The 57,289-nt window shown below is 72.5% G+C and carries 50 protein-coding genes, 1 pseudogene and 1 riboswitch (2 of these 52 only partly in view); of the genes and pseudogenes, 24 read left to right on the top strand and 27 right to left on the bottom strand.

Features of this window, described 5'->3' with window-relative positions:
- The 3 genes from O7617_RS28605 to O7617_RS28595 form a co-directional block, all read right to left on the bottom strand.
- Window positions 1–1,048, bottom strand: partial view of a low temperature requirement protein A gene (locus tag O7617_RS28605; protein ID WP_282259359.1) — the 5' portion only. 152 nt of this gene lie to the left of the window's left edge; only the first 1,048 of its 1,200 coding nucleotides appear in the window; the start codon lies at window positions 1,046–1,048; its stop codon lies beyond the left edge, outside the window.
- 75 nt (window positions 1,049–1,123) lie between these two features.
- Window positions 1,124–1,729 (bottom strand): response regulator transcription factor, encoded by a 606-nt coding sequence (locus tag O7617_RS28600; RefSeq protein ID WP_282259358.1) that lies wholly within the window; start codon window positions 1,727–1,729, stop codon window positions 1,124–1,126.
- Window positions 1,726–2,880 (bottom strand): histidine kinase, encoded by a 1,155-nt coding sequence (locus O7617_RS28595; protein ID WP_282259357.1) that lies wholly within the window; start codon window positions 2,878–2,880, stop codon window positions 1,726–1,728. The genes O7617_RS28600 and O7617_RS28595 overlap by 4 nt, the downstream gene beginning before the upstream one ends.
- Window positions 2,881–3,011: 131 nt before the next feature.
- Here O7617_RS28595 and O7617_RS28590 point away from each other — a divergent pair, with 131 nt between their 5' ends.
- A complete protein-coding gene (locus O7617_RS28590) occupies window positions 3,012–3,884 on the top strand; it encodes a DUF6010 family protein (protein ID WP_282259356.1) in 873 nt (290 codons plus the stop codon).
- A gap of 187 nt (window positions 3,885–4,071) precedes the next feature.
- The gene (locus O7617_RS28585) at window positions 4,072–5,805 is read left to right on the top strand and encodes a DEAD/DEAH box helicase (RefSeq protein WP_282259354.1); all 1,734 of its coding nucleotides are present in this window, start codon (window positions 4,072–4,074) and stop codon (window positions 5,803–5,805) included.
- Window positions 5,806–5,852: 47 nt separating this feature from the next.
- Here O7617_RS28585 and O7617_RS28580 read toward each other — a convergent pair whose 3' ends face one another.
- The 4 genes from O7617_RS28580 to O7617_RS28565 form a co-directional block, all read right to left on the bottom strand.
- Window positions 5,853–6,254, bottom strand: coding sequence for a DoxX family protein (locus O7617_RS28580; RefSeq protein ID WP_282259353.1), 402 nt, complete (start codon window positions 6,252–6,254; stop codon window positions 5,853–5,855).
- Between the two features lie 133 nt (window positions 6,255–6,387).
- Entirely contained in the window at window positions 6,388–8,718 is a 2,331-nt protein-coding gene (gene lon, locus O7617_RS28575; protein WP_282259352.1) for an endopeptidase La, read from the bottom strand.
- Between the two features lie 141 nt (window positions 8,719–8,859).
- Window positions 8,860–9,705: a manganese catalase family protein gene (locus tag O7617_RS28570; RefSeq protein WP_282259350.1), complete on the bottom strand. Its 846-nt coding sequence runs from the start codon at window positions 9,703–9,705 to the stop codon at window positions 8,860–8,862.
- An 83-nt stretch (window positions 9,706–9,788) separates the two neighbouring features.
- Complete coding sequence (locus O7617_RS28565; protein ID WP_282259349.1) at window positions 9,789–10,520, bottom strand: HAMP domain-containing sensor histidine kinase; 732 nt, start codon at window positions 10,518–10,520, stop codon at window positions 9,789–9,791.
- Between the two features lie 83 nt (window positions 10,521–10,603).
- Here O7617_RS28565 and O7617_RS28560 point away from each other — a divergent pair, with 83 nt between their 5' ends.
- Window positions 10,604–11,227 (top strand): response regulator transcription factor, encoded by a 624-nt coding sequence (locus tag O7617_RS28560; protein WP_282259348.1) that lies wholly within the window; start codon window positions 10,604–10,606, stop codon window positions 11,225–11,227.
- A 144-nt stretch (window positions 11,228–11,371) separates the two neighbouring features.
- Window positions 11,372–11,719, top strand: coding sequence for an Lsr2 family protein (locus O7617_RS28555; RefSeq protein ID WP_203151987.1), 348 nt, complete (start codon window positions 11,372–11,374; stop codon window positions 11,717–11,719).
- 134 nt (window positions 11,720–11,853) lie between these two features.
- On the opposite strand, the gene O7617_RS28550 is transcribed toward O7617_RS28555, so the two are convergent.
- Together O7617_RS28550 and O7617_RS28545 are read right to left on the bottom strand one after the other, a co-directional pair.
- On the bottom strand, window positions 11,854–13,101 hold the full coding sequence (locus O7617_RS28550; RefSeq protein ID WP_282259347.1) for a hypothetical protein: 1,248 nt from the start codon (window positions 13,099–13,101) through the stop codon (window positions 11,854–11,856).
- 295 nt (window positions 13,102–13,396) lie between these two features.
- Entirely contained in the window at window positions 13,397–14,278 is an 882-nt protein-coding gene (locus tag O7617_RS28545) for a DUF2726 domain-containing protein (RefSeq protein WP_282259346.1), read from the bottom strand.
- Window positions 14,279–14,484: 206 nt separating this feature from the next.
- On the opposite strand from O7617_RS28545, the gene O7617_RS28540 reads away from it, so the two are divergent.
- The 3 genes from O7617_RS28540 to O7617_RS28530 are packed head-to-tail and all read left to right on the top strand — an operon-like array spanning window position 14,485 to window position 16,905.
- Complete coding sequence (locus O7617_RS28540; RefSeq protein WP_282259345.1) at window positions 14,485–15,570, top strand: Asp23/Gls24 family envelope stress response protein; 1,086 nt, start codon at window positions 14,485–14,487, stop codon at window positions 15,568–15,570.
- Window positions 15,567–16,130: a hypothetical protein gene (locus tag O7617_RS28535; RefSeq protein ID WP_282259344.1), complete on the top strand. Its 564-nt coding sequence runs from the start codon at window positions 15,567–15,569 to the stop codon at window positions 16,128–16,130. The genes O7617_RS28540 and O7617_RS28535 overlap by 4 nt, the downstream gene beginning before the upstream one ends.
- A 49-nt stretch (window positions 16,131–16,179) precedes the next feature.
- Window positions 16,180–16,905: a helical backbone metal receptor gene (locus tag O7617_RS28530; RefSeq protein WP_282259343.1), complete on the top strand. Its 726-nt coding sequence runs from the start codon at window positions 16,180–16,182 to the stop codon at window positions 16,903–16,905.
- Between the two features lie 9 nt (window positions 16,906–16,914).
- On the opposite strand, the gene O7617_RS28525 is transcribed toward O7617_RS28530, so the two are convergent.
- Window positions 16,915–17,790: a TerC family protein gene (locus O7617_RS28525; protein ID WP_282264892.1), complete on the bottom strand. Its 876-nt coding sequence runs from the start codon at window positions 17,788–17,790 to the stop codon at window positions 16,915–16,917.
- 228 nt (window positions 17,791–18,018) lie between these two features.
- Between O7617_RS28525 and O7617_RS28520 the strand changes: the two are divergent.
- Together O7617_RS28520 and O7617_RS28515 are read left to right on the top strand one after the other, a co-directional pair.
- Window positions 18,019–18,415, top strand: a pseudogene (locus tag O7617_RS28520) (hypothetical protein); the annotation flags it as partial.
- A 239-nt stretch (window positions 18,416–18,654) separates the two neighbouring features.
- Window positions 18,655–19,047 carry an FKBP-type peptidyl-prolyl cis-trans isomerase gene (locus O7617_RS28515; RefSeq protein WP_088989476.1) on the top strand — a complete coding sequence of 131 codons (393 nt, stop codon included), beginning with the start codon at window positions 18,655–18,657 and terminating at the stop codon, window positions 19,045–19,047.
- 59 nt (window positions 19,048–19,106) lie between these two features.
- Here O7617_RS28515 and O7617_RS28510 read toward each other — a convergent pair whose 3' ends face one another.
- On the bottom strand, window positions 19,107–19,493 hold the full coding sequence (locus O7617_RS28510) for an STAS domain-containing protein (protein ID WP_282259342.1): 387 nt from the start codon (window positions 19,491–19,493) through the stop codon (window positions 19,107–19,109).
- Between the two features lie 263 nt (window positions 19,494–19,756).
- Here O7617_RS28510 and O7617_RS28505 point away from each other — a divergent pair, with 263 nt between their 5' ends.
- Window positions 19,757–20,818, top strand: a complete 1,062-nt coding sequence (locus tag O7617_RS28505) for an SMP-30/gluconolactonase/LRE family protein (protein ID WP_282259341.1) — start codon at window positions 19,757–19,759, stop codon at window positions 20,816–20,818.
- Here the strand turns inward: O7617_RS28505 and O7617_RS28500 are convergent, their stop codons facing one another.
- Window positions 20,819–22,087: an Ig-like domain-containing protein gene (locus tag O7617_RS28500; protein WP_282259340.1), complete on the bottom strand. Its 1,269-nt coding sequence runs from the start codon at window positions 22,085–22,087 to the stop codon at window positions 20,819–20,821. It lies immediately after the preceding gene.
- Window positions 22,088–22,856: 769 nt separating this feature from the next.
- Here O7617_RS28500 and O7617_RS28495 point away from each other — a divergent pair.
- A complete protein-coding gene (locus O7617_RS28495; protein WP_282259339.1) occupies window positions 22,857–23,813 on the top strand; it encodes a sugar phosphate isomerase/epimerase in 957 nt (318 codons plus the stop codon).
- A 22-nt stretch (window positions 23,814–23,835) separates the two neighbouring features.
- Window positions 23,836–25,935: a PQQ-dependent sugar dehydrogenase gene (locus O7617_RS28490; protein WP_282259338.1), complete on the top strand. Its 2,100-nt coding sequence runs from the start codon at window positions 23,836–23,838 to the stop codon at window positions 25,933–25,935.
- 94 nt (window positions 25,936–26,029) lie between these two features.
- Here O7617_RS28490 and O7617_RS28485 read toward each other — a convergent pair whose 3' ends face one another.
- The 4 genes from O7617_RS28485 to pdhA form a co-directional block, all read right to left on the bottom strand.
- Entirely contained in the window at window positions 26,030–27,709 is a 1,680-nt protein-coding gene (locus tag O7617_RS28485) for a right-handed parallel beta-helix repeat-containing protein (protein WP_282259337.1), read from the bottom strand.
- A gap of 181 nt (window positions 27,710–27,890) precedes the next feature.
- The gene (locus O7617_RS28480) at window positions 27,891–29,348 is read right to left on the bottom strand and encodes a dihydrolipoamide acetyltransferase family protein (RefSeq protein ID WP_282259336.1); all 1,458 of its coding nucleotides are present in this window, start codon (window positions 29,346–29,348) and stop codon (window positions 27,891–27,893) included.
- Window positions 29,345–30,349 (bottom strand): alpha-ketoacid dehydrogenase subunit beta, encoded by a 1,005-nt coding sequence (locus O7617_RS28475; protein ID WP_282264891.1) that lies wholly within the window; start codon window positions 30,347–30,349, stop codon window positions 29,345–29,347. The genes O7617_RS28480 and O7617_RS28475 overlap by 4 nt, the downstream gene beginning before the upstream one ends.
- Window positions 30,346–31,512 carry a pyruvate dehydrogenase (acetyl-transferring) E1 component subunit alpha gene (gene pdhA / locus O7617_RS28470; RefSeq protein WP_282259335.1) on the bottom strand — a complete coding sequence of 389 codons (1,167 nt, stop codon included), beginning with the start codon at window positions 31,510–31,512 and terminating at the stop codon, window positions 30,346–30,348. Before pdhA ends, O7617_RS28475 begins: the two co-directional genes overlap by 4 nt.
- A 106-nt stretch (window positions 31,513–31,618) precedes the next feature.
- Between pdhA and O7617_RS28465 the strand changes: the two genes are divergently transcribed.
- Window positions 31,619–32,125 carry an Lrp/AsnC family transcriptional regulator gene (locus tag O7617_RS28465; protein WP_282259334.1) on the top strand — a complete coding sequence of 169 codons (507 nt, stop codon included), beginning with the start codon at window positions 31,619–31,621 and terminating at the stop codon, window positions 32,123–32,125.
- Between the two features lie 6 nt (window positions 32,126–32,131).
- Here O7617_RS28465 and O7617_RS28460 read toward each other — a convergent pair whose 3' ends face one another.
- From O7617_RS28460 to O7617_RS28445, 4 genes are all read right to left on the bottom strand, one after another.
- Window positions 32,132–33,103 (bottom strand): DNA primase small subunit domain-containing protein, encoded by a 972-nt coding sequence (locus O7617_RS28460; protein ID WP_282259333.1) that lies wholly within the window; start codon window positions 33,101–33,103, stop codon window positions 32,132–32,134.
- A gap of 112 nt (window positions 33,104–33,215) precedes the next feature.
- Window positions 33,216–34,520, bottom strand: a complete 1,305-nt coding sequence (locus tag O7617_RS28455) for an acyltransferase (protein WP_282259332.1) — start codon at window positions 34,518–34,520, stop codon at window positions 33,216–33,218.
- A 22-nt stretch (window positions 34,521–34,542) separates the two neighbouring features.
- Window positions 34,543–35,517 carry an NAD(P)-dependent oxidoreductase gene (locus tag O7617_RS28450; RefSeq protein ID WP_282259331.1) on the bottom strand — a complete coding sequence of 325 codons (975 nt, stop codon included), beginning with the start codon at window positions 35,515–35,517 and terminating at the stop codon, window positions 34,543–34,545.
- Window positions 35,518–35,540: 23 nt separating this feature from the next.
- The gene (locus O7617_RS28445; RefSeq protein WP_282259330.1) at window positions 35,541–36,431 is read right to left on the bottom strand and encodes a glycosyltransferase; all 891 of its coding nucleotides are present in this window, start codon (window positions 36,429–36,431) and stop codon (window positions 35,541–35,543) included.
- Window positions 36,432–36,619: 188 nt separating this feature from the next.
- Here O7617_RS28445 and O7617_RS28440 point away from each other — a divergent pair, with 188 nt between their 5' ends.
- The 5 genes from O7617_RS28440 to O7617_RS28420 all read left to right on the top strand — a co-directional run bounded on the left by O7617_RS28440 (window position 36,620) and on the right by O7617_RS28420 (window position 42,046).
- Entirely contained in the window at window positions 36,620–38,182 is a 1,563-nt protein-coding gene (locus tag O7617_RS28440) for a glycosyltransferase family 39 protein (protein WP_282259329.1), read from the top strand.
- Window positions 38,183–38,225: 43 nt separating this feature from the next.
- Window positions 38,226–38,957, top strand: coding sequence for a histidine phosphatase family protein (locus O7617_RS28435; RefSeq protein ID WP_282259326.1), 732 nt, complete (start codon window positions 38,226–38,228; stop codon window positions 38,955–38,957).
- On the top strand, window positions 38,941–39,810 hold the full coding sequence (locus O7617_RS28430; RefSeq protein ID WP_282259324.1) for an NAD(P)H-hydrate dehydratase: 870 nt from the start codon (window positions 38,941–38,943) through the stop codon (window positions 39,808–39,810). The genes O7617_RS28435 and O7617_RS28430 overlap by 17 nt, the downstream gene beginning before the upstream one ends.
- A gap of 80 nt (window positions 39,811–39,890) precedes the next feature.
- Window positions 39,891–40,391 (top strand): hemerythrin domain-containing protein, encoded by a 501-nt coding sequence (locus O7617_RS28425; protein WP_282259323.1) that lies wholly within the window; start codon window positions 39,891–39,893, stop codon window positions 40,389–40,391.
- A gap of 109 nt (window positions 40,392–40,500) precedes the next feature.
- Window positions 40,501–40,590: riboswitch (ZMP/ZTP riboswitch) on the top strand.
- A gap of 19 nt (window positions 40,591–40,609) precedes the next feature.
- Entirely contained in the window at window positions 40,610–42,046 is a 1,437-nt protein-coding gene (locus tag O7617_RS28420; RefSeq protein WP_282259321.1) for a glycine hydroxymethyltransferase, read from the top strand.
- 120 nt (window positions 42,047–42,166) lie between these two features.
- Here the strand turns inward: O7617_RS28420 and O7617_RS28415 are convergent, their stop codons facing one another.
- The 6 genes from O7617_RS28415 to O7617_RS28390 all read right to left on the bottom strand — a co-directional run bounded on the left by O7617_RS28415 (window position 42,167) and on the right by O7617_RS28390 (window position 48,525).
- Window positions 42,167–42,427 (bottom strand): hypothetical protein, encoded by a 261-nt coding sequence (locus O7617_RS28415; RefSeq protein ID WP_278142296.1) that lies wholly within the window; start codon window positions 42,425–42,427, stop codon window positions 42,167–42,169.
- Between the two features lie 67 nt (window positions 42,428–42,494).
- Entirely contained in the window at window positions 42,495–43,823 is a 1,329-nt protein-coding gene (locus O7617_RS28410) for a PLP-dependent aminotransferase family protein (protein WP_282259319.1), read from the bottom strand.
- A gap of 2 nt (window positions 43,824–43,825) precedes the next feature.
- Complete coding sequence (locus O7617_RS28405) at window positions 43,826–44,917, bottom strand: alpha-hydroxy acid oxidase (RefSeq protein ID WP_282264890.1); 1,092 nt, start codon at window positions 44,915–44,917, stop codon at window positions 43,826–43,828.
- 34 nt (window positions 44,918–44,951) lie between these two features.
- Window positions 44,952–45,938, bottom strand: coding sequence for an alpha/beta hydrolase (locus O7617_RS28400; protein WP_282259317.1), 987 nt, complete (start codon window positions 45,936–45,938; stop codon window positions 44,952–44,954).
- Between the two features lie 7 nt (window positions 45,939–45,945).
- A complete protein-coding gene (locus tag O7617_RS28395) occupies window positions 45,946–47,157 on the bottom strand; it encodes a cytochrome P450 (protein WP_282259315.1) in 1,212 nt (403 codons plus the stop codon).
- Between the two features lie 66 nt (window positions 47,158–47,223).
- A complete protein-coding gene (locus tag O7617_RS28390) occupies window positions 47,224–48,525 on the bottom strand; it encodes an SGNH/GDSL hydrolase family protein (RefSeq protein ID WP_282259314.1) in 1,302 nt (433 codons plus the stop codon).
- A 265-nt stretch (window positions 48,526–48,790) separates the two neighbouring features.
- Between O7617_RS28390 and O7617_RS28385 the strand changes: the two genes are divergently transcribed.
- From O7617_RS28385 to O7617_RS28360, 6 genes are all read left to right on the top strand, one after another.
- Window positions 48,791–50,350 carry an AMP-binding protein gene (locus O7617_RS28385; RefSeq protein ID WP_282259313.1) on the top strand — a complete coding sequence of 520 codons (1,560 nt, stop codon included), beginning with the start codon at window positions 48,791–48,793 and terminating at the stop codon, window positions 50,348–50,350.
- Window positions 50,347–51,561 carry an MFS transporter gene (locus O7617_RS28380; protein WP_282259311.1) on the top strand — a complete coding sequence of 405 codons (1,215 nt, stop codon included), beginning with the start codon at window positions 50,347–50,349 and terminating at the stop codon, window positions 51,559–51,561. Before O7617_RS28385 ends, O7617_RS28380 begins: the two co-directional genes overlap by 4 nt.
- A gap of 98 nt (window positions 51,562–51,659) precedes the next feature.
- The gene (locus tag O7617_RS28375) at window positions 51,660–52,064 is read left to right on the top strand and encodes an MmcQ/YjbR family DNA-binding protein (protein WP_282259309.1); all 405 of its coding nucleotides are present in this window, start codon (window positions 51,660–51,662) and stop codon (window positions 52,062–52,064) included.
- A 107-nt stretch (window positions 52,065–52,171) separates the two neighbouring features.
- Window positions 52,172–53,110 carry a sialidase family protein gene (locus O7617_RS28370; protein WP_282259307.1) on the top strand — a complete coding sequence of 313 codons (939 nt, stop codon included), beginning with the start codon at window positions 52,172–52,174 and terminating at the stop codon, window positions 53,108–53,110.
- Window positions 53,111–53,305: 195 nt separating this feature from the next.
- Complete coding sequence (locus O7617_RS28365) at window positions 53,306–55,234, top strand: trypsin-like serine protease (RefSeq protein WP_282259306.1); 1,929 nt, start codon at window positions 53,306–53,308, stop codon at window positions 55,232–55,234.
- Between the two features lie 82 nt (window positions 55,235–55,316).
- Window positions 55,317–55,991: an SGNH/GDSL hydrolase family protein gene (locus O7617_RS28360; protein ID WP_282259305.1), complete on the top strand. Its 675-nt coding sequence runs from the start codon at window positions 55,317–55,319 to the stop codon at window positions 55,989–55,991.
- Window positions 55,992–56,102: 111 nt separating this feature from the next.
- Here the strand turns inward: O7617_RS28360 and O7617_RS28355 are convergent, their stop codons facing one another.
- On the bottom strand, window positions 56,103–57,289 hold the 3' portion of the coding sequence (locus tag O7617_RS28355) for a hypothetical protein (RefSeq protein WP_282259304.1). Its footprint extends 172 nt past the window's final position; the window shows 1,187 of its 1,359 coding nt (coding positions 173–1,359); the start codon falls outside the window, past its right edge; the stop codon is at window positions 56,103–56,105.

Genomic DNA, 57,289 nt, shown 5'->3' with positions numbered 1-57,289 from the left:
CCGGGCTCAGGATCAGACACGCCACCACGGCGGCGAGACAGTGCCTCGTCAGTCGGCCGAACACCCAGATCTCGAAGATCATCCGCCCGACGAGGAAGGTCAGCGGCCCGATCAGGATCGCCACGACGTTGCCGGCCGACCGCTGCCCGGTGGGCTCCTTCAGCATGAGTTCGCCGCCGATGCCGGTGAGCAGGATGCCCGCCACCATCACCAGGTGGGTGTAGCTCGCCCGCAGGTTGATCCGGTACGGGTCAACCGCACCGTCGATCTTCGCGGCGAGGCTGCTCGTGGTGCGGTAGAAGTAGGTCCACCAGAGGAAGACGACCGTCCAGAAAGTGATCAGGAATGCGGTGGTGTCGGCCAGGTCCCGCGCCGACAGCCGGTAGAAGTTGCCGGTGGCCAGGATCGTCTCGCCGAGGGCCAGGATGATGAACTGCCGGTAGCGCTCGGCGAGGTGTTCACCGGAGAGGTGCCACTCGTCGGATCGCGCCCGACCGAGCCACGGCACCGGCCATCCCAGCACCGACCCTGAGTAGTCGATCGCCAACGCGAAGGCCCACCACAGCACGCGCGCCTCGTCACCGTCGGACGCGGCCCCGGCGAACCAGACCGTCCCGGAGATCAGGTACCAGACGATCCCTCGTACCGGCCGTCGCCAGGCCGGGGTGCCGTGCAGGTAGAGAGCCATGACCAGGGTGCGACCGAGGTGGATCCCGAGGTAGGCGCTCACGAAGACGAAGCCCTGGTCACCGAACGCGTCCGGCACGTTGATGGACATCAACAGGCTGCCGAGCATCACGCAGATGATCAGGATCTGGACCGTGGGTCGTTCGCAGTCGAGGCTGTCCGTGGCCAGGTTGGTGTTGTACCAGATCCACCAGAAGGCGAGCAGGAAGATGACGGCCTGCGCGTCGGCGAGCAGGCTGGGCCCCTCGACCAGGGTCGCCGACAGTCGGCCGAGGGTGAAGATGAAGACCAGGTCGAAGAACAGTTCGACGGCGCTGGACCGCACCGGGTCGACCGGACCCGCCGCGACTTTCCTGGCCATTCGCCCATCTTGGCAGCAGATCGGCAGCGTTTCGGATGAAGTATCGGAGCAGCCACGACACGCGGACCGAGCGGATCAGAGCCAGCCGTTGTCCCGGGCGGCACGGACCGCCTCGGCCCGGTCGGCCGCGCCGAGTTTCTGAACGGCCGCGGAGAGGTGGTTGCGGACCGTGCCGGTGGACAGGTGCACCCGGCGGGCGATCACCGCGACCGGTGCGCCGAACTCGGCCAGCCGCAGCGTCTCCAACTCCCGAGGCGTGAGCGGGCACGCCGGCAGGGTGAGCGCGTCGGCGGCCAGCGACGGATCGACGTACCGTCCGCCGCCGTGCACGCGGCGGATGACGTCGGCGAGCGCACCGCCGGGCGAGCCCTTGGGCAGGAACCCCCGGGCCCCGGCGGTCAACGCCTGGCGCAGGTGCCCCGGGCGGCCGTGCCCGGTCAACACGACCACCGCGCACCCGGGGCGGACGCGGGCCAACTCGGCGGCGACGGCGATGCCGTCCAGGCCGGGCATCTCCAGGTCCACCACCGCGACGTCCGGACCGTGCGCGATCGTCGCGGTGACCGCCGTCGGCCCGTCGGCGGCCTGGGCCACCACGTCGATGTCCGGTTCGAGGCCGAGCAGTGCGGCGACCGCGACCCGGATCAGGTCCTCGTCGTCGGCCAGCAGGACGCGGATCACGACGGCACCGGCACGGTGGCCTCGAGTGTGAACACCGCGTCCTGGCGGCGGACCCGCAGCTCTCCACCGGCCGCGGCGAGCCGGTCGGCCAGGCCCCGCAGGCCGTGGCTGTGCTCGTCCGGGCCGCCGTCGTCGGCACCGTCGTTGGTCACCGTCATCCTGGCCACGTCCCTCTCCCGGTCGATGTGGATCCGGCACCATTCGGCGCGGCTGTGGCGCAACACGTTGGTGCTCGCCTCACGCAGCACCGCCGCCAGCTCGCTGGCGGCCGGCTGCGGCAGGTCCACGGGCGCCGGGGGCACCGTGCAGCGCACCCCGCAGGAGCGGAGCACCTCCGCCACGGCGACCACCTGCTCACCGAGGTCGACAGCACGGTAACCGTGCACACTCTCGCGGACCTCGCCGAGCGCGGACGCGGCGAGGCGCTGCACCTCGGCGGCCTCCCGACCAGCCCGAACCGGGTCGACCGGGGCGAGCCGCGCGGCGAGTTCGGCCTTCAACGCGATCACGGTGAGGCCGTGCCCCAGCAGGTCGTGCACCTCCCGGGCGAAGCGCAGCCTCTCCTCGGCGGCGGCCAGCCGGGCCTGGGCGGCCTGGCCCTGCCGGGCCTCCACCAGCAGGTCCCAGAACCACACCTGGAACCGGTTGACCGCCGCCACGCCCACCCCGACCCCGCCCGTCACGGCCAGGGACCGCCCGACCGGGCCGCCGGTCCACCAGGCCACCGCCGCCGACACCAGGAGGACGCCGGCGGTGACCGCCAACGCGCCGGGGAGGCGCACCACCAGGGGAGCCATCCCGACCAGGGAGGCGCCGAGCCACGCCCAGGTCGGCCAGCTCCCGGCCGCGACCGGTGCCACCAACGGCACGGTCAGCAGCGCCACGACGACCAGGCCGACCTGGGCACGGCGTCGCCACCGCTGCGCGAGCCAGGGGGTGACCGCCGCGTACGACACCGCGGTCTGGGTGGCCGCGAAGGCGAGGATGCCGACCACGCCGAGCGCGACGCGGCCGGCGTCCGGCTCCCGGGTCAGGCCGACCGTCGGCAGCAGGACGGTCGCCCACATCCCGAGGGCCAGCGACAGCAACGTCGCCTGCCGCGCCCGGAGCAGCCGGCGGTCGGCCCGGGGAGTCACCGCCTCGCTCGTCACGCGTCGATCCTAGGACCGCGCGCCGACCGGTCCACCCATGCGAATCGTCACTGTCGAACCGTGCACCGCGCACGGGAACCCGGTGACGGACGCGCCTGCCCACCGAGCCGGGACACCGGCAGGGTCAGGGCATGGAGAACACACGGGGGTACGCGGACAGCACTGTCGTACCACCGCCTGGGCCGCTGCCGGCACCACCCGGCACCGGCACGCGGCGGCTGTGGTGGCATCTCGCCGAGATGGCGTTGGCGATGGTCGTCGGGATGCTGCTGCTCGGGCCGCTGTGGGACGCCGCCGGCGCCCCGCTCGGGCTCACCGGGACGCTGGGTCGGCCGGAGGTGGCCGCGCTGGTGATGGCCACGAACATGACAGTCGGGATGACGGTGTGGATGCGCTACCGGGCGCACCACTGGCGTGGTGTCGGCGAGATGGCCGCGGCGATGTACGTGCCGTTCCTGCTGCTGTTCGTGCCGTACTGGACGGGTCTGCTCGACGCCGACGCCCTGCTGCTCGGCGGTCACCTGCTGATGGTGCCGGCGATGGTGCTGGTGGCGGTGCGGCATCGGCACGAGTCGCCGGCGGTGATCCGTCGGCACCCGGCCGTGGTGGCGCTCGCCCACCGCTGGCCTACCGGGCTGGCGCTGCTGGTGACGGTGGACATGTGGGTCGACCCGACGGTGCTCAGCCCGTGGACGATGCTGGTGCTGCCCGGCGGATACCTGCTGATCGGCATGGTCCGACGCACACTGCACGGGCCGGGCGTGCTCGCCACCCATCTGGTCGGTCTCGCCGTCTGGGTCGCGGTGACACTGGTCGCGGTGACCATAGGTGGTCGGACCGCCGAGTGGCTGGTGGCGCTCGGTTGGCTGGCGCACGCCGGGTGGGACCTGGCCCATCACCGCACCGGACGGGTGGTGCCGCGCTGGTACACCGAGGGGTGCGCGGTGCTCGACACGACGCTGGCAGGCATCATGATCCTGGCGATCCTGAGCGGCGCCGTCTGACGTTCCGCCCGTCCGGGGGCGGAGGGGCAAGATCCGCACAACATCGCTGAAACTGCTGCCTCAGGCGTCGCGGAGGCAGCAGTTTCACCGATGTTGCGTGGATCTTGTGGCGGCGGTGGCGCGCAGTGGCCGCGCTCTTGTGGCGGTCGGCGCAGCGGCCCGGACGGCGTGATGAAAGGCTTGGCGCATGAGTTCCGCACCTGTACAGCACGACGCACCGTCCGACGCCACCCCCGCCGGCACCGACGAGGTGAACGCCTTCACCGAGCTCGGCCTGCGCGCCGAACTGTTGGGCGCGCTGTCCGCCCTCGGCTACGAGGAGCCGACGCCCATCCAGCGGGAGGCGATCCCACCGCTGCTGAAGGGTCGGGACCTGTTGGGTCAGGCGGCCACCGGCACCGGCAAGACGGCGGCGTTCGCGCTTCCGCTGCTGAACCTCATGACGGCCCACCGTCGCGGCGGTGACCCGGTCGCGCTGGTGCTGGTGCCGACCCGTGAGCTGGCGGTGCAGGTCTCCGAGGCGTTCCACCGCTACGGCAAGGACCTGGGCGCCCGGGTGCTGCCGATCTACGGTGGGCAGCCGATCGGACGGCAGCTGCGGGCACTCGACAGCGGCGTGGACGTGGTGGTGGCCACCCCGGGGCGCGCCCTCGACCACATCGCCCGGGGCACCCTGCGCCTCGGTGGGCTGACCACTGTCGTGCTCGACGAGGCCGACGAGATGCTCGACATGGGCTTCGCGGAGGACATCGAGGCGATCCTGGAACACGCCCCGACGCAGCGTCAGACGGTGCTCTTCTCGGCCACCATGCCCTCGCGCATCGACGGCATGGCCCGGCAGCACCTCAGCGACCCGGTCCGGATCGAGATCGGTCGGGAGCAGCCGGTCGCGGGTGAGGCGCCCCGGGTGCGGCAGAGCGCGTACATCGTCACCCGGGCGCACAAACCGGCCGCGCTGGGTCGGGTGCTGGACGTGGAGTCGCCGACCGCCGCGATCGTGTTCTGCCGCAGCCGCGAGGAGGTCGACCGGCTGACCGAGACGATGAACGGCCGGGGCTACCGCTCCGAGGCGTTGCACGGTGGCATGAGCCAGGAGCAGCGCGACCGGGTGATGGGGCGACTGCGGGCGGGCACCGCCGACCTGCTGGTGGCCACCGACGTGGCGGCTCGCGGGCTGGACGTCGAGCAGCTCACCCACGTCGTCAACTACGACGTGCCGTCCGCCCCGGAGTCGTACGTGCACCGCATCGGCCGGGTGGGTCGGGCCGGCCGCGAGGGCGTGGCGATCACCCTCGCCGAGCCGCGCGAACACCGGATGCTCAAGACGATCGAGCGGGTGACCGGCCAGCGGATCATCATCGACAAGATCCCCACCGTGGCGGACATGCGGACCCGCCGGTTGGAGCTGACCCAGGCGGCGTTGCGGGAGAGCCTGCTGGAGGACGACCTCGACCCGTACCGGGTGATCGTGGAGACGCTCACCGACGAGTTCGACCTGATGGAGGTCGCCCTCGCCGCGGTGAAGCTGGCCCACGAGGTCACCTCGCCGGGCTCCGACGACGAGGAGGAGATCCCGCAGGTCCCGGTGCGCGGTCCCCGCGAGGGTCGGCCGGAGTCCGGGGGCCGGGGCGGCGATCGGCGTGGCGGTGGTCGGCCGCGTTCCGGTGGCGGCAACACCGTCCAGGTCTTCGTCGGCCTGGGCCGGCGCGCGGGAGTACGCCCGCAGGACCTGGTCGGCGCCATCACCGGCGAGACCGGGATCCGTGGTCGGGACATCGGCTCGATCGAGATCGCCGACCGGTTCTCCCTGGTGGAGGTGCCGCAGGGGGTGGCCGACGAGGTGATCTCCGGGCTGCGCCAGAGCACGATCAAGGGCCGCAAGGCGACGGTGCGCCGCGACCGCGGACGCGACGACCGCTGAACACGTCGCCGGCGACCGCCGGGGTACGACGGTCGCCGGCGTAGCCGTCAGAAGGAGTACGGGCCGAAGCGTCCCCAGGCCACCACGGCGGCGAGGACCAGCAACACCGCGCAGGTGATCGCACCCTGGATCTCCAGCTTGCGTCGGTCACCGGTGTGCGCCTTCATGTCGCGCCGGTGCACCAGGATGCCGCCGATCATGACGATGACGAGCCCCACGGCGGCGAGTGGGGTGAGCACTGTGGCGATGCCGGTGAGTGGGGGCAGCACCAGCCCGACGGCGGCCAGCACCTCGACGAAGCCGAGTGCCTTCACCTGCGACGGCGGGACCGGATCGACCCAGCCCATCCGGTCGCGCAGCTTCTCCTTGGGTTGGGTCAGCTTGGCCAGGCCGGCACCGGCGAAAACGGCGGCGAGCAGGATCTGGATCGCCCAGAGCGGCACGTTCACGGGGGTCACCTCCGGGGGCACCGCCTCGCGGCGGAGAGGTCATGGCGAGCGTCAGGCGACAGTAGCGCTCGGTGCGCGGACATCGATGACCCCCGCCGTCACGGGGACGGCGGGGGTCATCGCGGTCGGAGGGTCAGGAGACGAAGAGCGCCGGTCCGTCCAGCGCCGGGACGTCGGCCGGGCGCAGCGCCAGGGCGAGCACGTCGGCCACGTCGGCCAGGGTGTGCACGGTCAGCGCCTCGCGCACCTCGGTCGGCAGGTCGTCCAGGTCGGGCTCGTTGCGCGCCGGGATGATGACCTCGGTGAGGCCGGCCCGGTGCGCGGCGAGCAGCTTCTGCTTCACCCCGCCGATCGGCAGCACCCGACCGGAGAGGGTCACCTCACCGGTCATCCCGAACTCGGGGCGGACCGGGCGGCCGGTGACCAGCGACGCCAGGGCCGTCACCATGGTGATGCCGGCGCTCGGACCGTCCTTGGGCACCGCGCCCGCCGGGAAGTGGACGTGGATCCGCCGCCCGGCCAGGGCGTTCGGGTCGATGCCGAGCCGTCGCCCGTTGGACCGCAGGTACGACAGCGCGATGTGCGCCGACTCCTTCATCACGTCGCCGAGCTGGCCGGTCAGGGTCAGCCCCGGCTCGCCCTCCATGCTCGTCGCCTCGATGAAGAGCACGTCACCACCGGCGCCGGTGACGGCGAGGCCGGTCGCCACGCCGGGTACCGCGGTGCGCTCGGCCGACTCCGGGGTGAACTTCGGTCGCCCGAGGTAGCCGGTGAGGTTGTCGGTGTCGACGCGTACCGGCGACGGGTCGGTCGCCAACGTCACCGCCACCTTGCGCAGGATCTTCGCCAGGCCCCGTTCGAGCTGCCGGACACCGGCCTCCCGGGTGTACTCCCCGGCGATCAGCGCCAACGCCTCGTCGGCGATGTCCACCTCGTCGGCGGTCAACCCGGCCCGCTCCCGCTGCCGGGGCAGCAGGTGGTCCCGGGCGATGGCGACCTTCTCGTCCTCGGTGTAGCCGTCCAACATGACCAGCTCCATCCGGTCCAGCAGCGGGCCGGGGATGGACTCCACCACGTTGGCGGTGGCCAGGAAGAGCACGTCGGACAGGTCGAGGTCGACCTCCAGGTAGTGGTCCCGGAAGGTGTGGTTCTGCGCCGGGTCGAGCACCTCCAGCAGGGCGGCGGCGGGGTCGCCGGCGTAGCCGGCGGCCAGCTTGTCCACCTCGTCGAGGAGCACGACCGGGTTCATCGAGCCGGCCTCGCGCAGCGCGCGGACGATCCGACCGGGCAGCGCGCCCACGTAGGTGCGCCGGTGACCACGGATCTCCGCCTCGTCCCGGACGCCGCCGAGCGACACCCGGACGAAGTTACGGCCGAGCGCCCGTGCCACGGACTCACCGAGGCTGGTCTTGCCGACGCCGGGAGGACCGGCGAGGGCGAGCACCGCGCCGGAGCCGCGACCGCCGACCACACCGAGGTTGCGCTCGGCCCGCCGGTTGCGCACCGCCAGGTATTCCAGGATGCGGTCCTTCACGTCGGCCAGGCCGGCGTGGTCGGCGTCGAGCACCGCCCGGGCCGCGGCCAGGTCGGTGTTGTCCTCGGTACGCGTGCCCCACGGCATCTCGAGCACGGTGTCCAGCCAGGTACGGATCCAGCCGGCCTCCGGGGAGGCGTCGCTGGCCCGCTCCAACTTGCCGACCTCGCGCATGGCCGCCTCGCGGACCTTCTCCGGCAGCTCGGCGGACTCGACCCGGGACCGGTAGTCGGCCGAGCCGTCCGGCTCGTCCTCGCCCAGCTCCTTGCGGATCGCGGCGAGCTGCTGACGCAGCAGGAACTCGCGCTGGGACTTCTCCAGCCCCTCGCGGACGTCACTGTTGATCTGCTCGGTGACCTCCTGCTCGGCCAGGTAGTCCTTCACCCAGCCGACCAGCAGCTCCAGCCGGGAGGTCACGTCGGGCGCGGCGAGCAGCTCGGTCTTCTGCTCCAGGGTCAGCCAGGGCGCGTAACCGGCCGAGTCGGCCAACTCGGAGAGATCGGTCATCCGCTCCACCGCGTCGATGACCTGCCACGCGCCCCGCTGTTGCAGGACGGAGGTGACCAGGGCGCGGTACTCGCGGGCGAGTTCGCGGGCCCGACCGGCGTAGGCGGGTTCGTCGAGTTCGGTCGCCTCGACCCAGAGCGCCGCGCCGGGGCCGGGAACGCCGGAGCCGATCCGGGCCCGGGACAGGCCACGGATGACGGCGGCGGGCTCACCCTCGGGCAGCCGGCCGACCTTCTCGATGGTGGCGACCACGCCGACCGGGCCGTACTCGCCGTCGATGCGCGGAACGGCCAGGAGCTTACGGTCGCCGGTCGCGCGGGCGGCGTCGATCGCGGCCTGGGTGGACGGGTCGAGGGTCACCGGGATGACCATCCCGGGCAGTAGCACGGCGTCGGTCAGGGGAAGTACCGGAAGAGTTGCCATCGAACACCTGCCATCACGTTTGAGTTGAGCGTGTCTGGCTCAAGTAACAAAGCGTTCCCCTTGTTCCGCTCTGTGACCCACGCCACTGCTCGGCGCACCCGTCGGTCCGTCCGTCAGCGGCGGGCGACCCGACGGGACACCTCAGGTGAGCGCTCCGGCAGCCCCCGGGTTGGTGCCGTACAGCCGTGGGTCCCCGGGCGGCAGCACCGGCTCCGGGGCGTTCGCTCGCGGGTCGTCGTCGTACCGGAACTCGCCCTTGCCGTCCGGCGACGGTCCGGACGCCCAACGCCCCTGCGCCGCGTCGGCACCCGAGGAGAACCCGAGGTACGTGTAGCCGTACTCCTCGGTGAGGTCACCGGAGTCCGGGAACGCCTCCGGCACCGGCATGTCCTCCAGCCCGTCCTCCTTGAGCTGCTCGATCGCCGCCAGCCACATGTTCTGGTGCATCGTGTCGCGGGCCAGCAGGAAGCGCAGCATCTGCTTGACGCCCGGGTCGTCGGTCATCTGGAACAGCCGGGCGACCTGGAGCCGACCCTGCGCCTCGGCGGTGACGTTGAGCTGGAAATCGGCCAGCAGGTTGCCGCTCGCGGTGATGAACGCACCGTTCCAGGGCACCCCGTTGGAGTCGGCGGGCAACGCGCCACCACCACCGTGGATGAAGTGCGCCGGGTTCGAGCCGGCGTAGATCGCCGCCCCACCGGGATCCTCCGCGATGCCCTCCGACAGCGACAGCGGCGCGCTGTCCAACAGCCGGGTGATCATCGTGACGATCATCTCGACGTGGCCCATCTCCTCGGTGCCGACGTCGAGCAGCAGGTCCTTGTACTTGCCGGGCAACCGACAGTTCCAACCCTGGAACAGGTACTGGTTGGCGACCGTCATCTCGCCCCACTTGCCGCCGAGCACCTCCTGCAGGCGGCGGGCGAACGCGGCGTCCGGCCCGTCCGGTTTGGCCTCGAACTGCAGGTCCTTGACGTGACTGAACATCTGACCCCCTGGGTCTGGGACGTTGGCATTGCGGCCGTTCCCCGCTCGCTGACCCGGCCGGGCCAACCCGTGTCCCGGTGGGGTCAGCGCGCCGGACGAGCCGCCGGAAGCAGCACCTCCAGCGCCACCCCGCGCGGTCGCAGCCGATGCGCCCGCAGCGCTCCCCCGTCCACCGCGAGCAACCGCCGGACGATCCACAGCCCCAACCCGGACATCCCCACCGCCGGGGCCGGGCAGCGCAACGCGACCAGCAGCGCGTCGTCCACGCGGCCCTCGTCGGTCACCAGCACGCTCAGACCGGAGCCCCGCAGTGTGGCGTACAGCCCGACCTGGCCCTGCGGCGGCCCGTGCCGCAGCGCGTTCTCCACCAGGTTGACGAGCACCTGACGGATCCGGCTGGCGGGCACCGGGCAGGAGCCCGCCAGCCGGGTGGCCCGCACCCGCCGCCGGTCGGCCGGCACCAGCGCGGCGGCCTCGCGCAGGATGTCCGCGAGCGGGACGGTCGGCTCCGGCTGGGGCGCCGGCGCCAGCGCGCCGGTGCCGGCGGCCGCGTCGCGCAGCAGGCTCTGCAGGTGCACGGCCTGGTCGCGGCACAACTCGGTGATCGCCCGCCGGTCGGCGCCGGTCAACTCGCGGTGCTCGTCGGCCAGCGCGCGGGTGAGCGAGGTCAGGGTGCTGATCGGCGTACGGAACTCGTGGCACAACACCCGCAACAGCAACTCCGAATCGGCGAGCGGTGCTCGCAGGTCACCCGAAGCGGGCTCGATCCGGCGCAACCCTCGCAGCAGGTCCCGCAGACCCTGGCGTGCGCGCATCCACCCGACTCCCCTCGTTCGGTGCGTACCCGCATGATCGGTACCCGCTGGGGAACGGCGCAGACATGCCGGGAGCCTCCACCATGCGAATCGTCGTCGTGGACGATCACCCCCTCTTCGTCCGCGGCCTCGAACTGCTGCTCCCCGTCAGCACCGGCGGCCGGGCCGAGGTGGTCGCCTCGACCGGCGACGCCGCCGCCGCCGCGGCGCTCGTCGGTCGGTGCCGCCCCGACCTGGCCCTCGTCGACCTGCACATGCCACCGCCCGGGGGCATCCGGGCGGTGGCCGCGATCCGCCGGACCACCCCCCGGGTACGCGTGGTCGCGATGTCCGGTTCGGCCGATCCGGCACCGGCGCTGGAGGCGCTGCGGGCCGGCGCGGAGGGGTTCCTGCCGAAGACCAGCGAACCGGAGGCGCTGCTGCCCCCGTTGCGGGCGGTCCTCGACGGGTGGGCGGTGCTGCCGACCGAGTTGCTGCACGCCATGCTGCGGCCCACCCGCATGACCGCCGTCGACCTGGACGGCGAGGAACGTCGGCTGCTGCGGGCGATCGCGTCCGGCCGCAACACCGTCGACATCGCCGACGATCTGCATGTCTCGGAGCGGACGGTGAAACGAATGACCGCCGCGCTGCTGCGTAAGTTGCGGGTTTCCAACCGGGCCGAGGCGGCGGCCATCGCCGGGCACGCCGGCCTTCTCGGCGAATGAGGCTCCTTCATCGCCCCGATTCACGGTTTTGCTCGGTAACGGAATCGCGACGCGCCGAATGAATGGGAGGCATATTGTTGCGGATTACCGGGGTGATAGGTCAGACTTTGGACACATCCCGCCGCACACAGGGAGTAATCGGCAATGGCGAGAAAAGTAATCACGGTCCTGACCGACGACCTCGACGGCGGGAAGGCCGATCGCACGGTCGAGTTCAGCCTCGACGGCGTCGCCTACACCATCGACGTCTCGGACGAGAATGCCGGCGTCCTGCGTAAGGCACTGGATCCCTACATCAATGCGGGTCGGCGTATCGGGCGCGGCCCGGTCGAGAGCGCCCGCTCGGTCCGGCGTCCGGGGCGACCCTCCGGCGCGGGAATGGATCGGGAGCAGAACCGAGCAATCCGGGAATGGGCCGTCAAGAACGGCTACAAGATTTCCGAACGGGGTCGGATCCCGGTCGAGGTCGTCGAGGCGTACAAGAGCCGCTGACGCGCGAGTCGACCACGGGGCCCTGCCGGAAACGGCGGGGCCCCGTCGGCTTGTCCGGGTGACCCTGACGACGCGGCGGCCGGCCACCCGGGGATCGTCGCCCCCGGGTGGCCGGCCGCCTTCGGTACGTCCGGTCAGTTGACGGTGATGCGCACCGAGTCGAACGCCGGGGTCTGGTTGGCGCGCTCCATCATCGGCAGACGGTGCGAGCCGTCACCGGCCCAGACGGAGCACTGCGCGGTGCCGGACTCCGGCAGACCCGGAACCTGGATGGTCACCTCGTCGGGCTGGGCCCCGCCGCGGCCGTCCTCGGTCGCGACGAAGAACGCCGGCACCTCCTGCGGCTCCGGCGGCGTGGTCAGGCTGTCCAGCATCCGGCAGGCGGTGTGGAAGTGACCCCGGACCAGGCCCTGCGCGTTGAGCAGCGAGCTCTCCACGTAGTAGCCGCCCTGACCGGCCGCCAGGAAGCGGTCGCGGACCAGGTTGCGGGTGCTGACCCGCAGGGTGAAGGCCTGGTTCTGGCCGACCTGCTGGGGGAACTGGGTGATGAGCAGCGACGGGTTGTTCGCGGCGGCGCCGACCTCACCGAACTCGGTGCTCACGCAGCGGTTGCCGTTCTGGAAGCCGTCGTGCGGCTGGAGGCGGCTCTCGTCGCAGTCGTTGGCCAGTACGCCGAGACCGGCCCCCGGGGCGTTGCCGCCACCGTTGTTACCGCCGGTGCTGGTGGTGGGGGTCGGGGTGCTGCCACTGCCGTTGTTGCCGCCACCGTTGTTGGTCGGCTGCACCGTGCACTGGGCGAGTTCCGCGAGGCCCTGCGGTCGAGGACCGACCCGGTCGATAGCGGTCGTGATGCGGTCCAACACCGCGCGCCGCTTGCCGGCCAACGGCTGCAGGATGGCGTTGCGGATGAACGCCTCACCCTTGTCGCCCTCGGTGGCGAGGCGGCGGTCCGCCTCGGCGATCTGCGCCTGCAGCTGGGCGAGGTTGCGGTCCACCTCGGCCCGCGCCCGGTCCGGCACCTGCGGCAGCTTGGCCGTCACGTCCGGGCAGGCGATGGCCGTGCCGGTGCCGACGGTGCCGTCCTTGCCGTCCTCACACTCGGGCACCGACTGCTGCCCGTCACCCCAGTGGTTGCGCACCCACCGACCGTTCTGCCAGGTCCGGCTGGTGGAACCGCCACCGGTCGGCGCGGTCGCGCCAGGGCTCGGTTCCACGCACTGCCCGGCGGCCGGGCGGGGCTTATTGGTCCGCCGGTCCTGGGCCGACGAAATCTGGGTCACGGCGACGACTCCGCCGAAGACCGCGAGCGTGCCGACAACGGCCAGCAGACGCTTGCTCCGCGCGTTGCCGGGTGACCGGCGCGCCCGTGTGGACCTGCGCATCGAATTGCTCTCCTTCTCGATCCGGTAGTGGATTCCTGCCCTCGGCGGACCGACGGATGTGAGATGGCACGCCACGGCGGCGACCACCGTGACCTACCCGGTAATGCGTCGATGGCCGACGATGCCCTTTCCACACCGTCCCCGGGTCCCGACGACGCGAGTGGGGAGATCCTGTTCATTCGCGCAGGAGTACGGGGCGGCGACCGGGAAGGTTCAACCGGTTCACAGGAAATTGCCGCGACCCGACACGGAGCCGGTGCGCGGCGGTGAATCAGCAGGTGGAACGGGTGGGGCGTCAGTCGGCGCAGAGGTGGTCGAAGGCGAAACCGCCGACCAGTTCATCGCGACGCCGGCTGAGCGCGACGATCTGCGCGGTCAGCTCGGCGCGCGGCACCAGCTCCGAGAACGCGTTCTCCCGCAGCCGCTCCCCGACGGCGACCGTGGCGAGGTCCTCGGCCAGCCGGGCCGGGTCGATGCCGCAGGAGAAGCGGTGCTCGGTCACCGAGACCCGCTCGACGAGGCAGGCGTCGGGTCGGACCTGCACCCAACTCCACCCCTGCGCCGACCCGTCCGCCCACCGCACGTGCAGCCCGCGCACGATCGGGTCGGCCACCCGCCCGGCCACGTAGGCGTCGACCACCGCCGCCCGGGTCAGCGCGCCGAGGTCGTTGACCGCGCCGGTACGACCGTCCGGCAGCCGACCGAGGATGTCCCGGAAGCCCGTCGGGACCGGCTCGTCGCCGGAGGGAGTCGCTCCGGCACCGCCCGCGACGTAGGCGCGGGCGTCGATCACGTACTCCACGAGGCGACGCCCGTGCTCGGGCGCCCGCAGGGTCGGCGAACCGATCCGCAGCACGGGCAGGCCGACGGCCGCGCTCACCGCGTCCTTCAGCCGCTCCACGCGCTGCTCGGCGGAGCCGGCGGGCGCGACCGGGCCGATCTCCACGGCGACGACCGCGCGGCCGGTGTCGGCTGCGCAGACCACGAAGTCGAAGCCGGCCCGGCTGGCGGAACTCCACTGACTGCCGGTGACACCGGGCGGGCGCCCCTGGACCAGGTCACTGAGCCGACGGTTCGCGTGGACCCGCTGGCCGGCGCGGCTGGTCAGCGTGTCGCGTCCGCCGTCGGCGGATACCGCCCGCAGCCAACCGCGGTCGTCGCTGCCGATGCTCGTCATCTGCCTGATCCATCCGCCGGTCGGTCGAGCCGGGCCGAGTCTAGGCGGTCGATCATGGTGTACGCCTCGGCGGCGCCCTGACCGCGCCGGTCGGCCACCGGCCGGGTTACATCTGTGAGCCACGTCACACCGAAGCGGCGTTCCGGGGACTCCGCTGAGGTGTATCCAGCGGAGTCGCCGGTAGCGAACCGGCCGGGGAGGTCAGCATGTCGCGACAGCAGCTCGGCACCCGCGCCGGTCGGGGCGCCCGCCAGCGTCGGGACGACCCGCGCCGCGCCCGTCGCCCGGGACAGTCCGGTGATCCGACCATCCTCCGACGCCCCCGCGCCGATCGAACGGGACGCCACCATCGACTGCCACCACGACCCGTGGCCGTCGGCCCGTCCGCCCTGACGGCCGGCTCCACGCCGAACGCCGGGAGCCCCGGCGACGGCACCCGCAGCAGGCGTACCCCGCAGCAGACCGAAGTGACGGCGGACGTCGCACGGATCGCGGTCGACGCGGCTCGCCAGGTGCCCGGCGTCAGCGGCGTCCACCCGGCCACCGTCCGGCTGGTCGACCGGTCCGTGGGACTCGACCTGCACCTGGTCACCACCTACGGGTACGGCGTGCCGGTCGTCGCCGAGGCGGTCCGGGCCGCCGTCGCCGACCGGGTGGCCGCCGGAACCGGACTCACCGTGGCCGCCGTGACCATCACCGTGGTCGACCTGATCGTCCCCGGAGCGCACGACGCCCCCACGGGTCGGCCGGTCCGCTGGTCGGAGGCCGGCATGCGCGTCGTCAACCGTGCGGCCTCGACCCTGCTGGCCGTCGCGCTGCTGACCGGTGGTGTGCTGCTGGCCGTGCAGGCGCTGCTGGTCACGCTGGGCCGCCCGGCGTCGCTCGCCCCCACCGGCTGGTACGACGCGCTGACCACGACCCGGTGGCCCGACCCGGAGGTCCGCGTCGGAGCCGGGACGACCGTCCTGCTGGGCCTGGTCATCCTGGTCGCCCAACTGCGCCGCTGGACACCGTCCCGGCTGCGGATCGATGAGCGGGACGGCTGGCATTTTCGCAGACGGTGTGTGGAACGCCGGCTGACCGGCGCGGTCGGGACCGTGCCCGGCGTCCGCCGGGCACGGGTGCGCGTCCGGCGACGCGGAGACACGTGGCGCCCCCGGGTGCACGCCACGGGCGACCCCGCAGCCCGTACGGAGGTCGAGTTCGCCGTACGCCAGGAGCTGCGTCGCCTCGCCTCACCCCGTACCGGCCGGATCGAGGTCCGGCTGCGGACCCGGCGGCGGCCGGCATGACCGACGCCGCACACCGCCTGCTGTGGACGATCGTCGCGCTGGTGCTGGTGGCGTTCGGGACGACCGCGCTGTGGGTCAGCGTCAGGACGCTGCCCGCCGACGATCCGCACGCGACACTGCTCGGACCGGCGCTCCTCGACGCGTGGCGGACGGCCGCGCCGTGGAGCACGCTGGCCGCGGCGGTCACCGGAGTGGTCGCCGCGCTGGCCGGGCAGCGCCTGCTGGCGGGTGAGCTGCGCCGACCCCGCCGGGCGCTACGCGGCGTGCTGAGCCACCCCGGCCACCGCCCCGGCCGTACCCGCCTGGCCACCGAGGTGCTGGTCGGCGCGCTGGAGCGGGACCTGACCACCGGTGACTGCGGGGTACGCCGCGCCCGGGTGGTGCTCACCGGCGTACCGCAGCGACCCGACGTGTGGATCCGGGTGGAGGTGGCGGCCGGCACACCGACCGACGGCGTACGCGAGCACGTCGACGCCGCGGTCCGCCGGTTCGCGACGACAGCCGGCTGCGCCCCCGCGCACCTCGACGTGACCGCCCGGATCGAACCCGGCCCGCCCTGACCCTGCCGCGTGGACCGGACCGGCATGATGAGTGCCGGGAGGTACGCGGATGCGGGTGGTGTCGTTGGTGCCGTCACTGACCGAGGCGGTGGCGTTGACCCTGCCCGGAGCGCTGGTCGGGGCCACCGACTGGTGCAGTCACCCGGCCGGGCTCGACGTCGCCCGGGTCGGCGGCAGCAAGTACCCGGACCTGGACCGGGTCCGTGCGTTGCGGCCGGACCTGGTGCTGCTCAACGTGGAGGAGAACCGCCGGGCCGATGCGGAGGCGCTGCGGGCGGCCGGCGTACCGGTGCGGGTCACCTATCCGCGCACCGTGGCCGGCGCGTTGACCGAGCTGGGCGACCTGCTCACAGAGCTGGGTGCCCCGACGGAGCCGACCTGGCTGCGCGCCGCAAGGCGGGCCTGGGCCGAGCCACCCCGGCCGACACCGTCGGCCCGGGCGGTGGTGCCGGTGTGGCGGCGGCCGTGGGTGGTGCTCGGCGGCGACACGTTCGCCGGTGACGTGCTGCGTCGACTCGGCGTGGTCAACGCCTACGACGAGCACCCGGAGCGCTATCCCCGCCCCACGATCGCCGCGCTGCGCGAACGGCAGCCCGACCTGGTGGTGCTGCCCGACGAGCCGTACCGGTTCACCGCGGACGACGGGCCCGAGGCGTTCCCCGGCGTACCGTGTGCCCTTCTTTCCGGCCGGCACCTCACCTGGTACGGCCCCTCGCTGGCCGAGGCGCCCGCGCTCCTGGCCGACCAGCTGTCCCGGCCGGTACGGGCCGGTTGACCCGACGCGTCAGCCGGCCGGGGCGCGTCGCGCGGCGAGGACGCTGGCGCCGATGGCGATCACCAGGGTCAGCACCACCACCGCGAGGGTCAACCAGACCGGCAGTTTGCCCACCGGCGTCTCGGCGAGGATGAGCTTCAACCCGGCGAAGGCCAGCAGGAACGCCAGCCCGTACCGCAGGTAGCCGAAATGGCGCAGCAGACCGGCGAGGCAGAAGTAGAGGCTGCGCAGTCCCAGCACGGCGAACGCGGTGGCCGTCCAGACCAGGAAGGTGTTCGTGGTGATGGCGAGGATCGCCGCCACCGAGTCGATGGCGAACACCACGTCGGTGGCCTCGATGGCGACGAGCGCCACCAGCAGCAGCGTCGCGACACGCCGGTCGGCCACCCGGGCCGTGAACCGGTCGCCGTGGTAGCGCGCGTCGGTGGGTACCAGCCTCCGGAACAGCCGGACCGCGACGTTGCGTTCCGGGTCGACGTCCGGCTTCCCGCGTACGGCGAGCCGCCAGCCGGTCCAGATCAGGAACGCGCCCAGCACGAACCCGGCCCAGGTGAGCCGGTCCAGCAACTCGGCACCGGCGAAGATGAACAGCAGACGGAAGACGAGCGCCCCCACGACCCCCCAGAACAGCACCTTGTGCTGGTAGCCGGGCGGTACCTGGAAGTAGCCGAAGAGCAGGGCGAAGACGAACACGTTGTCCACCGAGAGCGCCTTCTCCAGCAGATAGCCGGAGAAGTAGGCGATGGCCGGGTCGCCGCCGAGGCCCCACCAGACGACCAACCCGAACAGCAGGCCCGCGCCGATCCACACGGCGCTCCACAGCAGCGCCTCGCGCAGCTCGATGACGTGGTTGTCGCGGTGCAGGAGCACGTCCACGGCGAGCATCACGGCGATCACCGCGCCGACCGCCGCCCAGGCCCACAGCGGGATCGTGACCGTCGCCTCCGCCACCGAAGCCCTCCCGCGCCGACCACGGTGCATCGCCCGTCACCCCGCCGGGCGACCGCTCCCCGAGCCTAGGCGACCGGCCGACTCCGCGTCGGCGGTCCCGCGAACCCGGCTCAGCCGGACGCAAGAGGGTCCAAGGCCCCGGGTCGACGCGGTCGGTCGGCCCTCGGGATGGCCACCGAGTCGAAGAACGCCTGGATCAACGGGGGCAGCCCCACCAGGGGTTTCCTTACCTTCGGGTGACCGGCCGTGCACGGACCCGTACACCGGGATCGCCGGTGCCGCCTGGGCGGACTGGCTGTTCATGGTCGGCCTGGCCGGGATCGGTGTCGCCCTGCTGCTCGGCATCGGCATGCGGATCGCCGCCGTGACCGGTGGGCTGCTGCTGGTCCTGATGTGGACCGCCGTCCTGCCACCGGAGAACAACCCCTTCATGGACGACCACCTGATCTACGCCGCGGTGTCGGCGATCCTGGCACTGGTCGACGCCGGCCACACCTGGGGCCTCGGCCGGGTGTGGGCGACGCTGCCCGTCGTCCAGCGGCTGCCCCGGCTGCGCTGACCACCACGCACCACCCCTGAGCGGGCGTCACCACCCCCGGTGACGCCCGCCGACCCGTTGACGGACCCCGCCGCCCCGCTCTCCCGCGCCGCGCGGCTCGTGCACTCCCCGCAGAGCTGTGTGCGGGGGCGCACGGGCGCGATCGAGCAGGTAGCGGGTCCGCCGCACATCGGTGAGGTGCGATCCGGCAGGATCGACGGTGACCGGACACATCATCCGACACGGCAGGAGATCCCCGCATGAACCAGGCAGCAGGCGCCCGATCCGGCAAGCCCGAGGTGGGTCCGATCGAGGGTGCACCGCCCGCCGACCTCGTGATCGAGGACATCACCGTGGGCGACGGCCCGCAGGCGGAGGCCGGCCAACTGGTCAGCGTGCACTACGTCGGCGTGTCGCACTCCACCGGCGGCGAGTTCGACTCGTCCTGGAACCGTGGCCAGGCGTTCGAGTTCCCGCTCGGCGGCGGTCAGGTCATCGCCGGCTGGGACCAGGGCGTGGTCGGCATGCGCGTCGGCGGCCGTCGCCGTCTGACCATCCCGCCACACCTCGGGTACGGCGACCGGGGCGCGGCCGGTGTCATCAAGCCCGGCGAGACGCTGATCTTCGTCGTGGACCTGCTCGGCGTGCGCTGACCGGGTCGCGGGGTCGTCGGCTCACGCCGGCGACCCCGCGCCACGCCGGACCGGGCGGATCAGGCGGCCAACTGCAGGTCCGCCGTCGCCGCGCCGGTGCGACGCGCGGCCGTGACGACCTTGGCCGGCTCCAGGATCTCCATCACGCGGTGTAGACCGCTGGCGCGCAGCACCCGCGCCACCACCGGGGTCGGGTCGACCAGGACCAGCTCGCCACCACAGGCCCGGACGCGCAGGTGCGCGGCGAGCAGCGTGCGGACGCCGGCGGCGGAGAGCAGCCGCAGATCGGACAACTCCAGCTGAATCACCCGACGAGCCGGCGCGGACCACAACGCCGACCGGAACGCCGCCACCGTGGCGATGTCGATCTCGCCCGCCACCCGCATGACGACCACCTGGTCACCCACGCTGACCTGCACGTCGAGCCGGTCGCTGCCCTCTCCCATGCCAAGAAATCTAGCCGCCACCTCCGACAGTTTCGCCCCTCGGCGGAGTGATTCCGGGTACGCCCAGGGTCATACCCCGAGGTGGCGCTCATCCCCCTAGGGGTGGAGGCTCGGGGGCCTCCACCCCTGCTCCGTCCGGGCGCTGAGCAGCTCCGGCGGGTCGAGGTCCGGACCCGGGACAGCCCGCCGTCGACCGAGGTGCGCGGCGCGCCGCGTCGGCGCTGCTCGACGGTAGCCGGCACCGGGCGGTGGAGAATAGGCCGATGCTGATCCCCCGGCCGCGGCCGCCTCGGCTGATCCGCCCCGTCCGCGAACCCGCGACGGTTCCCCCGGCGCTGGCCGGTGCGTGGGCACCCACCGACCGTCGGCTCGACCACGTCGAGTTGCTGCCCCTCCCCGAGGGGGCCGTCGGCCCGGAGGACGTGCTGGTCGACGACGCCGGCCGGGTGATCAGTGGCGACGAGGAGGGTCGGCTCTGGTGGTGGCCGGTCGACGCGCCGGCCGGCACCCGACCCCGGCTGCTGGCCGAGACCGGCGGCCGGCCGCTCGGCATCGAGGCGGACCCGTCCGGTGAGGCGCTGGTGGTGTGCGACGCGTACCGCGGGTTGCTGCGGGTCACCCCGGACGGCGCGGTGCACGAACTGACCGGGACCGCACCCCCGGTGCACCTGGCCAACAACGCGACGGTGGCCCGCGACGGCACCGTCTACTTCACCGACTCCTCCGACCGGTTCCCCGTCTCGCACTGGAAGCGGGACCTGCTGGAGCACCGCCCCAACGGCCGGGTGCTGGCCCACCGGCCGGGCAGCCGCCGCACCGAGGTGGTGGCCGACGGGCTGTACTTCCCCAACGGCATCGCGCTGACGCCGGACGAGTCGGCCCTGATGCTCGTGGAGACCAGCACCCACCGTCTGCTCCGCGTCGAGTTGGGCGGCGGCGTGCGGGTTCTGGCCGACCTGCCCGCGTACCCGGACAATCTCGCCGCCGTGGGCGACGGCACGTACTGGATAGCGTTGCCCAGTCCTCGGGTGCCGATCGCCGAGCGGCTGCTGCCGCACCCGCGACTGCGCCAGCTCGCCGCGTTACTGCCCGACGCGATGCAGCCGCAGCCCCGCCGCTACGGGCTGGTGGCGCTCGTCGACGGCGACGGCAGGGTCCGCCGGACGCTGCACGGCCCGAACGGGCACTACTGGATGATCACCGGGGTACGCCAGCACGGTGACCACCTCTGGCTGGGCAGCCTGATCGGGCCGGGAGTGGCCCGCGTACCCCTGGGGTGGGCCGGCCCGCTCGTGGCGGACCGGCCCGGTGAGCCGACGGTGTGATCAGCGACCGCTGACCGAGGGTGCCGGGGCGGGCGAGCCGCCGGCCACGGCGCCCGGGTGGGCCGGAGCGAGCGGGGCGGGCTTGAGCCCCGGCGGCACCGGCAACGCGCTGCCTCGGACGAACTCGTCCCAGCTCACGTTCCAGGCCGTCCAGCCGTTGCCCGGTTGCAGCTCCACCTCCGTGCCCTTCACGGTGACGAGGTCACCGACCTGGGTCACCCCCATCAACCAGTCAGCCGCGGTCGCGGAGACGTTGGCGCAGCCGTGTGAGACGTTCGTGTTGCCCTGGTCCCCCTCCGACCAGGGGGCGGAGTGGATGAACTCGCCGCCCCAGGTGTAGCGCTGAGCGTCGTCGACGTCGACCACGTAGCCGCCGTTGGGCTCTCCGCGGGTGTCGAAGGTGGTCCGCTCGTGCTTCTCCATGATCACCATCTTGCCGCTCGAACTCGGCGTGCTCGGCTTGCCCAGGCTGACCGGGATCCGACGGACCTGTTTGCCGTCCTGCAGGACCGTCATCTGCTTGGTCGCGTTGTCGATCTCCAGCGACACCTGTCGCCCGATCTTGGACGTCGCGGTCCGCTCGGCGTCACCGACCTTGTCCTTGCCGATCGGCAGGCCCTCCAGACCGGCCCGGACGCTGATCGTCGTACCCGGCTTCCAGAAATCGGGGGCCCGGTAATAGACCTGAGTGCCGTCCTCAAGCCATGACCAGGTGCCGGGCTGCGGAGGATTCGTCTTCACGAACAAGCGCCGTTGAACATCCGCTCTGGCCTCTTTCGGAATTCCCGGGTCGAACGCGACGGTAACCGGCATGGCCGTTCCGTACGTCCGATTACCGACGAAATAGAGGGTGCTGGTGACCTGCGGTTTGGTCGATTTGGCCATGGTGGTGAAGGTGGTGGTGCGCGTGGTGGTGGCACCGGAGTCACCGGTGGCTGTCACCTCGGCGGTGTAGGTCCGTTTCGGTTGCAGCGGAGCGGTCGGTACCCAGCCCGACCCGTCCTCGCGCGGCTCGGCGTTGACCTGCTTGCCCTTGTCGTCGGTCAGCCGTACGCCGGTGACCCGCCCTCCCTTGACCACGGTGCCCACCTCGGCGCTGACCGGCACGTCCCGGGTCTTGTCCCCCGGTGTGACCGCGAGCTCCGGCGGGGCGGCGTGCTTCTTGGCCGAGCCGGTCGCGGACTCCCGGTCGGCGGTGCACCCACCCAGGACGAGTGGTGCGGCCGCGATGGTTACCGCCAACAGCGTCAATCGCCGCCTACACGTCATGTTCAGTCCCCCCGTTTTCGGCTTCCCTATGCCGACATTCTCGCTTCCCGGGCATGCGCGATTACGGCATTCAGAAATAATTGTCAGCGCATTTGTCGGCACGATTCTCCGAGAATGTTCCCCGTGGTGGCATAGGGGCTCACCGGCCCCTGTCGTGCCGCTTGCCGCGCTCTGGGACGAGCATCGCCGGCTGTCCGGATGACGCCCTCTCGCGGCGGTTGAGGTGAACCGGGCCGAAGGCGGCGTACCCCCTTGATCCACTCCGGTTCGCCGAAATCGCGGTATCCGAGCGCCGGGGACACCCCGACATCGGCGAAACCGAGTGGATCAAGGCCGAAGGATGCGGCGAACGTGCGACCCGCGCGCCCGGAGGCGCGCCTCGGGCGCCGAAGGCGCGGACGCCGGCGCGGAGGTAGGAGGCGCGGAGGTAGGAGGCGCGGAAGTAGGAGGTCATGCCGGCCGGCGCACCTCGACAGCTCGCTTTTGTCAGTTGGAGCGAAACTTCTGCCGAACGCGACGAAGCTTTGCCTTCGTCCGGAGGCAAGGGTAGGGTCACGATCTAGATAGAGGGTTGCCCATTAGTCGATCAGCCTGCCGCCACCCCTGCCGGGTCGCCGTGTTCCGCTCCTGACGGGGCCGGGCCGCACCCGAGCGCCGTCCGTCATCGTCCAGCCGGAGCCCGCCTCCGGCCGGTTCGGCGCGCCCGGGCGACGGCAGACCGGTCGACCGCCGCCGACGGTGTGCCAGCCGTCAGGAAGGGACCACCACCATGGATCGACAGATCAACCGACCGGAGCCGACACCGGCGTCGGAGTCGGTCAGCCGGCGTGGAGTGCTGCGCGCCGCGACCGTCTCCGCCGCCGCCGTCGGCGCCGCCGGTCTGCTCGCCGGGCCGGCCGGCGCCGCACCCGCCGCATCTGCGCAGGGCCGGCGCCGGGTGCCGGTGGACCGGATCAGCATCCAGCTCTACACGCTGCGCGACCAGCTCGCCGCCGACCTGCCCGGCACGTTGGACGCGCTGCGCCGGATCGGCTATCGGCGGGTGGAGCACGCCGGTTTCGTCGGACGCACCGCCGCGGAGTTCCGGGCGGCACTCGACGAGGCGGGGCTGCGCGCCACCTCCGGGCACACCGGCATTCCGCAGCCGTTCGACGCCGCCACCTGGGAACAGGCCCTTGAGGACGCGAACGTCGTGGGCAGCAAGAAGATCGTCCACCCGTACTTCGGTCGGGACGCGGCCGGCCAGCCGATCCGGGACCCCGCCGTCTACCGTGCCCTGGCTCGGGACCTGAACAAGGCCGGGCGGCTCGCCGAGCGCGCCGGGCTCGACTTCGGCTACCACAACCACCAGCTCGAGTTCGTGCCGCTGACCGGCGGCTCGACCGGGTTCGACATCCTCACCGCGCAGACCGACCCGCGGCTCGTCCACTTCGAGTTGGACCTCTACTGGACCTGGCGCGGTGCGCACGACCCGGTCGACGTGATCCGGGCCAACCGTGGCCGGATCCGCCAGGTCCACGTCAAGGACCTCGACGTCGAGGGCGGTTTCGCCGACCTCGGCGACGGCCTGATCGACTTCGGGCGGATCTTCGCGCACGAGCGGGAGGCCGGCATCGAGGAGTACATCGTGGAGCGCGACGACGCGGGCACCCCGCCACGCTCCCCCGCCGACGCCCTGGACACCGCCCGGGTCGGCTTCGACTATCTCGCCTCACTTCGGTACTGAAACCACCTCGGGGGACGACCTGATGAACAGGACCGCATTCGTGTCCGCCCTGCTGCTGGTGACGGCCGGCCTGACCGTGCCGCCGTCAGCAGCAGTCGCCGCACCGGCCGCACCGCCGGACAGCAGCTTCCAGAAAGTGACCCTGAACGACTTCCCGGGCGAGCCGATCAGCCTCGCCGTCCTGCCCGACCTGCGGGTGCTGCACACCTCCCGCACCGGTGAGGTCCGCATCCACGACCCGCGCACCGGGCTGAACACCCTCGCCGCCGACATCCCCGTGTACGAGCACGACGAGGAGGGGTTGCAGGGGGTCGCGATCGACCCGAACTTCGCCCAGAACAAGTGGGTGTACCTCTACTACTCGCCGCCGATGGACACTCCGGTGGACGACCCGGCGACCCCGGACGTCAACGAGGGGGACGCGCCGGAGACCGGCACCGAGGCGGACTGGCAGCGGTTCAGGGGCGCGCTGCGGCTGTCGCGGTTCAAGCTGGAGGGGATGAAGCTCAACCTCGCCAGCGAGCAGCAGATCATCGACGTGCCGACCGACCGGGGCATCTGCTGCCACGTCGGCGGGCAGATCGACTTCGACAGCAAGGGCAACCTCTACCTGTCGACCGGTGACGACACCAACCCGTTCGCCTCCGACGGCTACATCCCGATCGACGAGCGGGCCGACCGGAACCCGGCGTACGACGCCCAGCGCACCTCGGCCAACACCAACGACCTGCGCGGCAAACTGCTGCGCATCAAGGTGAAGCCCGGTGGGGGTTACACGGTGCCGGCCGGCAACCTGTTCAAGCCGGGGACGGCGCAGACCCGCCCGGAGATCTACGCGATGGGGCTGCGCAACGCGTTCCGGTTCGCCGTCGACAAGCGGACCGACGACGTGTACCTGGCCGACTACTCGCCGGACGCGTCCTCCCCGAACCCGGAGCGCGGTCCGGCCGGGCACGGTCGGTGGATGCTCATCGACAAGCCGGCGAACTACGGCTGGCCGTACTGCGTGACACCGACCATCGCGTACCGCGACTACGACTTCGCCACCGGCGAGTCGGGTGCGAAGTTCAACTGCAAGCGCCCGGTCAACGACTCGCCCCACAACACGGGCAAGCGGATCCTGCCGCCGGTCGAGCAGCCGGAGGTCTGGTACCCCTCGGCTGCCTCCGGGGAGTTCCCGCAGTTGGGCACCGGTGGCATCGGCCCGATGGGCGGCCCGGCGTACGACTACGACGGCACCAGCACGTCGCGTACCCGGTGGCCGGCCTACTACGACGGCGTGCCGCTGTTCTACGAGTGGACCCGGGACTACATCAAGGAGTTCCGCCTCGACTCCAACGGGAACGTCGCGGACATCCGTTCGGTGGTCCCCTCCATCGTGGTGGACAACCCGATGGACATGGAGTTCGGCCCGGACGGTTCGCTCTACGTGCTGGAGTACGGCGACGGCTACTTCGCCGAGAACCCGGACGCGCAGCTGGCCCGGATCGACTTCGTCCGCGGCAACCGGACGCCGATCCCGAAGATCAGCGGCACCCCGACCGTCGGGCAGGCCCCGCTGACCGTCGCGTTCTCCAGCGCCGGCACCACCGACCCGGACGGTGACAAGCTGACCTACGCGTGGGACTTCAACGCGGACGGCTCGGTGGACAGCACCGACCCGAACCCGTCCTGGACGTTCGCGGAGAACGGCTCGTACACCCCGACCCTGAAGGTGACCGACCGCACCGGCCGGTCCGCCTCGGCGACGCTGCCGTTGGTGGTCGGGCCGACCGCGCCGGTGATCGAGTTCGTCGCCCCGGTCGCCGGGCAGCCCTTCCAGTTCGGGCAGACCGTCGCGTACGAGGTGAAGGTCACCGACGACCTGCCGGTGGACTGCTCCCGGGTGACCGTCACCTACGTGCTCGGGCACGACGAGCACGGACACCCGTTGTCCACGTCGACCGGCTGCACCGGAAGCATCCCGACCTTCGTGGACGGTGGGCACGCCGGCGCGGACAATCTGACCGCGGTGTTCGTCGCCGAGTACACCGACGCGCCGACCGAGCCGGGCGTACCGCCGCAGTCCGCCTCGGCCACTGTCGTGCTGGACCCGGATCCGGTGGCCGGCCTGGCCGGCTGACCGGTAGACGATGACAGCGGCGGCGGCCGGAGCACTCCGGCCGCCGCCGCACGTCGTCGGGCGCCGACCCCCGCCGGACGCGGGAATCCGTCGCTCAGCTCCAGTCGCTGTCGACGTGGTTGTCCCGCCAGCGTCCACCCACCGGTGGGGTGTCCAGCCGCATCCCCTCGTCGGCGTTGCCGGCGAGGTCGTTGTCCTCGACCCGGCAGTCCACACAACTGCCGCGCTCGGTGATCCAGAGCCCGTGGGTCTGGGTCTGGTTGTCGTGGTTGTCCCAGATCCGGTTGCCGCGGATGGTGGCCGAGTCGAACGGCGCGTCGATCGTGACACCGGCCCGTCGGTGCGGCGCGGGGGCCAGCTCGTACCCGCACCCGGGCGGCGGCACGTCCCCGCTCCACGCGGTGAACGCGTCCGGGCGGACCGGGGCGAGCATGAGTTCGTCGCCGCTGTTGGCGGCGACCATGGCGACGGCCTGCCCGACCCGCAGGACCTTGCCCCGGTGGCCGTCGTGCGGCCAGGTGGCCGACCGGTCAACGAGTGTCCGCTCGCTGTAGCGGACGGCGTCGCCGGCACCGCCGGCGCCCTGCGCGTACTGCCGGCCGTTGTTGCGGATCCGGTTGTTGAGCAGCACCGCGTCGCTCATCTGGTGGTCGATCCGGACCGCGTCCAACCCGTTGCCCCAGAGTTCGTTGCTCTCGATCACCACGTCCCGGATCGTGCCCTGGTAGCCGCGTCCGAGGTTCTGCGCGTGGTAGCCGTGCCGACCGTTGCCGCTGATCCGGTTGCCCCGCACGGTGTACGGGCCGGGGCTGTTGCCGATGCTGACGCCGTCGCGCAGGTTCGCGTCGATGACGCAGTCGGTGAGCAGCCCGCCCCGCCCGGCGACGGCAGCGGTGCCCTGCGCCGACACGTCGAAGCCGGTCTCCAGGTTGCCGGTCATGGTGCAGGCGGAGACGATCAGACCGTCGGCGCCCCAGTCGGAGATGCCGAACCGGTTGCCCTGACTGTGGCAGCCGACGATGCGGTAGCCGCGCGGTGGTTCCCAGTAGTCCTTCTGCAACTCCAGGAAGATGCCGTTGGTGCCGTTGGCCAGGGCGGTGCAGTTGGCGATGGTCAGGCGTTCCATCGTGCCCCACCCGCCGATACCGACCCCGATGCCGGCGCCGCCGATCTGCTCGCCGTTGTCCAGGCGGCCGCAGCCCACCACCACCACACCGTCGATGAGCGAGTCCTGGAGGAAGTCGCAGCCCAACCCGGTGGCGGCGGTGTGGTGGATGTAGAGGTTGCGGAACACGCCGCGCACCACGTATTGCAGGCCGAGGCCCTTGGCCAGGTAGTTGTACTCGGCCATCGCCACGCCCGAGCCGTCGATCTGGAAGTCGGCGAAGGTGCAGTCGGCGATGTGCCGGTCCCGGTCGGCACCGTGCTGCACTGTGGTCCAGAACGCCAACGGGGTCGGGTCGGCCCGGTTGCCCTCGTTGCTGAGCATGAACCGGGTCGCCGCCGGACCGGCACCGATCAGCGACACGCCGCTGCGCCACACCGTGCCCGCGTCCCGGATCGAGTAGATGCCCGGCGGGCAGTAGATGACCCGGGCCCGCCCGTCCGAGGCGTAGCCGGCGCCCAGGCGGTCCACGAGGGCGGCCAACGCCGGCTGGTCGTTCGTCGAGCCGTCACCGGTCAGCCCGTACTCCAGCGCGTCGCAGTAGAGCGGCGCGCCGGCCGCGGCGGGCCGGCGCACCCGGACCGAGTTGAGTATCAGCTCGTTCGCCACGGGCCGGCTCCCTTCGACGCGGTCGGTGCGCTCCGGCGGGGCCGACTTCCCGATGCGGCGGCCGGGAAACCCGGCCCGGACGACACCGTCGGGAGAGAGCGGCCCGATCGCCGCGCCGTGGGCCCGGACGTGCGTCGGTCCCGGCGCCGCACGGGCGACGCCGGGACCTTGGGGGTACGCGTCAGACGGCGGCGATCAGCAGCGCCGGGCGCTCCACGCAGTCGGCGACGTGCCGCAGGAAGCCACCGGCCACCCCGCCGTCGCAGACCCGGTGGTCGAAGGTGAGGCTGAGCTGGGTCACCTTGCGGACGGCGAGCTGCCCGTCGACCACCCACGGCTTGTCCACGATCCGTCCGACCCCGAGCAGGGCCGCCTCCGGGTGGTTGATGATCGGGGTGGAGCCGTCGACGCCGAACACCCCGTAGTTGTTCAGGGTGAAGGTGCCGCCGGTCAGGCGGGCCGGGGGCAGGCTGCCGGCGCGTGCGGCGGCGGTGGTCGCCGCCAGTTCGGCGGCCAGCTCGGCGGTGGTGAGCCGTTGGGCGTCGCGCAGCACCGGCACCAGCAGACCCCGGTCGGTCTGCGCGGCGATGCCGAGGTGCACCCCGGCGGACTGGACGATCCTCTGCCCCTCCGTGTCGACGCGGGCGTTGAGCTGCGGGAACCGGCGTAGCCCGCTGAGGCAGATCCGGGCCAGCAGCGCCAGGATGCTCACCGGCGCGTCCGGGGTGGCAGCGTTGATCGCCGCGCGGGTCTCCAGCAGACCGGTGGCGTCCACGTCGACCCAGATGGTCACCTCGGGGATCTCCCGCCGGCTGCGGGAGAGCTTGTCGGCGATCGCCTTGCGGACGCCGGTGAGGGGGACGATCACGTCACCGTCCCCGGTCGGTGCGAGGGCGACGTGCGGGTCCGGGACGGCGGCGAGCCGGGCGGCGGGCACGGTCAGCGCGGCCTCCACGTCGGCGCGGCGGATCACGCCCCCGGGCCCGGTGCCCCGCACGGTGGCGAGGTCGATGCCGCGCTCACGGGCCAACCGACGCACGATCGGCGAGATGACCAGGGCGGCCGTCGATCGCGCCGGGCCGCCGGACGCGGCGTCTCCGGCGGAGGTACGACCGGCCGTCGGCCCGCCGTCGGACCCGGCCGTGTCGGACCAGGCCGTGTCGGACCGGGAGCCGTCAGATCCGGCGGCGTCGGACCCGACAGTGTCGGACCGGGACGGGTCCGCCGGGCCGACGTCGACCGGCTCGGGGGCGAGGGCCAGCCGAGGGCGACGTCGACGGCGGGTGGCGCCGCCGTGGCCGGTGCCGTACCCGATCAGGACGTTGCCGGAGCCGGCCCGCTCCTCCTCGCGGTAGGTGGCGTGCCCGGCCGGCTCGTCGCCGCCGTCCAGCGGCGCGATGGTGATCAGCGGCTGGCCGACGGGGCGTACCTCACCGGCCGCGCCGTGCAGGGTGACCACCCGACCGGCGTACGGGCAGGGCACGTCCACGACCGCCTTGGCGGTCTCCACCTCGACCACGCTCTGGTCGACGGTGACCACGTCGCCCACGGCGACCCGCCACTCGACGATCTCGGCCTCGCTCAGCCCCTCGCCCAGGTCGGGCAGGAGGAAGACCTGGGTCCGTTCGACGGTGGTCATGCCGCCGCCCAACGCGCGTCCGGCTGGTCGTCCCACTGCAGGCGGGCCACCGCGTCGAGCACCCGGTCCACGCCGGGCAGGTGGGTGTGCTCCAGCATCGGCGCCGGGTACGGGATGTCCAGCCCGGCCACCCGCAGCACCGGGGCGTGCAACGCGTGGAAGCAGCGCTCCTGCACCCGGGCGGCGATCTCCGCGCCGACGCCCGCGAAGCCGGGCGCCTCCTGGATCACCACGCAGCGGCCGGTACGCCGCACCGAGGCGGCGATGGTGGCGTCGTCGAACGGCACGATGGTGCGCACGTCGACCACCTCCAGGTCCCAGCCCTCCTCACGGGCGGCCTCGGCGGCCTCCAGCGCGACCGGCACCGCCGGCCCGTACGCGACGAGGGTGGCGTCGCGCCCGGGGCGACGCACGACGGCCTTCCCGAACGGCTCGGCACGCGCGGGCAGCTCCGCGTCGGCGCTGGCGAAGTAGAGCTTCTTGGGCTCCATGAAGACCACCGGGTCGGGGTCGTCGATCGCCTCGCGCAGCAGGGAGTACGCGTCCTCGACGGTGGCCGGGGTGACCACCTTCAGTCCCGGGGTGTGCGCGTAGTACGCCTCGGACGAGTCGCAGTGGTGCTCGACCCCGCCGATGCCACCGGCGTACGGCACCCGGATGACGATCGGCACGCTCAACGCGCCCCGGGTGCGGTTGCGCAGCTTCGCCACGTGCGAGGCGATCTGCTCGAACGCCGGGTACGCGAACGCGTCGAACTGCATCTCGACGACCGGCCGCAGCCCGGACATGGCCAGGCCGACGGCGAAGCCGACGATGCCGGCCTCGGCGAGCGGGGTGTCGAAGCAGCGGTCCTCGCCGAAGCGGGCCTGCAGGCCGTCGGTGATCCGGAAGACGCCGCCGAGTTGACCGACGTCCTCACCGAAGACGACGACCCGGTCGTCGGCGGCGAGGGCGTCGGCGAGCGCGGTGTTGAGCGCCTTCGCCATGGTGGTGGCCATCAGGCGTCACCCTCCTCGTCGCGGGCGGCGGCCAGCTCGGCGCGGACCTGCTCGCGCTGTTCGACCAGTTGTGGCGTGGGCTCGGCGTACACGTGGTCGAAGAGGCTCAGCGGGTCGACGGTCGGCTGCTCGTTCATCCGCGCCCGCAGGTCCGCCGCGTACGCCTCGGCCTGCTCGGCGACCTCGGCGACGGCCGCGTCGTCGAGGACGCCGCGGGCCCGCAGGTAGGTCTCCAGGCGGGCGAGCGGGTCCCGGTCGCGCCAGGCGTCGACCTCGGCGCCGTCGCGGTAGCGGCTGGCGTCGTCGGCGTTGGTGTGCGGTTCCATCCGGTAGGTGTGCGCCTCGACCAGGAACGGACCGTTGCCGGCGCGGGCGTGCGCGACCGCGCGGGTGAGCACGGCGAGCACCGCGACCGGGTCGTTGCCGTCGACCTGCTCGCTCGGTACGCCGTAGCCGACACCCTTGTACGCCAGCGACGGCGCGGCGGTCTGCCGGGACAGCGGGACGCTGATCGCGTACCTGTTGTTCTGCACGAAGTAGACGACCGGCGCCTGGAACACGGCGGCGAAGTTGATCCCCTCGTGGAAGTCGCCCTCGCTGGTCGCGCCGTCACCGATGAAGGCCAACGCCACCGTGTCGCGCCCCTGGTACGCCTCGCCGTGCGCCAGCCCGGCGGCGTGCACGCACTGGGTGGCGAGCGGGGTGCACTGCGGCGCGGTGCGTACCTCGGTCGGGTCGTAGCCGCAGTGCCAGTCGCCGCGTAGCAGGGTGAGCACCTCGACCGGGTCGATGCCCCGGGCAACCAGAGCCATCGACTCGCGGTAGGTGGGGAAGACCCAGTCGGTGTCGCGGACCGCGAGGACCGCGCCGACCTGGCACGCCTCCTGGCCCCGCGAGGACGGGTAGACGGCCAGGCGACCCTGCTTGGTCAGGGCCGTGGCCTGGGTGTCGAAGCGGCGGCCGAGCACCATCCGGCGGTACAGCTCGCGCAGCACCTCGACGGGCGGCTCCGGGTAGTCGGTGCGGGCGGGCAGCGGCGTGCCGGTCGGGTCGAGCAGGCGGACCGGCTCGGTGTTCGGCAGCAGCGGACGCGCCGGGTCGGGCGGGGTGGCCGCCCGACGGGTGCGCGGGGATGCCCTGCGGACCGCCTGGGGAGTGGTCGTCACGGCGGAACCTCCTGGGACGTGTGGTGGGCCTATGCTTCCGCCTGTCGGATGATTGACTCAAGATCCACGCGGAAGGCGGGACGGTTGGCATGCAGAGGGGCCGACAGTGAGCCAGGAGACCGCCGACGGAGCGGGCCGGGCGGCGGGATCGGGACGATCGGCCCGAGGCCTGGACGAGGTGGATCGACGGATCCTCGACGAGCTGGTCCGGGACGGCCGCACGTCGGTGCGGACCCTCGCCGAGCGGATCCACATCTCCCGCACCAACGCGTACGCGCGGGTGGAGCGGCTCCTGCGCGACGGGGTGATCACCGGGTTCCGGGCCCAGGTGGCGCCCGAGGCGGCCGGGCTGGGCACCTCGGCGTACATCGCCTTGACGATCGAGCAGAACACCTGGCGCGAGGTGTCCGCCGAGCTGGCCCGGGTGCGCTACATCGAGCACGCCGCGCTGCTCGGCGGCGACCACGACGTCCTCGCGCTGGTCCGCGCGCCGGACAACGCCGCACTGCGCGACGTGGTGCTGGGCCGGGTGCAGAGCATTCCCGGGGTGCTGTCCACCCGCACCTGGCTGGTGTTCGAGGAGTTCGACGGGGCGGGCAGCCCGTGGGCCTGACCCGGCTCACCGAACGGGAGGGGCCTCCAGCCCGTCCCGTTCGGCCAGCTCCAGCAGCGGCTCCAACGAGTGCCGGTCGCCGTCCAGGCCGGCGTGCGGGTCACCGCGCTCGGCGAAGCGGGCCGGCACGGACAGCACGTCGAAGTCCTCCGGTCGGGCGTCGTCCAGCTCGGCCCACTCCAACGGGGCCGACACCAGCGCCCGGGGCGTGGGGCGGATGGAGTACGCCGAGGCCATCGTGTGGTCGCGCGACATCTGGTTGTAGTCCACGAAGACCGGCCGGTCCCGCTGGTCGCGCCACCAGGTGGTGGTGACCAGCTCCGGCAACCGGCGCTGCATCTCCCGGCCCAACGCGAGCACCGCGCGGCGGCACTCACCGAAGCCCCACCGCGGCTCGATCGACAGGTAGATGTGCAGACCCCGCCCGCCGGTGGTCTTCGGATAGCCGGTCATCCCCAACTCGGCGAGGAAGGCACGGACCTCCCGAGCCACCGGCACGACCTGCTCGAAGCCGACGCCGGGCAACGGGTCGAGGTCGATGCGGAGCTGGTCGGGGCGCTCCACGTCGGCGGCGCTGACCGGCCACGGGTGGAACCGCAGCGTGCCCAGGTTGGCGGCCCAGATCACCACCGCCAGCTCGCTCGGTGCGATCTCGTCGGCGGTGCGGCCACTGGGGAACGTGATGTGGGCGGTGCGCACCCACTCGGGCGCGCCCGCCGGCAGCCGTTTCTGGTAGAACGCGTCGCCCCGGTTGGTCTGCCGGGTGGCGATCGTCGCTCCCTCGAAGACACCGCGCGGCCAGCGTTCCAGCATCGTCGGGCGGTCCCGCAGCGCGCGCAGGATGCCGTCGCCCACCGCCAGGAAGTAGCGGACCACGTCCAGCTTGGTCAGCCCTCGCTCCGGGAAGTAGGGCTTGTCGGGGCTGGAGACGCGGACCAGCCGCTCCCCCACCCGGATCTCCTCCGCCGCCGTGGCCACGCCCCCGAGAGTACGACGCGGGGGCGTGACGGGCGGGCCACCGCCCGCAGACAGCGTGGCGGACGGGCCACCGTCCGCCGACCAGCGTGGCGGACGGGTTGCCCCGGCCGGGCTAGCGGCCGGGGACCAGCGTGGCGGGTTGCTGCGGGAGTTCCTGCGTCGGGCCGCCGACCTGGGTGGGCGGCGTCCCGGGTGGCTCCTCGGCGACGGCGGTCTGCTGCTCCGGCGGCACCGCCGGAGTGGACCGGCGGGCCACGAAGCCCGGCGTCCAGTCCTTCAACCGCAGCGCCGGTCGCTCGACCAGCTTCCAGGAGACGAACGCGGCGGCGAAGGCGGCGGCCACCGACATCGCGGCGAACGGCACGTAGCCCCAACGGCTCCAGCCGAGACTCGCCATCACCTGCTGGAAGACGAAGCCGTAGATGTAGATGCCGTACGAGTAGTCGTTCTTACGGCCCACCCAGTGCAACTGGCGCGGCATCCGCACCGACAGCCAGACCAGCAGGTACGCGAACGCCGGCAGACCGATGACGAAGAAGCCGCCGAACAGCAGCGACAGCCCGAGCGCCACCGCCGAGCCGATGCCCAGCGCGTCGTTGATCGGCACCCGCTCCCGGTAGAGATCCAGGGTGGCGCCGAAGGCGAAGAGGAAGCCCAGGTAGACGATGTAGTGGAAGCTCATGCCGCCCACCAGGGGCGAGGTGAACGACCAGCTCGCCGTCGACACCGGGCCGCTGAACTGCCCGGAGCTCACCCAGTCCTGCAGGATGCTCAGGTAGAGCGCGACGGTCAGGAACAGCACGAACCGGCGGGCGTTGCGCAGCACCGCCGTCGCGGCGAGCACACCCACCACGACGTAGCAGAACATCTCGTACTTGAGCGACCAGAGGGCGCCGTTGAAGACGCTGGAGTTGCTCTTGTCGCCCCACGGGGTGGTGTCCCGGAGCAGATCGTGGATGCCGTACTGGCGAACGCCGGTCCACCAGTTGGCCTGCAGGTAGGCGAGCGGACCGCCGGGCTCCCAGGGGTCGTCGAAGAAGCCGGCCGTGCTGCCGTGCTCGCGCAGCGCGACGAGCGGGGCGACCACCAGCGCGGTGATCAGCAGGCAGACCCACAGACCGGGGAAGATGCGCAGGGCCCGGTGCCAGGCGTAGCGGATCAGGCCGGTACGCCGGGCGCTGCGGGTGATCAGCAGGCCGGACAGGACGAAGAAGCCGTAGACGGCCATGGTGCCGACGTTGGTCTGCCGACCGGTGAGGTGGTAGCCGAGGTCGCTGGCCCCGAAGCCGAGCGGCTTGGAGTGCGACAGCACGACGCCGACGGCGAGGCAGAGTCGGATCAGCCCGATGCCGTTGCTGCGGCCGGAGAGCAGATCGGCCAGCGTGCCACGGGATCGCAGGAGGGCGGGGGTAGTCATGCGGCCAGGAACCTCTCGACCATCAGGCGGGCACCTCGGCGCCGGCGTGCTCCCACAACTGCTTCATCTCGGTGTGCAGATCGTCGCTCGGCGACCAGCCGAGCAGCTCGGCGGCCAGCCCGACGTCGAGCCGCTGCCAGGTGGTCTCGGCGGGGCCGGTGTGCTCGGCCTCGACCAGGTCGGTCGGCACCTCGCTGACGTCGATGAGGAGCTGGACCATATCACGCGCGCTGGCCGCCACCCCCCGGCCGATGTTGATCACGCGGCCGCCCGCGTCGGGGCGGGTCACGGCCAGCAGCACGGCGGAGACGACGTCGCTGAGGCCGACGAAATCGCGCCGGGAGCCGAGCGGAGCCAACTCCAACCGGGCCCGCTCACCGGCCCGCTGCGCGTCGCGCAGTCGACCCGCGACCACGCCGAGCAGGCTGTGCCCGGGCTGACCGGCGCCGATCACGTTGCCGACCCGCAGCGTGACGCTCTCGACCAGGCCCTGCCGGTGCGCCTCGGTGAGCGCGGTGGTGCAGCGCACCTTGAACCCGCCGTACGCCATCACCGGCGCGGGGGGCAGGCCCTCCGGCATCGAGGTGTCGACCGGGACCAGCCCGTACTCGTGCACGCTGCCCAGCTGGACCACCCGGATCCGCCGCGGCAACCGGCCGGCGGCCTCGATCAGGCGCTCGACCAGGGTGACGTTGACCGCGAGCATCTGCTCCTCGCTCAGACCCCACATCCCGCCCGCCGCGTTGATCACCACGTGCGGGTCGAGGTCCCGCAGCATCTCGGTGATCTCGTCGACGTCGGCGGCGGCCAGGTCCAGTGCGCGGACCCGCACCCCCGCGCCGATGGTCTTCGGGGTGCGCGCGACGGCGACCACGGTGTGGCCCTGGTCGGCCAGCGCGCGGCAGATCGGGTCACCCAGGAAACCGGTGCCACCCAGCACGGTCACCCGCAGTGGCTGCCGGGCGTCGTCCGCCGGGGGTCGTGGAGCGATCGTCATGGCGCCTCCCGGGCTGTCGTCGGTCATCGGCCCGGCCCGAACGCGTGCCGGGACAGGCTGCGTACGCCGGCCATCTTGCCGGAGAGGACCGCCGTCGGCAGCAGGGTGATGGCGTGCAGCCGCGACGACATGTAGTGCCGGGCCGCCCGCGCCGCCCGGGGCCAACCGTGCTCGTCCATCCGCCGGGCGACATCGACGAAGTACGCCCGCGCCTCGGTGAACCGGGAGCCGTTGACCGCGTCGGCGGCGGACTTGCTGACCGCGTGCCGCCGGTACTGGAAGCACAGGGTGTTGTCGACGGCCATCTGCTCGCCGCGCTGGATCAGGTCGATCACCAGGGCCAGGTCCTGGATGACCTGGAACTCGTCGCGGAAGTCGACGGCCTTGAGCGCGTCGGTGCGCCAGCAGATCGACGGGAAGTAGAACCAACAGCCGCGCAGCAGGCTGGCCGCCAGGTCCTCACCGCCCATCAGCTCGCGGGAGTCGACCCGGGGGGCGTAGAGCCGCCGCTTGGCCTCGTCGACCATCGTGTTGACGACCGTGCCCTCGGCGTCGATGACCTCGACGCCCGGCTGGATCATGCACACGCCCGGGTACTGCTCGATCACCGACCGCACGGTGGCGACGTAGTTGGGGTGCATGATGTCGTCGGTGCCCATCATCACCAGGTACTCGTGCTCGGCGAGGCCGACGCACTTGCGGTAGTTGCCGGTGACCCCGAGGTTGCGCTCGTTGCGCTGGTACCGCACCCGCTCGTCGTCGATGCCGGCGAACCACTCGGGCACCCCCGGTTCGGTGCCGTCGTCGACCACGGTGAGACGCCAACCACTGTCACTCTGCGCCATCACACTGCGCACCGCCGCCTGCATGAGAGGCACGCTTCCGTAGTACGGCAGCATGATGTCGACAATCATCAGGTCGGGGAACCTCACTGTGCGTGGTGGAAGTGCTCGACAGGCGCGGCCACATTATCAGGCTCCGACCCACGATCGAGCACCGCCGAACCGGACACCGCGCCCACACCGACGACGGTCCGCCGCCGAGGTGGGCGAGCGCTATCATCGTCGCGCCCCGTACCGCCCGCCCCCCGGATCGGACGCCGATGTCAGACCGCGCCGTCGCCACGGACGCGCAGCCCGCGCAGCCCACCGCCGGGGGTACGCCCCCGCCCGCCGCCGTGCCCGACCCCCGGCCGCTGCGGCTCGCCCGCCAGGTGGCGCGAAGCGTCTGGTTCTGGCCGACGGCGTTCGCCGCGCTCGCGGTCGGCTGGCGACTCGGCGGTCCGGAGATGTGGCACGACGAGTTGGTCACCATCGACGTGGCGACCCGCTCCACCGGGCAGATCCTGGGCATGCTGGCGAACGTCGACGCCGTGCACGGGGCCTACTACCTCTTCATGCACGGCTGGACGACGCTGTTCGGCACCGGGCCGGCCGCGGTGCGGCTGCCGTCGGTGCTGGCGATGGTCCTGGCCACGGCCTGCGTGGCGCTGACCGGACGGCGGCTGTTCGACCACCGCACGGGTGTCGCCGCCGGGTTCGTCTTCGCCCTGCTGCCCACCGTCACGCGATTCGGGCAGGAGACCCGTTCGTACGCGTTCGTCGTCCTCGGCGCCGCCGCGGCGACGCTGTTCCTGCTCCGCGCGCTGGAGCGGCCGGGGTTCCTGCGGTGGGCGGCGTACGCGCTCGCGGTGGCCGGCACCGGCCTGGTCAACGTCGTCGCGCTGACCATGCTGCTCGGGCACGGGGTGGCCGTCCTGATCCACTGCCGGCGGGAGCGCCGCTGGTGGTCGGTGGCCTGGTTCACCCTCGCCACCGCCGCCGGGGCGGCCATCGCCGCGCCGGTGCTCCTACGCGGGATGAAGCAGGCGGGCCGGCAGATCAGCTGGATCCCGGACAGCTCGCCCTGGACCGTCTGGGAGCAGGTCTACGGTTCGACGCTGATCGCCGTCGCGGTGACCGCGCTGGCCGTGCTGGGTCTGCTGACCCACCTGGGCCGGGACACCGTGACCCGGACGCTGAGCGCGGCGCTGATCGCCGCGCTGCCGGTGCCGGTGATCCTGGTGGCCGCCACCGGCGACATCAACTACTTCTTCTCCAAGTACCTGCTGTTCCTGATGCCGGCCTGGGCGGTGCTCGCCGGCGCGGGGCTCGCCGCGCTGCGTCGTACCCCGCTGATCGCGGTGGCGCTCGTCGTGGTCGCCGCGCTGTCGGTGCCCGGTCAGCTCGCCATGCGCGCCGAGTACTCGCACGGCTGGTACACGTACCCGCAGGCACGGGCTTTCCAGCCGTTGTCCTACACGGAGGCCGCCGAGGTCATCGAGGCGGGCTACCAGCCCGGCGACGGGCTCGTCGCGGGGGCCCCGTGGTGGTGGATGCACGAGGTCGGGGTGCGCTACTACCTCCCGGCGGACGTATCGCCGCGCAACGTCTTCCGGCAGCGGTCGGCGGCGAAGAGCAACGAGCTGTTCGGCACCGACTGCGGCAACCCGGCGACGTGTCTGCGGGACGAGCCGCGCATCTGGGTGCTGCTGCCGGTACGCACCGACGAGCCGTTGAAGGCGCTGCCGAAGAAGCAGGCCGCGGCGCTCACCGAGCGTTACGACGTGGTCCGGGTGACCAAGGTGACCGGGCTGACCGTCGCCCTGCTGCAACGCCGGGGGTGAGCGGGCACGGTTACCGCCGTCGGCGCCCGGGTAGGGGGTCGGCATGGCGGAACTGGCGACTCTCTGGATCATCAGACACGGTGAGAGCACCGCGAACGTGGCGGCCACCCAGGCCGAGGCGTCCGGCGAGGAGCTGATCGGGCTCAGTCACCGCGACGCCGACGTGCCGCTCTCCCCCACCGGCGAGGAGCAGGCCCGGGCCACCGGCCGCTGGCTGGCCGAGCTGCCTCCGGACCGCCGGCCGGACGTCGCGGTGGTCTCGCCGTACCTGCGGGCGCTCACGACCTGCGAGCTGGCGCTGCACGGCACCGGGGTGCCGGTCAGCCGGGACGAGCGGCTGCGCGACCGGGAGCTGGGCATCCTCGACGGCCTGACCGGGCACGGGGTGCGCCGCCGGTACCCGGACGAGGCGGAGCGCCGGGCCCGGCTCGGCAAGTTCTACTACCGGCCACCGGGCGGGGAGTCCTGGACCGACGTGGCGCTGCGACTACGGACGCTGCTCGGCGATCTGCGCCGGGACCACGAGGGCCGACGGGTCCTGCTCTTCGGCCACGACGCGCTGGTCTTCCTGCTGCGCTACCTGGTGGAGGGGCTGACCGAGGCGGAGCTGATGGCGCTGACCCGCGAGCACGTGATCGCGAACTGCTCCATCACCGACTGGTCCGCCGACGCCCAGGGTCGGCTGACACTGGGCGGGTTCAACGAGGTCGGCCACCTGCACCGGCAGGGCGCGCAGCCGACCAGGGAGGACGAGATCCATGCCGAGCCGGTCTGAGGTGAAGGTGATCACGCCGGGGCTGCTGCGGGACTGGGCACTGCCGGTGCCGGCCGGGGGCAAGGAGAGTCGCGGCACCGTCCTGGTCGTCGGCGGCTCCCGCTTCACCCCCGGCGCGGTGCTCCTCGCCGGGGTGGCCGCGCTGCGCGCCGGCGCCGGGGTGCTGCAGCTCGCCGCCGCCGAGTCCACCGCCGCCACGCTGAGCATCCAGGTGCCGGAGGCACTGGTGGTCGGGTTGCCGGAGACCGCCGACGGGGCGGTCGCCGCCGACCGGGACGGTCAACTCGGTGAGCTGGTGGCCGAGGCGGACGTGGTGGCCCTCGGCCCCGGGCTGAAGGCGATCGACGAGACCAGGCGCCTGTTGAGCCTGGTCCTGGACGCGGCCCGCCCGCAGACGTCGCTGGTGCTCGACGCGTACGCCCTCGGTGCCCTCAGCCACACGCCGGACCTGCTGGTCGGGACGGGACGGCCGGTGGTGCTCACGCCCAACCTCACCGAGGCGACGCACCTGCTCGGCCGGGACCCGGGGGGCGACCTGGACGCCGAGGCGGCCGAGTTGGCCGCGCGCTACGAGGCGGTCGTGTCCCTGTACGGGCACGTGGCCGCCCCGGACGGGCGGGGTTGGCGGGAGGAGAGCGGTGACGCCGGGCTGGGCACCTCCGGCAGCGGGGACGTGCTCGCCGGGTTGTTGGCGGGGTTGCTGTCCCGGGGTGCCGACCCGGCGCAGGCCGCCTGTTGGGGCTCGTTCGCGCACGCGGTGAGCGGTCAACGGCTCATCCCCCGGTACGGCCGGATCGGCTTCCTCGCCCGGGAACTGCTGGACGAGATCCCCGGCACGCTGTCCATGGTCTGATCAGCCGATATCCACTGTTTCCTCATTTGACCTGCTGGGTACCGGAATCACACCAGCCGAGATCCAGGGAGGTCATGCCCGTGTCGACCGATGCGATCGTCCTGCTCAAAGAGGACCACAAGGAGATGCGCCGACTGTTCAAGGCCTTCCAGGATGCGGAGGAGGGGCCGGCGAGCAGGCGGCAGAAGCTCGTGAACGAGATTCTCGAAGCCCTGACGGTGCACACCTACCTGGAGAACGAGGTGATGTACCCGGAGATCCGCCGGCTGCTGCCCGACCTGGAGGACGACATCCTCGAGTCGTACGAGGAGCACCACGTCGCCGACGTGCTCTGCGCCGAGCTGGCCCGGATGGACGCCACCGACGAACGGTTCAACGCCAAGACCACCGTCCTCATCGAGAACGTCACCCACCACGTCGAGGAGGAAGAGGAGGAGTGGTTCCCGAAGGTCCGCGACGCGCTCGGGCGGAAGCAACTCCAGGAGATCGGCGAGAAGATGATCGCGATGCGGGCGGACGCCCCGCGTACCCCCACCGAGCCGAAGGCGATCAAGAAGGCGATGGACGCGATGACCGCCTGAGTGCGGTCGCGTACACCGAGGGCTCGGCGGTGTGCCGGGCCCTCGTCGTACCTCGGTGGGTGTCGTCCGGAGGTCGCCCGGGACGGCTCCGGTCGGCCCGGTAGGATCGCAGGCGGGCCGTTACTGGCGCGTGGGGATGGAGAACCATCGGGGAGCGGCCCCGTCACGAGGACGTTTGCCGAGCGCCTGGGCCTTCCCGCACGTCTGTTGGAGGTCGCATGTCGCGCAACGCCGAGTCCACCGCATTCCGAAGTGCCCTCGAGGTGATCCGGGCGGTCGAGCCCCGGGTGGCCGACGCCATCGGCGCCGAGCTGACCGACCAGCGGGAGTCACTGAAGCTCATCGCCAGCGAGAACTACGCCTCCCCGGCGACCCTGCTGGCCATGGGCAACTGGTTCAGCGACAAGTACGCCGAGGGCACCGTCGGCCGTCGCTTCTACGCCGGCTGCCAGAACGTGGACACCGTCGAGGCGCTCGCCGCCGAACACGCCCGGGAGCTGTTCGGCGCCGCGCACGCGTACGTGCAGCCGCACTCCGGCATCGACGCCAACCTGGTCGCGTTCTGGGCGGTGCTGGCCGACCGGGTGGAGTCCCCGGCGCTGAAGAAGGCACAGGTCCGGCAGGTCAACGACCTCACCGAGGCGGACTGGTTCGCGCTGCGCCGCGAGCTGGGCAACCAGCGGATGCTCGGCATGTCGCTGGACGCGGGCGGTCACCTCACCCACGGCTTCCGGCCGAACATCTCCGGCAAGATGTTCGACCAGCGCAGCTACGGCACCGACCCGGCGACCGGCCTCATCGACTACGACCGGGTGGCCGAGGCGGCTCGCGAGTTCAAGCCGCTGATCCTGGTCGGCGGCTACTCGGCGTACCCCCGGAAGGTGAACTTCCGGATCCTGCGCGAGATCGCCGACTCGGTCGGCGCGACCTTCATGGTCGACATGGCGCACTTCGCCGGCCTGGTGGCGGGCAAGGTGTTCACCGGCGACTTCGACCCGGTGCCGCACGCGCACATCGTCACGACCACCACCCACAAGTCGCTGCGCGGCCCGCGCGGTGGCATGGTGCTCTGCCAGCCGGAGCTGGCCGACCAGGTGGACCGGGGCTGCCCGATGGTGCTCGGCGGGCCGCTGCCGCACGTGATGGCCGCCAAGGCGGTCGCCCTCGCGGAGGCCCGTCGCCCCGAGTTCGCCGACTACGCCCAGCGGATCGTGGACAACGCGCAGGCCCTCGCCGAGGGGCTGTCGCGCCGGGGCGCGAAGCTCGTCACCGGTGGCACCGACAACCACCTCGTGCTGATCGACGTGTCCGGCTACGGGCTCACCGGTCGGCAGGCCGAGCAGGCGCTCCTCGACTCGGGCATCGTCACCAACCGCAACTCGGTCCCGCAGGACCCGAACGGGGCGTGGTACACGTCCGGCATCCGGATCGGCACCCCGGCGCTGACCACCCGGGGCCTCGGCACCGCCGAGATGGACCAGACCGCTGAGCTGATCCACACCGTGCTCACGCAGACCACCGCGGGCGCGAACGCCGACGGCACCCCGTCGAAGGCGAAGTACACCCTCGACCCGGCCCTGGCCGACAAGATCTCCCGCCAGGCGACCGACCTGCTGGCCCCCCACCCGCTCTACCCCGGAATCGACCTGTCCTGACCGACCCCCGGGCCGACCCCCGGCCGATCGCGTCGATCATGGAGTTGTGGTGCCCGAATCGGGGTGGATGGCGTACGTCGTCCACCACCACAACTCCATGATCGACGGGGGTAGTAGGGGTCAGGCCATGGGGCGTTTCAGGTGGTAGCGGTGGACTTCGGTGCTGCCCTGGACGTTGTTGACGTCCTCGGCGGCGGAGACCAACTCCCATCCCTCCCGGCCGGCGCGGTTGAGGTGCGCGATGGCGGTGTCCCCGAAGGCCGTGATGTCCTTACGGGACCCGTCCGGCGCGTACCAGACGAACGAGACATGGAAATTGCGGCCCTGTCCCTGATAGCGGCGGACGAGCAGGGCGTACTCCCAGGCAACCATGCGGCCTATTATGACCGTCCACCCAGGACGCCGACACGCGGGTCGTCGCGCATTGCCATCCGATGAACGCGCTGTGTCAACCCGCCCGGGCGGCCAGCTCGTCGGTGATCAGCGCCGCGAGGCGGTCCAACCCGATGTCGATCTGCGCCGGCGTCACCGCGCTGACCGACAGCCGCAGTGCGCACACCGGGGCGGTGTCGTCGTAGAAGTGCGCCATCGGCGTCCACAGCACCCCGTAGTCGCGCGCCGAGCGGTCCAGCAGCGCGTCGTCGACCGGGAACGGCACCGTCACCACCACGAAGAACCCGCCGGCCGGCACCGTCCAGCGCACCGCCGCCGGGCCGTGCGTCCCGGCCGGGAACCGTCGGCGCAGCCCGGTCACCAGGTGGCGCAGATTCCGGGTGTACGCCCAGCGCTCCCGGGTGTTCGCCGGCACCAGGCTGCACCCGTTCTCCAGCAGTCGGCCACCGATCACCGCCTGCGCGATCGGTGACGTGTTCACCGTGACCATGCTCTTGATCATGGCGAGCTGGTCCGCGAGCGGGCCGACGCTGCCGTCCAGGCCGGCCACCCGCTGGTCGGCGACCACATAGCCGACCCGCGCCCCGGGCAGCACGGTCTTGGCGAACGAACCGAGGTAGACGACCCGCCGTTCGGTGTCCAACGCCTTCAGGGTGGGCTGGCGCGGCCCGTCGTCGCCGTGGAACAGCCCGTACGGGTTGTCCTCCAGCAGCAGCAGGTCCTCCTCGGCCGCGAGGGTGAGCAGACGCCGCCGGTCCGGGGCGGAGATGCTGACCCCGGACGGGTTGGCGAAGTCCGGCATGACGTAACAGGCGCGTGGCCGCAGCCCCGCCGCGCGGGCCCGGCGCGCCTGGGTCGACAGGTCGGCCAGGTCCACCCCGTTCGGTCCACCGGCGACCGGCCACACCGGCAGGTCCACCAGCCGGGCCGCCCCGGTCAGGCCCACGTAGGTCGGTGCGACGGCGAGCAGCACGTCCGCCGGGCCGGTCCGCAGCGCCCGCAGCACCAGGAACATCGCCTCCTGGCAGCCGACCGTCACCACGACGGCCTCCGGGTCGACGGTGATCCCCTCGTCCACGGCGAGGTTACGGGCGACCAGGTGGTGCACGACGCCCTTGGTCCGGCCGTACTGCAGCAGCAGTCGCCGGGCCTGCTCGGGCGGGTGACCCAGGTCGTCGGTGAGGTGCCGGTGGAACGTGTCCAGGTGCCGGTGCACCGCCGCGACGTCGAAGAACTCCTCGTACGGCCGCCCGGCCGCGAGGGACACCGCCGCCGGGTAGCGCTCGGACACCTCGTTGAGGAAGTTCATCGACGTCAGCGCCGGGTCGCCCAGCGCGGGGTGCAGGTCGGCGGCGGTCAGGTCGACCGGCTCGGCGGCGGTCACCTCTACCCCGCGCCGAGTGTCCGCAGGTCGGCCGCCGCCGCCGGGTCGGCGCAGCCGGCCAGGGTGAGCGCGTCGGTCAGCTCGACGGCGAGCAGCGCCAACGCGTCCCGCGCGCCGCGTTCGCCGTCGGCGGCCAGCGCCCAGAGCAGCGGTCGGCCGAGCAGCACCCCGGCGGCGCCCAGCGCGAGCGCCCGCAGCACGTCGGTGCCGCCGCGGATGCCACTGTCCAGCAGTACCTGGCAGTCGTCACCGACGGCGTCGACGACCTCCGGCAGCATGGTGACGCTGGCCGGTGCGCCGTCGAGTTGCCGGCCACCGTGGTTGGACACCACCACCGCGTCCGCGCCGACCCGGGCCGCCTCGACCGCGTCCCGGGGGTCCAGCACCCCCTTGACCACCAGCGGCAGGTCGACCTGCTCCCGCAGCCAGGCCAGGTCCGCCCAGCGCAGTGCCGGGGCGAAGGAGGCGGCGGTGTGCGCGGCGATCGCGGACACCCCCGGAGCGCCGGAGTGCGCCAGGGCGTCGCGGCCCTCGGGCAGGTTCGCGGCCACCACCTCGGGCGGCAGCCGGAACGCGTTGCGCAGGTCGCGGGGACGCCGACCGAGCACCGGCACGTCCACGGTGACCACCAGGGCCCGGCACCCGGCCGCGACGACCCGGGCCAGCAGATCACCGACGAGGACCCGGTCGCGCAGCCAGTAGAGCTGGAACCACACGTCCGCGCCGACGGCGGTGACCTGTTCGACGGGTGTGCTGCCCAGCGTGCTCGCCAGGTACGGGATCCCGGCCGCGCGAGCCGCCGAGGCCAGGCCCACCTCGCCGTCCGGGTGCAGCAACCGCTGGTACGCCATCGGCGCCACCCCGACCGGCATGGCGTACGGGCGGCCGAGCAACCGGGTACCCAGGTCGACGGTGTCCACCCCGCGCAGTACCCGGGGCAGCACGGCGACCCGGTCCAGCGCGGCCCGGTTGGCCGCGACCGTCACCTCGGCGGCGCTGCCGCCGTCGACGTAGTCCCACACGTCGGGCGGCAACACCGTCCTCGCCCGCTCGGCGTAGTCGGCGAGGGTCACGGCGGGCAGCTCGGTCAGCAGCGGCTCACCGGCCGTCACGTCGGTCAGCAGCGGCTCAGCCACCGCCCACCGCCGTGCCGGTCGCACCGTCGGCCACCTCGTCGCGTCCCGACGGCAGCCCGAACCGTTCCCGCAGGAACGCCGCCGCGTCCGCCTGCGCTCGACGGCCGTCGGTGAAGACGCCCGGCATGGCGAAGAAGCCGTGGATCATCCCCGGGTAGTGCGCGACCCGGGTGGGCACACCGGCGGCGTCCAGTCGCTGCGCGTACCGCTGCCCTTGCGCGCAGAGCGGGTCCAGCTCGGCGGTGACCACCAGCGCCGGGGGCAGGCCGGTCAGGTCGTCGGCGAGCAGCGGCGACGCGAGCGGATCCCGGGCGTGCGCCGGGTCGGCCAGGTAGTGCGTCCGGTACCAGGCCACCGACCGACTGTTGAACAACGTCGGGTCGCCGTCGGCCGGGTCGGCCGGATCGCCGGTCTGGTCGGTGTTCGGGTAGACCAGCAGCTGCGCGGCGAGGGTCGGCCCGTCGGCGCGGCAGAGCAGGGTGACGGCGGCGGCCAGGTTCCCGCCGGCGCTGTCGCCGCCCACCGCCAGCCGGGCCGGGTCCACGCCCAGCCGGTCGGCGTGTTCGGCGACCCAGCGGGTGGCCGCGTGGCAGTCGTGCACCGCCGCCGGGAAGGGGTGCTCCGGCGCGAGCCGGTAGCCGACGGTGATCACCTGACAGGGCACGGCGTTGGCCAGTCGTCGGCAGATGCCGTCGGCGGTGTCGACGCTGCCGAGCGTCCACCCGCCGCCGAAGAAGTACAGCAGTGTGGGCAGCGGACCCGACCCGGTCGGCCGGTACACCCGCAGCGGCAGCTCACCGGCCGGGCCGGGGATGCGCTCGTCGCGTACCTCGGCGACCTGCTCGACCGCGCCGGTGCCCGCGCGGATCGCGGCCAGGTCCGCGGCGCGGGCCTCGGTCAGGGTCTGCGTGTACAGCGGCGGGGTGCCGGTCGCGGCGCGGGCCGCCCGGTACGCGGCCACCTCCGGGTGCACTGCCATGTCGCTCCTATCCGCCGGTGCTGACGAGCAACTTGTCGATGCCGCGTAGGAAGAGGCTGCCGCTGTACGTGGGCGTCTCGGTGACCGTCAGCCTCGGGAACCGGGCGAACAGGCGGGGCAGCGCGAGACGCCCCTCCAGGCGGGACACCGCCGCGCCGAGACAGAAGTGCAGCCCCACCCCGAAGGCCAGCGACGGCGGGCCGGGTCGGGTCGGGTCGAAGACGTCCGGATCGGGGAACCGCGCCGGGTCCCGGTTCGCCGCCCCGATGATGATCAGCACGTTGTCGTCGCGGGCCACCGGCACGCCGGCCAGCTCGGTGTCCGTCGGCGCGGCGCGGGCCAGGAAGTGCACCGGGCTCGCCAACCGCAGCACCTCGTCCACACAGCCCTGGGCCAGCTTCTCGTCGGTGGGCAGCGCGGCGACCGTCTCCGGGTGGGCCAACAGCAGCGGCAGGCCGTTGCTGAACATGTAGACGGTGGTGACGAAGCTGGCGTTGAACAGCACGATCAGGTTGCTGATCAGCTCGTCCTCGGTCAGCTCCACCTCACCCGAGTCGAGGGCCTCCACGAGCCCGCTGAGCAGGTCGTCACCGGGCGCCCGGCGGCGGTGCCCCAGCAGCTCCCGGTAGAAGACCCGCAGCTCCTCGGCCGCGGTGTTGGCGGCGGCCAACCGCTGCGGGGTCTTCCCGGCGACGTCGAGGAACTCGTCGATCCAGTCCACCCGCTCGCGGTACCACGCCAACTCCCCCGCCGGGATGCCGATGAACTCGGCCATCACCAGCGCCGGGATCGGGTACGCGAAGTCCGCCACGAAGTCGACCACGCTGTTCCCGGCGTCGGCCAGCCGGTCCAGCAGGTCGTCGACGACCCGCACGATCACCGGTTCCAGCGCGCCCAGCCGACGCGGGGTGAAGGTGCGGGAGAACACGTGCCGCATCCGGGTGTGGTCGGGCGGGTTCACGAACATCATGGACGTCTGGAAGGTGCGCAGGATCTCCTGTTCCTGCCAGCCCGGCGGCGGCTGTTTGGTCCACTCCGAATCGCGCAGCACCTCGTCGATCACGTCGTAGCCGACCGCCACCGCCGCCACCGTCCGGTGCTCGGCGCGGGGCGGCACCGCGCTGACCGGGCCGAGCCGGTGCAGCTCGGCGTACCACGGATAGGGATTCTGTCGGCCCTCTTCGCTGTACAGACCGGTGAGCAACTCCTGCACCGTCACGACGCTCTCCTCCCCAGGATGTCGATGCCGGGGGCGGCGAGGATCGCCCGCCGCCCCCGGCCGGTGTCACAGGCCGAGCAGCCGCAGCGGCACGGCGTCGGCGAGCGCCTGGTTGCCGGCGTCGTTCGGGTGGATGTGGTCCCCCGAGTCGTACGCGGGCAGCAGTGCGCTGGGCCGGGCCGGGTCGCGCAGCACCCGGTCGAAGTCGAGCAGTCCGTCGAACTCCCCGCTGCCCCGCAGGTACGTGTTGACCGCCTGGCGGGTGGCCTCCTTCTGCGCGGTCCACACGCCGGGCGCCCCGTGCCCCTCGTACGGGGTCAGGGTGGCCACCAGGCTGGTCAGTCCACGCTGCTGGACCTGCTGGTTGATCTGCCGGAGGGTGGCGATGATCGCCTCGGGTGAGTCGTTGGACATCCAGATGTCGTTGATGCCCAGGTGGGTGACGACGGTACGCACCCCGGTCTGGGGAAACACGTCCTCGTTGAGCCGGGCCGCCGCGTTCGGGCCGAGCTGGTGGTAGCCGGGGTAGTCGCCGTCACCCGGCTCGGTGCCCTCGTGGTTGAGGCGGTTGCCGGCCAGGCTGAGGTTGAGCACACCGGGGGTGCGGGCGTCCGGGCGGGCGGCGAGCAGCCGGTCGGACAGCCGGTTCGGCCAGCGCCGGTTGGCGTTGACGGTGCTGCCGTTGCCGTCGCCGATGGAGTCGCTGAGCACCACCAGGGCGCCCGGGGTCGCCTTGCGCTGCACGTCGATGCCGGACAGGAAGAACCAGCAGCAGGTGGGGCGGGTGGTGAACCCGGTGCCCTCGGCGGCCCCGGTCAGGTCGCCGGCGCCGATGAAGTTGGCCTGCTGGGACTGCCCGTGGAAGGTGGTCGGGCCGGTCGGCGTCGGGAAGTGCACAGTGACCACCAGGTCGCTGTCGTCCGCGACCGGGAACGCCAACGGGTCACTGAGCAGCTCGGCGCCCCGGTTCATGCTCGCCGAGGCCGCGCCGCTGAAGGTCAGCGGGCGCAGCGACGCCGGATCGATGTCGGACAGGTCGTCGGCGGTGGCGGTGTTCGGTCGGGCGACGGTGGCCCGGCCGACGGCGACCGCCTGCTCGCCGTACAGGTTGCTCAGCCGCACCCGCAGTGCCGGGCCGCCCACCGAGACGTGCACGACCATCCGGACGCTCTGGTTGTTGAGGCCGGTGTTGGTCAGCCCGACCGAGTTGCCGCGGGTGACCGCGGTGGCCCAGCTACCCGCCCACTCGAGGCGGTCGGGTCGGCCGGCGGCGGTCCCGGACGGGCCGGCGCCGGCGACGACGGGTGTTCCGGTGACCAGCACCGCAGCCGCGGCGGCGACGACATGCCATCTCTTCGGGGTCGACATGGAACCTCCATCGTGTGGCAGCCCAGGGCCGTCCAATGACGGCTCCCGCCTGGACGATGGTCCAGAAACCTAGCCGTCGCCGCTGACGGGCGTCAATCAACCTGATCGACGCGATCAAATGTCCGCCGGGCCTGTCGGACCGCCCGTCGGCACGGTCCGGACCAGCCGTCACCGGGCCTAGGCTCGCAGGTGGCGGGCCCACCGGAGCGCGCGCCACCGTCGCGTCGGCACCGGGCGCGCCGCTTTCTGGGGAGGTGGCTGCCGGATGACTGACACACCCGGGGACACGACGACCTACGTGGACAGGGCGCTGGACCTCTTCGCCGGTTTCGGCGACCGGGAGGCGCTGGTCGGAGGGGGCCGCCGCCTCACCTACACCGAGGCCGCCGCGCTGGTGCGGTCGATGGCCGCGACGCTCGCCCGGCACGGTGTACGCCCCGGCGCGGCGGTGCTGGTGACCGTGGCGAACGCGGTGGAGGGTCCGCTGCTCCAACTCGCGCTGCACCTGATCGGCTGCCGGACGATGTGGGTCGCCCCGGTCACCTCCCGCCGGGAGGTCGACGAGTTCGTCCGTCTGGCCCGCCCGGACGCCCTGGTCTACGACGCCCGCGACCCGGTCGGCCTGGGCCCGGACCTGGCCGCCGCGCTGCCCGGCACGCCGGTGTGCTGCCTGGGCGCGGGCGGCGCCGGCCCGGACCTCACCGTCCTCGACGAGGCGGCGGAACCGCCGGCGCCCGGGGCGGCGCCGGAGTCGTTCCTGCAGACCAGCGGCACCACCGGCAGCCCCAAACTGGTGCACCACACCGAGAGCTTCTACGCCCAGATCCTCACCCTGGCCGCCGACTTCCGCGCCGCCGGGTTCCCGCTGCTGCGGCACCTGTCGCACTCACCGATGTGGCTGGCCAGCGGGCAGATCACCACCCTGTTCAACCTGTTCACCGGTGGGGTGCTGTTCCTGCGCGACGACTGGGACCCGGTGGCCTTCGTGGACACCGTGCAGCGGGAGCGGATCAACTCCACCTTCGTCACCCCGCCGATGCTCTACGAGGTACTGGACCACCCGGCGCTGGTCGGGGCGGACTTCTCCGCCATGTTCATGTTCAACGTGGGTGCCGGGCCCGCCGCGCCCGCCCGGTTGCGCCAGGCCATCGCGCGGTTCGGTCCGGTGCTGCGCATCGTGTACGGCCTCAGCGAAGCCGTCGTGATCACCGCGCTGCCCGGGTTGACCGACGACCCGGAGCACCCGGATCGGCTGCGGTCCTGCGGCCGACCGTACGGCGACGTGCGGATCGAGATCCGCGACGACGACGGCACGGTGCTGCCGACCGGGCGCGACGGTGAGGTGTGGGTGCACACCCGGCTGAGCTTCGCCGGCTACCACGGCCAGCCGGAGTTGACCGCGCAGACGCTCGTCGACGGCTGGGTCCGTACCCGCGACATCGGTCACCTGGACGACGATGGCTACCTCTACCTGGTCGACCGGGCGCACGACATGATCGTCACGCACCGGCGGAACTGGGCGATCTTCTGCCGCCCGATCGAGGACGCGCTGGCCGGGCACCCCCAGGTGCGGGCCGCCGCGGTGATCGGCGTACCGGACGAGACGGTCGGCGAGGTCCCGTACGCGTACGTGGTGCTGGCACCGGGCGCGACGGTCACTCCGGCGGAGCTGATCGACCTGGTGACCGCCGAACTCAACGAGATGTGGGCGCCGGCCGGGGTCGAGGTCGTCGACCGACTGCCGGTGAACCGGTCGGTGAAGGTGGACAAACGGGCGCTCCGCGAGCGGTACGCGGCGCGGCGGGCGGCGGCGGTCGGGGCGTGACGCCCCGGCGGCAACTGGTCGTCCTGGTCGGCGCGGACCTGATCTCCAACCTGGGCACCCGCATCTCGGTGGTGACGATCCCGTGGCTGGTGCTGGTCAGCACCGGCAGTCCGACCAAGATGGGCCTGGTCGCGTTCGCCGAGACCCTGCCGTACCTGCTGTCCAGCGCGTTGGGCACGCCGTGGGCGGACCGGTTCGGCCTGCGCCGCACGTCGATCCTCTGCGACGCGGGCAGCGCGGTGGCCATGGTGGTCGTCGCGCTGACGCCGTGGCTGGGCTTCGCGCCGCTGGTGGCCCTGGTCGCGGTGGCCGGCGCGCTGCGCGGCATCGGGGACCGGGTGAAGCACGTGATGTTCCGACCGGTCGCCGAGGCCGCCGGGGTGCCGCTGATCCGGTTGACCTCGGCGTACGACGGGCTGAGCCGGGTGGTGACCCTCTTCGGCGCCGCGCTGGGCGGCGTGCTGATCGCCGTGTTCGGGGTGACCGAGGCGATCCTCATCGACGCGGCCACCTTCGCCGTCTGCGCGCTGCTCATCGGCGTCCTGGTCCGTCCCGCGAGCACCCCGGCGCGACCCGGCCCGCCGGAGAACTACCTGCGCGCGCTGCGCGGCGGGTTCGGCTACCTGGGTCGGGACCGGCCGCTGCTGGGCATGCTGGTGGTCGTCTCGGCGCTGAACATGGTCGCCAACGCCAGCGTGGCCGTCTACATCCCGGTCTGGGTCGCCCGGGAACTGCACGGCCCGAGTGGGTTGGGCCTGGTGCTGGCGGCGTTCTCGGCGGGCGCGCTGCTGGGCAACGTGGCGTTCACCGCGCTCGGGCCGAGGCTGCCCCGTCGGCTGACGTTCCTGGTCGGTGCGCTGGTCGCCGGCACGCCCCGGCTGGTCGCCCTGGCGATCAGCGACGACCTGCCGGTGGTGCTCGTGGTGACCTTCCTGTCCGGAATCGGCATCGCGGCGGTCAACCCGCTGCTCGGGGTGGCCCTCTACGAACGGGTGCCGGCGGAGTTGCAGACCCGGGTGATCGGCATCGCCGGGTCCCTGGCCTTCGTCGGGTTGCCGGTCGGCGCGCTGCTCGGCGGCTGGTCGGTGGACGCGCTCGACCTCACCCCGGCCCTGCTGCTGATGGCCGCGTTCTGTCTGCTGGTCACCGCCTCTCCCCTGCTGGCCCGGACGACCACACCGTCGCTCCCCACCCCCGCCGTCACGCCGTAGAGCCCTCGGCGGAACGGCTGTGGCGCACCTCGGTTGCGGGTGCGGCACGTGCTCGGCGAACTGCTCACCGTGTCGTACTGAGCCCGTACGGTGTGGCCATGCCCAGTTGGGATGACGTACGCCGGATCGCCCTCGCCCTTCCGGAGACCACCGAGCGGCCGTCCTACGACGGGCTGCCGGCCTGGCGGGTACGCGACAAGATGTTCGTCTGGGAGCGACCGCTGCGTCGGGCTGACCTCGACGCCCTCGGCGCGTCCGCTCCCGACGGCCCGCTCCTCGGCGTCCGGGTGATCGACCTCGGCGTCAAGGAGGCCCTGCTCGCCGACGACCCGTCGATCTACCTCACCACTCCGCACCTCGACGGCTATCCGGCGGTGCTGGTCCGACTCGACCGGATCAGCCTGGCCGAGTTGACCGAGGTGGTCACCGAGGCGTGGTACGCCCGCGCCCCGAAGCGGCTCGCCGCCGCCCACCGCGCCGACCGGGGGCCCACCGACGGCTAGCCGTCCCGGGCCGGTCGGGTGTTCGTCGGGTGTTCGGTTGGTGGCCGCGCGGGCGTCGGTCGGGGCGGTTACCGTCGGCGCTCTTCCCGCCCAGGAGGCCGCCGCGCATGACGTCGTCACCCACCCGCCGCATCACCGCCGAGGTCGTCGCCGTGCACCGGATCGGCGACAGCGCGCCGCACAGCGCGTTCACCGACCTCGTCCGGCACGGCGGGACCTGGTTCTGCGCCTTCCGCGAGGCACGGACCCACCTCAGTGACGACGGGGTGATCCGGATCCTGACGTCGACCGACGGACGGTCGTGGAGCACGTCTGCCGTGCTGCGGCAGGCCGGCGTCGACCTGCGTGACCCGCGCTTCGTCCCCCGCCCCGACGGGCGGATGCACCTGCTGGCGGCAGCCGCCGTCGGGGACACCGCCAAGACGTTCCGGACGGTTACGTGGCATTCGGCCGACGGTCACGCCTGGAGCGACCCGGTCCCGGTCGGCGAGCCGGGTGTCTGGGTGTGGCGGGCGGCCTGGCACGACGGCGCGATGTACGGCGTCGGCTACGCCACCCGGGAGCCGAGGTTCGCCCGGCTCTACCGCAGCAGCGACGGCGTCGACCTCGAACCGTGGGTGCCGGTGCTGTACGAGGGCGGCTACCCCAACGAGTCCGGGCTCGTCTTCACCCCGGACGGCACCGCCTTCTGCCTGCTGCGCCGCGACGGGGCCGAGGCCACCGCACAACTCGGTCGGGCTCTGCCGCCGTACCGGGACTGGAGTTGGACCGACCTGGGCGTCCAGGTGGGCGGGCCGGCGCTGCTGCGGCTGCCGGACGGGCGGATGCTGGCCGGGGTACGCCTGCACGACGGCAGGGTCCGCACCGCGATCTGCTCCGTCGACCCCGGCCGGGGCGAGCTGACCGAACTGGTCGCTCTGCCCTCCGGCGGCGACACCAGCTATCCCGGCCTGGTCTGGCACGACGACCTGTTGTGGGTCAGCTACTACTCCTCGCACGAGGAGCGGACCTTCGTCTACCTGGCGGAGGTCCGGTTGACTGACTGAGACGACAGTCCCCATTGCCCTGATTCACGGGACCGCACTGCATCGCACCGCCCGCTATCGTCCGTACCACAGGCGAATTCCTCGACCTCACGGGGGTCTTGGTGCCGTACGGCCGCATCGGCCGACCACGTGATCGAAGCTGCCCGGTGGCCTATCGGGTCACCGGCCAGCACCGAGCTGACAGGGAAGAGGGGCATGCGTCTCACACGCAGTCGCCGGGCGAGGCGGGCGGCGTTACTCGCCGTCGCCGTCGCCGCGGGCGCGACGATCAGTTCCACCGCGCAGGCGGTGAGCGGGGTCACTCCGGTGCCCTCGGGCACCTACCTGTTCACCGCCAAGATCCAGAGCGACCTGGGGGCCTGTTCCGCCGCCCTGGTCGACCCCACCTGGGTGATCACCACCGCCGAATGTCTCACCACGCCGGGTCAACCCGTCGTCGCGGGGCCGCCGACGCGCCCGACGAACGTCACGGTCGGACGGACGGACCTGACCGCCACCGACGGCCACGTCATGACCGTCACCTCGCTGGTGCCCCACCCCTCCCGCAACGTGGTGCTCGCCCAGCTCGACCGGCCGGCGACCGGTGTCACGCCGATCTCCCTCGGCGCGCCGGCGACGGCGGGAGAGCAGCTCATGGCCGCCGGCTTCGGCCGTACCGCCACCGAGTGGGTGCCCGACAAGCTGCACGCCGGCGCCTTCGCCGTCACCGGCGTCGCGGGCACCTCCGTCACCGTCGACGGCGGCGACGCCGCCACCAGCCTGTGCAAGGGCGACGCCGGTGGTCCACTGGTGCGGGTCGGCGCGGGCGCGCCCCAACTGGTCGCCCTGCACGACCGCTCCTGGCAGGGCGGCTGCCTCGCCGAGACCGAGACCCGCCGCACCGCCACCGAGGTCCGGGTCGACGACCTCGGGTCCTGGATCGCGCAGAACACCCGCAACAGCTACGTGGCGCTCAACCCCGGTGGGGTCCTGTTGGACACGCGCAGCGGCGTCGGCGGCACCACGGGCCCGCGTACCGGTGCGGTCACCACCGACTTCCAGGCGCTCGGGGTCGGCGGTGTCCCCGCCACCGGGGTCACCGCCGTCCTCGCGGACATCACGGCGATCAGGCCGACCACCGACGTCTACCTGACGGTGTACCCGCAGGGGTCGCCCCGCCCGGCCACGTCCTCACTCAACGCCTCCACCGGTGAGACCATCTCCACCACCCAGGTGGTCAAGGTCGGTCCCACCGGCAAACTGTCCGTCTACCACCAGGGCGGCAGCACGCACGTGACGGTCGACGTGCACGGCTACTTCACCACCAGCGGGGGCGGCGGCCTCGTCGCGGTGAAGCACACCCACATGGTCGACACCCGGGACGGCACCGGCACCACCACCGGCACGATCCCCACCAACGGCAGCCGCACCTTCACTCTGACCGGCGGCGTCATCCCGGCCGGAGCGACCAGCGCGCTGGTCGACGTGGTCGTCGCCAACGCCGCCCACGGCGGCTACCTCAGCGCGTACGCGACGGGTGGCCCGGCCGACCCGAGCAGCATGATGGACTACGCTGCCGGGTTCACCTCGCAGGGGCTCTCGGTCAAGCTCTCCGCGGCCGGCCAGGTCACCTTCGTGAACCGTGGCCCGGCCGTGCATCTGGTGATCAGGGTGCAGGGTTACGTCGCGGCATCCCCCACCCAGGGCGCGGATCTGCGTGTCACGCAGCCCACCCAGGTGGTGGACACCCGGGCCAACGGCGGGGCCCCGCTCAAGGCGAAGGGCGAACTGTTCCTCAACCTCAACACCGCCCTCGGCATTCCGGAGAACGCGATGGACGGCGCGCTCATCTCGGTGACGGCGGTCCACCCCACCGCGAACGGATTCCTCACGGTCGAGAAGGACGGGATGTTCGCGTACACCGTCCCGGGCGGTCCGGTGGTGGGCAACACGTCGGTGTCGAACTTCGCGGCAGGTCACCTCGCCCGCACCACGATGGTGGTGACCAGGGTCGGCCGGGACACCGGCCGAATCGGTGACGGCCGGTCCGGCGTGATCAGGATCCTGAACGCCAGCAGCGGCACCGTCCACGTGGTGGTGACCCTGCACGGCTGGTTCAACAAGCCGGCGGGCAGCACCCCCTGAGCGACACATCGCCGCTCCCACCCCGGCGGGTGGGAGCGGCGATGCGCTGTCCAGCGCCGGATCACTCGACTAGCCTGCCGGCATGACATCGACGGTGACCGAGTCGACGGACCCGTACTGCCTGCGGGAGGGCGAGAGCGCGGCACTGTTGCGGGGGCATCCGTGGCGACGGTTCGTGGCACTGGGCGACAGTGTCGTCGAGGGTCTGTGCGAGCCGACGCCGGGCTACCCGGACGTGCAGTGGGCCGACCGGATCGCCGCCGAACTGGACGCCGCCCGGCCGGGTCTGGCGTACCTCAATCTCGGCCGTAGCGGGCTGCGCGCGCACGAGGTCCGCGCCACCCAACTGGCCCCGGCGCTGGCGTTCGGTCCGGACCTGGCACTCGTGGTCTGCGGCGGCAACGACGCCTTCCGGTCCCGCTACGACGCCGACAGCGTCGACGTGGAGTTGACCGCGATGATCGTCGCCCTCCGGGGAGCCGGCGCGGACGTGATCACGGTGGGCATGTTCGACGTCTCGTACAGCCCGGCGGTACCGGAGGCGGTGCGCCCCGGCCTGCGGGAGCGGATGCGCCGTCTCTCCGCGCACACCGCGCGACTCGCCGAGCGGCTGGGCACCCTGCACGTGCACCTCACCGACCACCCGCTGACCGCCGATCCGACCCTCTACAGCACCGACGGCCGCCACGGCAGCGCCCGCAGCGACGCCATCGCCACCGCCGAAACCCTCCGCCTCCTGTCCACCCACCGCCGCTGAAGGCGGAACCCGCGCGGACCCCCGGCCCGACCCCGGTGATCATGGGGTTGGCGGGGCCAGGAGCAGCCCGGAGCCCCGCCAACCTCATGATCAACCGGGAGGGGCGGGGTTTCAGTCGGTCAGGAGGACGCCGGTCAGCAGGACTCCGTGGGCCAGGTTGAGGACGCCGTCGCAGCCGGGGTAGCCGACCCTCGCCAGGCCGCCGGAGGCGCGGCGGCCGAACAGGTACGGGGCCAGGGAGTACGGGACGTCGGCCGTCACCGTGTCACCCGTCTCGATCTGCACGAAGTCCATCGGCACCCGGTCGGTCGGCAGGTACTCCTGAAGGATCGCGCCGCCCTGCTCGACGGCGGCCCGGACGCCGTCGGCCCAGTCCGTCGGGCTCGACTCCGGGCCGAGCAGTACGCCGTGCCCGGCCGAACCGTCGGCGGGTTTGGCCACCAGCTTCGCCTGCTCGGCGAGCGCCCGGTCGAGCACCTCGGCGGTCAGCGGCACCGTGTACGGCACGTGCCGCCGGATCAGTGTCTGGTCGTCGGCGGGTAGCCCGTCCACGTCCTCCCACAGCCAGGCGAACGTGGTCTTGTTGCCGAGCAGCCAGGCCGCCGCCGACACGAACATCGGCAGGGTGCCCGCCGCGAGAGCGCCGGCCACCGCGTCGAGGCCGGCGGTCGGGGTGACCCGGTTGGGCACGAACAACCGGAACAGCGCGTCGACCGGCGCGCCGCCGACGACCAGGCGGTCGTCGGCGTCCACCGTGGCGGTGGAGAGGGGCGCGATGACCAGGTCGATGCCGAAGTCCCGGGCCCGGACGGCGAGGGGGTCGAGGATCCGGATGAACGTCTCCGGGTCGTCCAGGCCGGGGTAGTCCGCGTCGAAGTCCATCAGCAGCGCCAGCCGGGCACCGTCGGGCAGCCGAAGCTCCTCGCGGATCGCCACGAACCGCTGGTCCAGCAGGGACGGCGCGGCCCGCGCCGGCAGGCAGTCGAGGATGCCCTGCTCCTGGTAGAGGTGCGCGAACCGCTGGATGACCGTGTCGGCGTCGAACCCGCCGCCGAGGCTGCTGTCGATGTTGTACTCGACGAACTTCGGCACCCCGTCGGCGAAGATCACGTCCGGGCGGTACGCGGCCAGCAGCGCCTCGGTCAGCGGCTCCGACTCGTCCAGCAGCCGAGTCTCCCCCGCCGGTACGCCGAGCAGTCGACGCAGCTCACCGGCCGTGCCCGCCCGACGGCGGCAGGCGTCGAGGATGAGCTGGGCGAGGCGGTCGCAGACCTCGTTCAGCTCCCGCCAGGCGTCGG

It is taken from the genome of Micromonospora sp. WMMD1155 (assembly GCF_029581275.1).
Lineage (GTDB): Bacteria > Actinomycetota > Actinomycetes > Mycobacteriales > Micromonosporaceae > Micromonospora.
This window is presented reverse-complemented; position numbering and strand designations above follow the sequence as displayed.

Coding starts and splice junctions, on each gene's coding strand:
- O7617_RS28590 (WP_282259356.1), top strand. CDS start 3,012: ATGGAGAACACACGGGGGTACGCGGACAGCACTGTCGTACCACCGCCT.
- O7617_RS28585 (WP_282259354.1), top strand. CDS start 4,072: ATGAGTTCCGCACCTGTACAGCACGACGCACCGTCCGACGCCACCCCC.
- lon (WP_282259352.1), bottom strand. CDS start 8,718: ATGGCAACTCTTCCGGTACTTCCCCTGACCGACGCCGTGCTACTGCCC.
- O7617_RS28570 (WP_282259350.1), bottom strand. CDS start 9,705: ATGTTCAGTCACGTCAAGGACCTGCAGTTCGAGGCCAAACCGGACGGG.
- O7617_RS28565 (WP_282259349.1), bottom strand. CDS start 10,520: ATGCGCGCACGCCAGGGTCTGCGGGACCTGCTGCGAGGGTTGCGCCGG.
- O7617_RS28560 (WP_282259348.1), top strand. CDS start 10,604: ATGCGAATCGTCGTCGTGGACGATCACCCCCTCTTCGTCCGCGGCCTC.
- O7617_RS28555 (WP_203151987.1), top strand. CDS start 11,372: ATGGCGAGAAAAGTAATCACGGTCCTGACCGACGACCTCGACGGCGGG.
- O7617_RS28550 (WP_282259347.1), bottom strand. CDS start 13,101: ATGCGCAGGTCCACACGGGCGCGCCGGTCACCCGGCAACGCGCGGAGC.
- O7617_RS28545 (WP_282259346.1), bottom strand. CDS start 14,278: ATGACGAGCATCGGCAGCGACGACCGCGGTTGGCTGCGGGCGGTATCC.
- O7617_RS28540 (WP_282259345.1), top strand. CDS start 14,485: ATGTCGCGACAGCAGCTCGGCACCCGCGCCGGTCGGGGCGCCCGCCAG.
- O7617_RS28535 (WP_282259344.1), top strand. CDS start 15,567: ATGACCGACGCCGCACACCGCCTGCTGTGGACGATCGTCGCGCTGGTG.
- O7617_RS28530 (WP_282259343.1), top strand. CDS start 16,180: ATGCGGGTGGTGTCGTTGGTGCCGTCACTGACCGAGGCGGTGGCGTTG.
- O7617_RS28525 (WP_282264892.1), bottom strand. CDS start 17,790: ATGCTCGCCGTGGACGTGCTCCTGCACCGCGACAACCACGTCATCGAG.
- O7617_RS28515 (WP_088989476.1), top strand. CDS start 18,655: ATGAACCAGGCAGCAGGCGCCCGATCCGGCAAGCCCGAGGTGGGTCCG.
- O7617_RS28510 (WP_282259342.1), bottom strand. CDS start 19,493: ATGGGAGAGGGCAGCGACCGGCTCGACGTGCAGGTCAGCGTGGGTGAC.
- O7617_RS28505 (WP_282259341.1), top strand. CDS start 19,757: ATGCTGATCCCCCGGCCGCGGCCGCCTCGGCTGATCCGCCCCGTCCGC.
- O7617_RS28500 (WP_282259340.1), bottom strand. CDS start 22,087: ATGACGTGTAGGCGGCGATTGACGCTGTTGGCGGTAACCATCGCGGCC.
- O7617_RS28495 (WP_282259339.1), top strand. CDS start 22,857: ATGGATCGACAGATCAACCGACCGGAGCCGACACCGGCGTCGGAGTCG.
- O7617_RS28490 (WP_282259338.1), top strand. CDS start 23,836: ATGAACAGGACCGCATTCGTGTCCGCCCTGCTGCTGGTGACGGCCGGC.
- O7617_RS28480 (WP_282259336.1), bottom strand. CDS start 29,348: ATGACCACCGTCGAACGGACCCAGGTCTTCCTCCTGCCCGACCTGGGC.
- O7617_RS28455 (WP_282259332.1), bottom strand. CDS start 34,520: ATGACTACCCCCGCCCTCCTGCGATCCCGTGGCACGCTGGCCGATCTG.
- O7617_RS28450 (WP_282259331.1), bottom strand. CDS start 35,517: ATGACGATCGCTCCACGACCCCCGGCGGACGACGCCCGGCAGCCACTG.
- O7617_RS28445 (WP_282259330.1), bottom strand. CDS start 36,431: ATGATTGTCGACATCATGCTGCCGTACTACGGAAGCGTGCCTCTCATG.
- O7617_RS28440 (WP_282259329.1), top strand. CDS start 36,620: ATGTCAGACCGCGCCGTCGCCACGGACGCGCAGCCCGCGCAGCCCACC.
- O7617_RS28435 (WP_282259326.1), top strand. CDS start 38,226: ATGGCGGAACTGGCGACTCTCTGGATCATCAGACACGGTGAGAGCACC.
- O7617_RS28430 (WP_282259324.1), top strand. CDS start 38,941: ATGCCGAGCCGGTCTGAGGTGAAGGTGATCACGCCGGGGCTGCTGCGG.
- O7617_RS28420 (WP_282259321.1), top strand. CDS start 40,610: ATGTCGCGCAACGCCGAGTCCACCGCATTCCGAAGTGCCCTCGAGGTG.
- O7617_RS28400 (WP_282259317.1), bottom strand. CDS start 45,938: ATGGCAGTGCACCCGGAGGTGGCCGCGTACCGGGCGGCCCGCGCCGCG.
- O7617_RS28390 (WP_282259314.1), bottom strand. CDS start 48,525: ATGTCGACCCCGAAGAGATGGCATGTCGTCGCCGCCGCGGCTGCGGTG.
- O7617_RS28385 (WP_282259313.1), top strand. CDS start 48,791: ATGACTGACACACCCGGGGACACGACGACCTACGTGGACAGGGCGCTG.
- O7617_RS28375 (WP_282259309.1), top strand. CDS start 51,660: ATGCCCAGTTGGGATGACGTACGCCGGATCGCCCTCGCCCTTCCGGAG.
- O7617_RS28370 (WP_282259307.1), top strand. CDS start 52,172: ATGACGTCGTCACCCACCCGCCGCATCACCGCCGAGGTCGTCGCCGTG.
- O7617_RS28365 (WP_282259306.1), top strand. CDS start 53,306: ATGCGTCTCACACGCAGTCGCCGGGCGAGGCGGGCGGCGTTACTCGCC.
- O7617_RS28360 (WP_282259305.1), top strand. CDS start 55,317: ATGACATCGACGGTGACCGAGTCGACGGACCCGTACTGCCTGCGGGAG.